Origin of the sequence: Paenarthrobacter sp. NPDC089714 (genome assembly GCF_044748905.1) — a bacterium.
In the GTDB taxonomy this organism is placed as follows: domain Bacteria; phylum Actinomycetota; class Actinomycetes; order Actinomycetales; family Micrococcaceae; genus Arthrobacter.
Genome location: NZ_JBIVGX010000013.1, coordinates 1 through 57,671 on the forward strand (window position 1 = coordinate 1; position 57,671 = coordinate 57,671).

Below are 57,671 nucleotides of genomic sequence, written 5' to 3' on the forward strand. Positions count from 1 at the left end.
CGATCGCAGGAGCGACCCTTGAGGCCGGAGCGGCGGCCACGGTAACCTGCGCGGCCGCGTGGCACAACAGCCGTTGACAACAATAGGAGCATCAATGTCCACACTTTCCGCCCCGGACTGGCCTGTACAGCCGTCAGACTGGCCCGGATTTCGCAGGTTTCCGCGGGATCCCAGCAATGACAAGGCCAGGAATCGCGTTCGAGTCCCACCTCGGGCACGGCATCACCCCTCGTCAGAGAGGTCTTTGCTTTCCGGCCCCTCGTTCAGGTTTCAACCCGAGCGAAGTGGCTGGGCTCGTGGCGGCACTGAAAGAGGCTGGCCGGAAAATCAGCCTCGCTATGGGCTCGGGACTGCACCGGTGAGCGGCCAGTAAGCGTACGGCCCCAATATTGCCTCGATGGATAAACGTGGGTGCTTTCCATTTTGTTGGCTTCGGAAATCCTCGGGTCGACGGCCTGGAAGAGTTTCCTGACCGCTGAGACCAAGTCGGCTTGCGGATAGTCCGCTCAGTTATCCGCGCTCCGCGCCTGCTCCAGATCGGCTGCGTTCGCCAGCACTTCACTTAGGCTCATGCGCTGCTCGCCGGTGAGTTCGGCGGTTGCGACCTCCTCAAGCAGTGCGCCGGCCTGTGGGCTGTCGCCGAGCCGCAGTGCGAGCTCGGCGCGGTAGACCAGCGCCTCGACCAAGTCGGTGACCGGGGCCGTCGCGCGGTGCCTGGTCAGCGTGCTGTCCAGGATTCGGGCGGCCTGCCGCGTGTCACCCTTGGAGTCGCCCAGTACGACCGCATTCTGCGTGGCCTTCGCAAGTTGGCTGGACGGTTCGTTGACGCTGTCGTCAGCGGCTTCAGTGTTGTGGAAGAACCGGATCCAGTTGCCGCCGGGGTCGACGACCGAGAAGCCGGAGGCGTTGCCGGTGTTCTTCCGCTTGCGTGGCCTGGTCATCCGCGGGATGCCGGAGACCAGCACCTTGCCGTGCGTACGGCGCATGCTGGCGGCGAAGGCCTCGTAGAGCGCCATGGTGTCCTCGACCAGGACTACGCATGATCCGTACGACGTCTCCGGGTCGAAGCCGTCCAGTCCGAAGAACTGCAGCTGGAGGTCTTCGCGCCGGAGACCGACGCAAGGGTAGGGCTTGGTCTGCCAGTAAGTGCGTTCGAACCCGAGCATCTGGTAGAAGTCAGCGATCTCATCGATGGATCGGCAGGGCAGAAGGGGGACCGCGATCTCGCCTGACATGGCCTCATCCTCACACGTAGGGCAGTGCGTAGGGCTGACGCGACCGTGACCCGGTACACCGAGGCGGGCACTCCCTAAGTCTAATAGAGTGCCCGCATTGAACGGAGTTATGTGGGGTTACGCGTGCTCGGCCGGACTGCCTTCTCGGTGAAATAGGTCACTTCACCGCTAGGGTCCTCCACGCCGATGATGAATTTACCTGCAGGAGTTGCCCGGACGTCCACAACCGTTCCGCGTCCACGGGTAGCAGTGGTGACTTCGGCTCCGGGTGTGAAGATACTTTCGGTCATGTTCCCTATTGTGCAGCAGAGCCAGGCGGAAAGCCTTCCCACTGCGTCGTCTGGACGCGGGCGTCAGTGCCCGTGTGCGAGCCTGTTGATGATGGTGCCCACGACGCCGGGTTCCTGGTTGGATTTCTCCCCGCGCTTCCAGTAGCCGTCGACGTCGGACGAGTGCTTGCCCAGCCCTGCGGCCTTGATCCATTTCCGGAGAGGTTTCAGGGAGCCTGCTTCGCCTGCGGCCCAAACGTAACTGTGACCATCTTGGGGGATCTCAATCGTTTCGGCGGCTTCTGCGAGCAGCCTCGTGGTGCCGGGCTCGGCTCCGTTGCGGTGCAGCCACCGGATTTCCATGCCGGGCGGGGCCACCAGCGGGAGTTCGTCATCGGCTGAGCCCACCTCGATCACCGCGTACCCAATGATCGCTGAAGGGAGCTCTTCCAAGCGGCGTGCTATCGCAGGAAGTGCTGTCTCGTCTCCAAAGTAGGCTTGCCACCGGAAATCGTCCGGGATGACGACTCCTCGGGGCGGACCCGCGACCCAGATGGGTGCGCCCAACGGCGTTGTGCGCGCCCAGTCGGAGGCCGTTCCATGGTCATGGACAACGAAGTCCAGGTCGAATTCGCCGGCAGCGGCATCGTATCTGCGAACGGTGTAATCGCGGGTGACGGGCATCGGCCTGGGCCAATGAAGGTGGTCATCGTCCTGCTTGGGAACGCGAAGTTCGCCAGTGTCCGGATCGGGGAAGATGAGCTTGACGTGCTCATCGGCAATGTGGCTTTCGAAGCGGTCCATGTTCTGGCCGCCCAGCGTCAGCCGGATCATGCGCGGTGTCAACTGCACGCGACGCAGCACCAGCACTTCGCGGATCCTGATGGGGAAGCCCCGCAAATAGGCCTGAGGGAGTCCGCCGACCGGGGCTCCTGCATTGGTGGGTGCGGTGTTCTTGTGTTGCATGTGGGTCGCTGGTTTCCTTCGTGCGTCCAGAGGGGCCGTCAAGACGGGGGACCATCCTGCAAAGCCAGCGGCCGTCCCGAGCGAATCCATGCTCGCCGTACCACCTCAATTAGTGTTTCCAGTTAGCTTAGCCTAAGCTAACTTCGCTTCCGGGTTGAAGGGTTGGTTGTCGCATGGCATGGGATACGGAACGAACAAAGAGACAATTGCTCCACGCGGCCATGGGTGAATTCTGCGCCCGGGGCCTTGCTGGGGCGAGGGTGGATCGGATTGCCGCAGAGGCGGGGGTCAACAAAGAGCGGATCTACCAGTACTTCGGCAGCAAGAACGCCCTTTTTGACGCTGTCATCGTGGCAGCTTTGAGTACCGTCATGGACGAGGTCCCCATCCAGGGCCGCGGTCCCGAAGCCATGGCTGACTACGCCGGCCGATTGTTTGATCACCATCAGAACGACGCGACCGTTCCCAGGCTGTTGTTCTGGGAGGGGCTCGAGCGGGGACACGATGTTGTGGGCCTCCCTGCACGCCTGGCCAACTGCGCCGCGAAGGTCGACAGCACACTCACCGCACTTCCTGGCATTTCGCGAGAAGCCGCCGGCGATCTGCTGATCACTATCGTGACCCTCTGTGATGCCGCGCCGGTCCTTCCGGCCCTTGATGGACTGATGGCCGGCGTCGTCCCCGGTCGTGCAGGGCAGCGCCGGGCCGCAGTTGTGCGCACCGTGCTGCTCACCGCCGAAGCCTTGTCGTCTGAGCAAAGCCAACGGCGACCAGCCCTTGCAGAGTGATGAAAGTCACCTGTTTCCGAGCGGCATCACGTGCGCAGCGGAAGCCCGCCGCGACTGCTCCGGGATAAATACGTCACGAAACTGTTCTCTTTTTATTTCTTAGGTAAGCCTATGCTAAGTTCCTTCGAGGTTGGACTGATTCCTCCCCGGTATGTCCGGGTGCGCAGGTTGCGTTCCAGCTCTCCATTCGCATCTTCCAAGAGAGAACACCATGAAATTCCGCAACAGACTCATCCCGGCAGCCGCTGCTTTGGCGGCTGCTGCAATCGCCCTCACGGGGTGCTCGGGCGCATCCACCGCTGCCCAGGAGCCGAAGTCCTCGGAGAGCGCGGCAGCCAGCTCCTGGCCCCGGACGGTCAAACACGAGAACGGTGAAACGGTCATCTCCGCCAAGCCGGAGAACATCGTCTCGACCTCCATTACCGCTACCGGCTCATTGCTCGCGATCAACGCACCGGTGAAGAAGACCGCGGCAACGAACCCGGGCGACATCACCGACAGCAAGGGATTCTTCTCCCAGTGGGCTTCGGTCGCTGATGAGCGAGGCGTCGGTGTGCTGTACCCGAACCTTGAACTGGATCTCGAAGCTGTCATTGCAGCGGACCCGGACCTGATCGTCGTCTCCACCAGTGGCGCCGACAGCGCGGCCGACCACTACAAGGAACTGAGTGACATCGCTCCGACCATCGTGGTGAACTACGCGGACAAGACGTGGCAGGACCTGGCGACCGAACTCGGCGAAGCCACCGGCCACGAAGACGATGCAAAGAAGGCCATTTCTGAATTCGATGGCACCGTGAAGGAAGCGGCCGGGAAGATCAAGCATCCGGCCGGAACCTCCACCATCATGAACTTCAACGGCGCAGGAAATGACAGTGCCGTAGGCAAGCTCAGCGGCACCCACGCCAAGCTTCTGACGGCGCTGGGCTTCAACGTAGCTGAAGCCCCTGCGGGCTTGGATTCGAGCAAAACCCCGCGCTCGGACTTCGCGTTCGTGTCCCTGGAAAACCTTCCAAAGGCGGCAGCTGCGGACAACCTGTTCGTCCTCAGCGGTGAAGAAGCGGATGTCAAGGCCATTCTTGACGAGCCGGTACTGGCCAACCTGCCAGCCGTGAAGGCCAAGTCGGTCCACACGCTGGGTAAGACGTCGTTCCGGCTGGATTACTACAGCGGCAAGCAGTTGGTTGAGCTTCTCACCAAGACATTCAGCTAACCACAGCCGATGAGCCTGCTTTCCCGTGCCCAGCCCGGTGCGGGCACGAAGCCCGATACTCCGTTGCGCCGCCGTGCGCAGCGGAGTACCGGCGTGCTGACCGGGTTGGTTGTAGTTGCCGCGTTGTGCGTCGTCAGCTTGGCGGTGGGTTCCCGCCCGGTGCCCGTGGACACGACTCTTGACGCCCTGCTGAACTTCAACCCGGGCAATGACCTGCATCTGTTGGTAATCCAACTGCGTCTGCCGCGGACGATCCTTGCGGTCCTGGTTGGCGCTGCTTTGGGCCTCTCCGGTGCTCTGATGCAGGCGTTGACCCGCAACCCGTTGGCCGAGCCGGGCATCCTGGGCATCAACTCCGGTGCCGCGGCAGCGGTTGCCGTGGGGATTGCCAGCTTCGGCGTAAGCGCGGTGGCCGGATATGTCTGGTTTGGTTTCCTCGGAGCGGGGATCGCCAGCGTGATCGTCTACGTGCTGGGCAGCGCTCATGACGCCGGGACGAACCCGGTCCGTCTGGTCCTGGCCGGTGCCGGGCTTTCGGTAGTGCTGGGAGCCCTGACGTCGATCGTACTGATCAACAGCGATCCCGATACATACGATGACTTCCGCCAGTGGGCGACGGGTTCGCTGCAGGGCCGCGGTTTCGATGTTCTGCCCGTAGTTGCCCTCGTGTGCCTGGTGGGCTTCGTCCTGGCGTTCAGCATGTCCCGGTCCTTGGATTCCCTCGCCCTGGGCGGGGACCTGAGCCGGGCGTTGGGAATAGCGCCCCGACGAACCATGATCATCTCCGCTCTCGCCGTACTGCTGCTCTCTGGCGCTGCCACGGCAGCCGCGGGCCCCATCGCTTTCGTTGGCCTGGCCGCCCCGCACATGGCCCGCCTGTTGGTCGGGCCCGGCCACCAATGGCTGTTGCCCTATTCGATGGTGACCTCGGCCATCGTGTTGCTTGCCGCCGATATTTTGGGCCGGCTGGTACTCTTCCCAGGCGAAATCGGCGCTGGAATCATGACCGCCCTCATCGGCGGGCCCGTCTTCCTCGCCCTTGTTCGCCGCAGAAAGATGGCACGACTATGAACCCAGTCCAAAACACCAGCAACCCGTTGCCGGCGCAGGCCTCACGATCCCGGGTTCCGGTCGGTCGTCTGACAACGGTGGGGAGCTACTCGTTCCTGTGGCATCCGCGGACTGTCGTCGTGGTCATTGCCCTTGTACTTCTTGTTCTTCTCCTCGGCATCGTTTCCATGGGCACCGGGACCATCCGGCTCTCCTTTGGCGACGTCGTGGGTACCTTGCTGGGGCAGAACCAGAACGCCGGCATCACCAAGGTCGTGACCGGAATCCGGCTTCCGCGGCTGGTGACAGCCGTGTTCGTGGGAGCCTCCCTGGGCATGGCTGGTGCCGTGTTCCAATCGATTTCACGCAACGCCCTGGGATCACCGGACATCATCGGATTCACCACCGGCTCCGCTACCGGGGCTGTCCTGCAGATCATTGTGTTCAACGCCGGCGCTGCGGCCACCGCTGCCGCCGCCGTAGTCGGTGGACTGCTCACGGCCGGGATCGTCTACCTTCTCTCCATTAAGGGCGGCGTGACCGGTGGGTACCGGCTGGTCCTGATCGGAATCGGCGTCGGCTCGATTCTCGGCGCCCTCAACACCCTCCTGCTGGCCAAGGGCTCCCTGGAGCTCGCCCAATCCGCCTACCTGTGGCTCAACGGTTCCTTGAACGCCCGTACTTGGGAACAAGCGGCACCGGTGGCTGTCGGGTTCCTGGTGCTGTTGCCACTCATTGGCTGGTACGGCCGGAACCTGAACCTGATGGAACTCGGCGACGACTCCGCCCGCCAGCTTGGCGTCAGTGTGGAACGGACCCGGCTGGTCATGATGGGTGCCGCCGTCGCACTGACAGCATTGGCGACGGCGGCAGCCGGGCCGATTGCCTTCATCGCCTTGGCGGCGCCGCAGCTGGTGTTGCGGCTCACTCGCGGAACAAGGGTCCCGTTGCTGTCCAGCGCCGTGATGGGAGCCGCGCTGCTGGTGGGCTCGGACCTGCTGTCCCTCTACCTGCCCGTGAAGGCTGCCATCCCCATCGGGCTCATGACCGGGCTCGTGGGTGGGGTATACCTGCTCTGGCTTTTGACCCGCTCCCGCCAGCTCTGATTCCTGGAAAGACGAACATGACCATCGCACCACCTGCCACACCGGCAACGCTCTCCGCCGCCGGGCTGACCTTGGGCTATGACGGCCGGATCATTTCCGAAAACCTGGATGTGAGCATCCCGCCGCTTTCGTTCACCGCCATCATCGGCCCCAACGCTTGCGGCAAGTCCACCTTGTTGCGTGCCCTGTCGCGGCTGCTGACGCCAACCTCGGGGCGTGTGATGCTGGACGGAAAGCAGATTCAAAAGTATTCCACGCGCGAGGTGGCCAGGCAGCTTGGGCTGTTGCCGCAGACGTCGACGGCACCGGACGGCATCACCGTCATGGACTTGGTGGCCCGTGGACGTTTCCCGCATCAAAGCATGTTGAAGCAGTGGTCACCTGAGGACGAGGCCGCCGTGACCAAGGCCATGGACGCCACGGACATCACGCATTTGGCTGACCGGCACATCAACGAATTATCCGGCGGGCAACGGCAGCGGGTATGGCTGGCACTGGTCCTGGCCCAGGAGAGCCCCATCATGTTGCTGGACGAACCAACCACCTACCTGGACATCAGCCATCAGTTGGAGATCCTCAATTTGTGCCGGGAGCTGCACCGCAGCGGACGGTACACCCTGGTGGCCGTCCTGCACGATTTGAATCTGGCATTCCGCTACGCTGACCACTTGATCGCCATGAAGGACGGCGTGAAAGTGGCAGAGGGAAGCCCCTCGGACATTGTGACTGCGGATCTGGTCCGGGAAGTGTTCGGCCTGGAGTCGTTGGTGATACCTGACCCAGTGACGGGCAAACCTATGGTCGTTCCCTTGGAGGAAGGCTGAGGTCCACCGCCACGTGGCGTAGGTCGATGCATGAGGCGCCGGGAATACAGAGCGCGGCAGCGTATCCCCGTCCAAGCTCCAGCCGGACAATGCTTGAGGGCATGACAGGACCCGGGCTTTCGAAACAGATGGTGCGCGGATCCACTGAAAGGCCGGTGCCGGTTGCTTTGACCAATGCTTCCTTCCGGACCCAGTACCCGGCGCGGGTCCCCGGCCACCGTTCCCGGGGCAGGGCATGCAGGGCAGCTCGCTCCGCATCGCTAAGAGCCACCGCATCGAAATCGGGAAATGCGGTGGCTCCTTCGTGTTCAACGTCCACGCCAACGTCAATCCCCTCGGTCACGGCGACCATGACCACATCACCTGCATGGGAGATGTTGGCGCGCAGCCGCGACGGGGCGCCGCCAACGTGCAGCACGGGTTTGGCGGCCCTGGACGATGCCACCAACTCCACCCCTGCGGGGTCGATGCCGAACTGTCCCTTGAGTACTGCCTTGAGGATCAACCTCGCACTTGCGGACCGGACGCGGTCCTCATGGCGCCGTTTCGTTGCCACTTGTCCGCGTTCAGCGGTGCTGAGGTACGCGGATTCCGCTGCGTCCTCGAGCGGGGCCGCCCAGCTGATCCAGGCCTGGGCCGCCGTCCCCGACGTCACGCTCTGACCGGCTCCGGCCGGGGCGTACCGGTCGGAACGCTGGCTGTGTTCAGCAGGTCGATCGTGGAATCCACGAGTCCGCCGCGCCAGCACAACCAGTCGTGGCCGCCGTCGAACACTTCGAAGCTCGACTCGACCCCAGCGGCGATGAGGCGCTCATGGACGGTGCGGCTGTGCAGGACCATGTCACCTTCGTGCAGACCAGCCTGAAGCCGGACGACGGGCGGATGCTCAAACGTTGTGCGGGCGATCCGTTCGGCGATGTCACCGCCGGGGCTGCCTGGGACCGGGGACGTGTAGGGAACGGGCCACCAGAAAGACCCGGACTGGCTGGCCACCAGACCGAACCGTTCCGGGTGTTCCAGTGCGGCAAACATGGCGGCCAGTCCGCCGAAGCTTTGCCCGGCCACGACGGTCCGGCGCGGATCCTTCGTGAAGGCCGCGACGGTTTCTACGAGGGGGAGCAGTTCGGTCAGGATGGCGTCCCAGAACGTGCTGTTGCAGGGAAGTTCTTCGGAGCGGACAGCAGCTTTGAGCACATCGATGGCCACTATGACCGCTGCCGGCATTTCGCCCTCTGCAACAGCCGCGTCAAACACGCGCGCGGCCGGCATTTGGTGGACCCAGTGCTGGCCATCGAGCAGGATCACCAAGGGACGATCCGCCTTGTCAGTGTCGGCGTCGTGGGGGGTTTCGTGGACCCAGACGGTTCGTGTTCTGCCCAGCAGGCCGCTGTCCCATGACAGTTCATGGGTGGTGCCTGCGGTGACGGACGTCGGGGCAGGATCATCCCACCAACGCTGCAGGGGCGCCCCGGGCATCGCCAAGCCCGATTTCAGGCCTGCCCGTACGGGGTTGAAGGGGTCGTGCCGGGCGTGTTGGAGCAGTGCGATCCAACGTGCCCGGCGACTCGTGTCCAGCAACCCGGCCTCCGGCGGATCCACTTCCCGGACGAGGTCAGCCGTGGCAGGTATGTAGGAGTAACTTCCCCGCCACTCCCCGGAGACCTCGACAGCCCAGAACCAGATGCCGGTTCCTGGAAGCCTTTCCATGACCGGAAGCACCGCAGCGTGATGATTGGTAACGGAGTTGACGTCCATGTAAACCCGTTCAATGCCTCCCTCGGCGTCGGAGCCGGTCTCCCTCCACAGGAAGGTCACACGGCAGCGTCCCCCGGGGATCTCTTCGACGGTCGGGGTGCCGGTACGGCCCACGCGTGCCCAGAAGGCCTCCTCGGACCCGTCGTCGGCCAAGGCAGCCAAGAGTTGCGGCCGAACGTTTTCAAGCATGACTGCTTCTCCTTAGGTTCCGGGCGTGTGCGCGGGCTGGGCGGTGGTGGCCGCTGCAGCGGCCGATCCTTCATTCTCATCGGGTTCGATGGCGGGGCCAGTATTCACTAGCGCCCGGAACCCCAGCAAGCCGCCGAGTCCGGCAACAACTGCGGACGTGCCGAACACCGTCAGCGCAAGTGATGCCGGTACCAGCTTGCCCAGGCCGCCGAGGGCCAGGGCACCGCCGGAGTCAGCACCAACTTCCTGCGCCATCCACAAGGCGTTGACCCGGCCCAGCAACCGGTCGGGCGTGTTTTGTTGCACCAGGGCGTACTGCAGGATGCTGCTCAACGAGCTGAACGCGCCGAACAGGGCCATCGCGGCCAGCGCCGGGACCAGGTCACGGCAGAGACCCAGCGCAGCCAACGCAGCGAAAGACGCCGTGGCAAGCAGGATCATTGCCCTCCCCGGGCGCTGGAGGTGTCCTACCCAGCCGCTCAAGAGTGTCGCAGCCACGGCGCCGAGGGGTACCGCCGAGTACAGCAGGCCGGTTCCTTCGGGCCCGACGTTGAAAGTGGACACGGCCAGGGCCGGGATCAGGACGCGGACGCCTGAGGCGGCTGTTTCCAGGGTGCCAAGGAGCACCACGGATCGGACGATCGTGTTGCGGTAGACGAATGCTGCGCCCTCCAGGGCGCTCCTGAGCGGGTGCTGTGGTTCTCCGGTACGGTCAGGCAGCATGGGCGGCAATCCAAAGAGCAGGACCACTGTCACCAGGGTGGTTGCTGCTGCGCTGGCGTAGTTCCACCCGACGCCTCCGGCGGCGATGACCACACCGCCGATTGCCGGTGAGATCATGGTCCCGAGCCGCACGGAGAGCATGTTCAAGGCGCCGGCGGCCGGGAGTTTGTCGCGGGGGATCAGGGAGGGCGTGGCGGCCATCAAAGCCGTGACGGAGAATCCGCCGAAGAAGCCGTCAATCGCTCCCACGACGTAGACAGCCGTCAGGGACGATTCTGGCAGCCAGGCGTTCAGGGCCAAGGCGGCGAAACCAAGGCCCCCCAGAATGCGCGAGCCAATAATGATCTTCCGCCGGTCGAACCTGTCCGCGGCCTCGCCGCCAAACAACAGTCCCAGGAAGGCACAGATTCCCTCGATGCTGGCAGCCAAGCCCACATGCAGCGTGGAGTCGGTCAGGTCGAAGACCTGCACGGGGATGGCGACGGCCAGCATGCCCAACCCAAAAATGGAGATGGTCCGGGCGATGAAGATGCGGCGGAACGCGGGACTGACCCGTAAGGGGCTGGTATCCAGGACGAAGCGCGCCCTCACCTTTGCCGGTTCAGTCATCGTCGTCCGCTGCGTGATGGTCCAAGCCTTCAACGCCGTTCTTCCAGTAACCGTCAATGTCGGTGTGCCCCTTGGGCACGCCGAGGACATCGCGGACGTGGCGGCGGATGGTCTTCATGGCCGTTGCCTCGCCCGCTGCCCACACGAACAGGTCATCGCCCGCGGGGCGCCAGGACAGGACGGCGTCTTCGAGGGCCGTGACGCCAAGGACGCTGCGGTGCAGGTAACGGACTACGGCTCCGGGGTGGTGTGGCAGGTCGATTTCACCCGCTGCCGAGTCCACGCTGATGAACACGTCGCAGCTCAGGTCTGCCGGAAGTTCCTCCAGCCAGCGGGCGAGGGCGGGCAACCCTGTTTCATCCGCTGCCAGAAGGTAGTGGCCGAAGCCGGTCGGGTACAGGTGGGACCCTCGCGGCCCCAGGACACCCAGTTGCTGACCGGGTGAGGCCGCGATGGCCCACCTCCCGGCCACCCCATGGTCGTGGAGCACGAAATCAATGGAGACTTCCAGGGTGTCCGGATCGAACGCCCTGACTGTGTAGTCCCTGAACAACGGCCTGGGCCGCCCTTCGGGCATGATGAGCCGGTCGGGCCCAGCTTCGGGCAGGTGCAGTTCGCCGGTGGCAAGCTCCGGAAAGACCAGCTTGACGTGGTCCGAAACGGCCATGGGACGGAACGGAAAGACGGCTTTGGTCATGTCGTCCCCGCCGAAGATGACACGCCTCATTACCGGGCTCAGGTCAATGACCTTCAGCACTGTAAGCAGGCGGGGAGTGACCTCGTGGATGTGCAGTTCGATGGCCCGGGAGGGCTCCGCGGTGGCCGCCGGGGTTCCGGTGGTTGTGGAGGTCTCTGTCATGGGGTGGTCTCCTGGGTTGATGTGGCGGTGTGGCGCTCGATTCGGCGGCTGGCAGCAAGGGCAGCTGACAGTGCCGGTGCAAGCGATGGAAGCATCTCCGGGGACACGATGTCCTCGTGGGAGCAATCGAGCCGGTGGATCCGCAGCCCGTCGACCCGCTGCCCCCACGCCTCTTCCGGGTCGAAGCCGTCCGGGAGGGTCCGCTCGGCCACGAACAGTTCCGCTGCTCCGTGGAACACGGGGCTGGTAGCGGTTTTCAGCAACCGGACCGCATCGGCGTAGTTGGCGACGATGTCGGTAAACATGGCCTCACGTTCGGCGTCGGGTTCCTGGTCGGGTACCGCCTCGAGGAACCCGGCCCGTTCGCGGTCGGCTTCTGCTTCCGCCTCGGCTGCCGTGTCGGCGTCCCAGTCCTGGCCTTCTGGTGGATAGGTATCCAGCAGTCCAAGGAACGCGATGATTTCTCCTTCGGCCTGCAACCGCGCCGCGAGGGCGTGGGCGATGGTTCCGCCGAGTGAGTATCCCAGCAGACGGTAGGGCCCGTGGGGTTGGGCGGCTCGAAGGTTCCGGTAGTGGCTGTCCACCACATCGGTGAGGCCCGTGGCGTGGGCGAGGGGACCGTCCGGTCGTGGTGACTGCAACCCAATAACTCCGTGGCCGTCGTCGAGGTGGCTCGCCAGTGCCTTGTACTGCCAGGCGAAACCCGAGGCCGGGTGGATGCAGACCAAGGGTTCTGCGTTTCCAGGCCGGATCTGCAGGAGCTGGTCGAAGGCTGCGTTGGTGTCGGTTCCCGTGCCCAGCTGGGCAGCCAGGGCTTCGACGCTGGAGCTGGCCATGATGCTGCCAACGTGGACACGACGGTCCAGTGTCCGCCCCAACTCTGCTGCCAGGCGCATCGCCAACAGTGAGTGCCCGCCGAGTGCGAAGAAGTCGTCCGTGGCTTGGACGCCGTCCACACCCAGCACGGAGCCGAAGGCCTCGGCAACCGTGGTTTCGAGTCCGGCGGCCGGCGCGCGGCCGGTGCCGGAGGCCATATCCGGAGCGGGCAGCGCCCGGCGGTCCAGCTTGCCGTTGGAACTCAGGGGCAGTTCCGGGAGCACCACCATGGCGGCGGGCACCATGTGGGTCGGAAGGGAGGACAAAGCCGCAGCGTTCACGGCCCGTAGCAGCTCCGTGTGGTCCGTCCCGGGATCGTCGGGGACCAGGTAGCCGACCAGGATGCGGTGGTCCGCTCCCGTCAGGCCGGTGCCCGCGGTGGAGCTTCTGGCGATGACGACGGCGGTGCGGACGCCGGGCAGGGCGGCGAGCACGGTTTCAATTTCGCCGGGTTCGATGCGTTGTCCCCGGATCTTGACCTGGTCATCGGTTCTGCCCAGGTATTCGATGGAGCCGTCAGGAAGCCGACGGACCATGTCACCGGTGCGGTACATCCGTTGACCTTCGGCAAACGGGTCAGCCACGTAGCGTTCTGCGGTGAGGGCAGGCCTGCCCAGGTAGGCCGTGGCCAGTTGCGCCCCGGCAAGGTACAGCTCGCCGGCCACTCCCAACGGGGCGGGCCGCAGCAGCGGATCCAGCACATGCAGCTGGGTGTTCCAAACCGGCGATCCGATCGGGACACTGCCGGTGAGGGCTCCCGGGACCGGACCGGCCCAGCGGTGCGCCGTGACGTCCACGGCCGCCTCCGTGGGGCCGTAGAGGTTATGCAGTTCCGCGCCGACCACATCGCTGAAGGATGCGGCGAGCTCTGCGGAGAGCGCTTCGCCGCTGCAGAAAACGTGCCGGAGGCTGGGCAGAGCCGAACCATGGCCAGTTTGTGCCTGCAGCGAGGGTTCCTGGAGGAATGCTGCAAGCATGGAGGGAACAAAGTGAATGATGCTCACTCCACCGTCGCGGATCAGCTGGCACAGCGCCGACGGATCCCTGTGGGCCTGGGGCGGTGCGATGAGCTGCCCAGCGCCGACCATGAATGGCCAGAAGAACTCCCACACTGACACATCGAAACTGGACGGGGTCTTTTGCATGACGACATCCGCTGCCGTCAGCGGATACTCGTGCTGCATCCACAACAGCCGGTTCACGATGGCCCCATGCGGGACCTGGACGCCCTTGGGCCGTCCCGTTGACCCCGAAGTGTAGATGACATAGGCAGGGTGGCCGGGGGTGAGTTCAGCTTCCACATCCTCCCGCCAGCCCAGACTCGAGCCGCTGGACACGGGGTCGTCCTCGACGTCGGCTTCGGTACGGTCCACCACCAGAGACGGCACGTTGGCCGTGATGAGGTCCCCGGCCAAGGCCGAGGTCAGCAGCAGCCGCGGTTTGGCATCGTCCACCATGAACTGCAACCGTTCTGCCGGGTAGCTGGTATCGAGCGGCAGGTACGCGGCCCCCGCTTCGATGACGGCCAGGATGGAGACAGTCAGGTTGGTTGAACGGGGGAGCGCGACGGCGACGATGTCGCCAGTGCGGACACCTGCCTGCCGCAGCCGCCTTGCCAGCCGGACGACGCGCAGTCGCACCTGGGCGTAACTGAGATCTCCTTCATCACTGGTGATGGCCAGATTTCCGGGAGCCATACTGCCCTGGTCCTGGAGCAAGGAACGCAGCGTCGCTGCAGGCACGACGTGACTGGTCGTGTTGGCGGCTTCGACCAGGTCCCGTTCAGCGGGCAGCAGGACCCCAAGACGGGACGGGGCTTCCTGGGCGTCAGAGACCACCGAGGCCAGCGCGGCACGGAACCGCTCCAGCAAGAGCCCTCCATCCGCCTGATCCAGCCGGTGTTCGAGCACCAGCCGGTAGCCTGCCGGTTCGGGCAGCACCAACAACGTCACCGGGTAATGGGTGTAACCGCGGTTGTTCAAGGTGGTCAGACGCAGGCCGGAGGCACCGGCGTCATACAGGGAGGACTCGGCCGGGTAGTTCTCCATGACGAAGAGGGTGTCAAAGAGGGTGCCGGCACCGGCGAGCTGTTGGACTTCGGCCAATCCGATGTGGGAGTGCTCGCGCAGCTCCGACTGTGCCTGCTGCACATCGGTGAGTTGCAGGGCCAGCGGCTTGGCACGATCCACGGTGATCCGCACCGGGAGTGTGTTGGTGAACAAGCCGATGATGTCCTGGTCGTGCTGGTTGTCCCGGCCGGAGACCGTGCTGCCGAAGATGACGTCATGTCGTCCGGTGAGCTGGGCAAGGGTCTCGGCATATGCCATCTGGAAAACGGTGTTCGGCGTGGCACCCACGCGCCGGGCCACGGCCGCGATCTGCTGGGCCAGGCATTCCTCCAGGACGGTGGAGATCTCGAACAGGGGAGACTCACCGGCGGAGGAGTTGCCTGACGGGAACGTGGGGGCGAGCATCGTCGGAGTGCACCCGGCCATGGCCCGCGCCCAGACGGCGCGATCCTCGTCGGAAGTTTCCATTCTTCGCACGGCGTCCCGGTAGGCGGAGAGAGCAGTCGGCCCGGGCAGGATCCGGTCTTCGTATGCGGTGAGCAGGTCACGGATGATCAGCGGGGTGGACCATCCGTCCACCACCAAGTGGTGGGCGGAGAGGTAGAGGCGTGCGGAGGTGCCGCTGACCCGCAGGAGGTGGGCGGCCAGCAGTGGTCCCCTTGCCACATCGAAGTGCCGGTTGGCTTCGGCTTGTTCAATGTCTTTGGCGGTTGTTTCCACTGTCTCCGAGCTGGTGCCGGCGCAGCTTGTTTCTTCCCAGATGAACTCCCGCCGATGCGCAGCGTGGGGGATGACCTGCACCGGTCGGGAACCGGTGCCGCTGTCGAAGCCGGCCCCGAGCTGGGGGTGCTTGTCCAGTAGAAGGCCAACAGCCTGCCGCATCCGGTCGCTGTCGAGGGGACCCTCAAAGTCAAGGACGGTGACGGAGCTGTAGCTCGCGGACTCACCGAGCTGGGCATGGAACAACAAGCCTTCGTGCAGCGGCCCCAGGGGCAGGGCTGCCTCCAACGGTCCATGGACTTGTTCCAGGCGGTGGACCTCCGCGAGGGTCAGTCCGGTGCCGGGGACATCGGCGGGAACGGAGGTCGCCAACGCTTGCACGGGTGCGGCCTTTGCCTGCCGCAGCAGTGCCATGGCGGCGCGTTCCATCGCTTCGGTCAGGGCTTCGACATCGTGGAGGCGAAGCAGCCGTTGCGCCCAGGTCCAGCTCAGTGCGAGCTGCTTTCCGTCCAGGAACATGTTCAGTTCCAGGGGGTGGGACAACGGTATGGCCGGGTCGATGTCCACGGCGAAGGAGTCCGCGAAGACGCCGGTTCCGCTGATGGGGGTGAAGTGCCCTTCATCGTTGGCGAAGCGGCCGAGGTAGTTGACCAGCAACGACGGCGGGCAGGCCCGGAAGAGCCGGTCGAGTTCCGGGCCGGTTTGTTCGTCCAGGTAGCGGAGGATGCCAAAGCCCAGGCCATGGTCGGGGACCTCCCGCACGGCTTGTTTGATGCTGCGGACAACATCGAACAGCCCGGTGCCCCCGGCGAGGGCGTCTGCGGCGTCGATGGCACCGAGGTCAAGTCGCAACGGGTATTCGGCGGTCAGCCAGCCGACGGTCCGTTCCAGGTCAAGGTCGAGCCCGTCGCTTTCGCGTCCGTGGGTTTCGCGGGCGATGCCCAGCGACTGTGTGCCGACCTGCTCGGCTGCGGCCAGCATGACCGTGGCCAGCAGCACCTCGTCAATGGTGGCCCGGTACGCGTCAGGGAGTTGCTCCAGCAGGGCGGTGGTTGTCGCCTGGCCAAGGAGCAGCCGGGCGGTCCCGGCCGTGCCGTGGGTGTCCAGGGCGGGGTCCAGTCCGGCGGCGATCCTGCCGGTCCCCGCAGCGAGCTGCCCTGTCCAGTACGCAAGTTCGTCGCGTCGGGCAGGGATTTGCGCGTGAAGACTCTGGGTCCACTGCCGCAGTGAGGTCTCCTCCGCGGGCAGCTCGGGTGCGTGCCAGGTGAGGACTGCATCGACAACCTGGCCGAGTTCGGGGAGCAGCGTGCGCCACGATACGCCGTCGACGATCAGATGGTGCAGTACCAGCACCAGGCGGCGGGACTGCCCGGCCACGGCGATGATCGCAGCGTAGACCATGCTGCCGCCGACGGGGTCGAGGTCTGCGGCACCTTCACGGAAAGCGAGGTCTGCGGCGTCGTTCAGTGCTGATTCTGTGGCACCTGCGGGCAGATTGATTTCCCGGACGTCCGGCACCGGGCTGTCAGCGGCGGAGGGGATGTGCAGCTCCTGGCCGTTCAGCCGTGCCCGCAAGGCAGGGTGGGCTGCGGCCAGCGCACCCAGGGACCGGGCCAGGTCCTGGCGGGACAACGCGGCCGGTACGGTGACGCAGACACCCTGGGCGTAGCGTGCGCCGGCCCCGGAGGCTGATTCAGCGAACCATTTCATGATGGGTAGAGGCGGGACGGGCCCTTCAGGACTGGGCGGCGCAATGACCTGTGAGGTAGCGAGGGAGGTAAGGGCCGTGGCCATCGCAGCTGGGGTGCGAAGCGCGAAAACGTCGCGGGGACGGAGTTGGTAGCCGCCCCGGCGGGCGGCGCCGCAGACGGCCATGGCGGAGATGCTGTCGCCGCCGAGGGAGAAGAAGTCGTCGTCGACACTGACCACCGGCATGCCCACGACGGTAGCGATGGCTGAGCACAGCAGTTCTTCCTCAGCGGTGGTTGGTGTCCTTCCCGGGGCACTGGCGACTGCCGCCGGAGCCGGGAGCGCGGCGCGGTCCAGCTTTCCGTTGACGGTCAGCGGCAGTTCATCCAGGTGGATTAAAATGGCCGGTACCAGATAGTCGGGCAGGGTTGCGGAGAGAATCTCCCGGACCCGGGCTGGCGGATCCTGATCCCTCCGCAGGGCTGTGCCGGCTCCGGTCACGAAGTAGCCGATCAGACGGTTGGTATGGCCCAATGGTTCGGCGATGACAGCAGCGGCCACTACCGATTCAACGCCGGTCATGGCGTCCTCGACCTCGCCCAGTTCCACGCGGAAGCCTCGGACCTTGACCTGGTCATCAACCCTGGAGAGGTAATCGATGGTGCCGTCCGGGCGCCACTGCACCAGGTCCCCGGTGCGGTACATCCGTTCGCCATCACGGTGGGGATCCGCCACGAACCGTGCCGCGGTGAGATCCGGCCGGCCCAAATACCCGCGGGCCAGGCCCGGACCCGAGATATACAGTTCGCCGGGCACACCTGCGGGCAGCGGCCGCAGGGCAGCATCGAGGACATAGACGCTGGTGTTGCCGATGGGCCTTCCGACCACGGGGACCTCAGCGTCCAGGACGTTGGCGCCGAGGGTGTCGACGCTGTATTCGGTGGGGCCGTAGAAGTTGTGGCTGTGCGTTCCCGGAGTCTCCCGAAGCGTCTTCCACAAGGCCGGCGATGCTGCCTCGCCACCTATGAGGAAGAGCGCGGGATGATGTTCGGCCGGGGCGAGGAGACCGCTTTCGAGGAGCTGGGCGCCGAAGGACGGGGTGACATCGAGGGCATCGATGCGTGCAGCCCGGACTGCCTCGACCACAGCCTGCGGATCGCGGCGGGTGTCGTCGTCAAAGACGTGCAGTTCGTGGCCCAGGTAAAGCCAGATCAGCTGCTCCCAAGATGAATCAAAGGAGAAGGATGCCGTGTGTGCTGCCCGGACCCGGCGGGGCGCCAGGGTTGCGATAGTGGAACCGAAAACATCGGCTGCATGGTTTTCGAGAAGGTTGCGCAGGCCCTCGTGCGTGCTCTGCACGCCCTTGGGCCGGCCCGTGGATCCCGAGGTGTAGATCACGTAGGCCAGATCCTTCGGGTGCAGCTGACGGGTCCGGTCTGCGTCGGAGACCGGATTTCCCGGCAGTCGGCTGGCGGCGGAGACGATGTCCGGGTCATCGAGGCCGAGCACGCGGACATCGTCGCCTGCGAAGGTGGTGTCCACCTTGCTGTTCGTGAGCAGGATGACTGGGGCGGCGTCCTCCACCATGTAGGCGAGCCGGTCCTGGGGGTAGTCGAGGTCCAGCGGCAGGTACGCAGCTCCGGAAGCTACGACGGCGGCGATCGAAACCACGGATTCGAGCGAGCGGGGGAGGGCGATCGCGACGACGGTATCCGGGCCAACGCCCTGGGAGATCAGGTACCGTGCCAACGAGTTCGCCCGTCCGGTGAGTTCGGCAAAGGTCAGTGACAAGTGTCCACAGACAACCGCCGTTTCGGTGGGTGTTTCGGCCGCCCTGGCGTCGAGGAGTTCCCCGACCGGCGCGGCGCTGTGGGGGACAGTTGTACCGGCACCCCAGGAGTGAAGGATGAGGTCCTGTTCGTCGGCTGTCGCTATCGGAAGGCCGTCGACGGCGCCGGCGCCAGGGTCGGTCGTGGACAGTATCCAGGCCTGGAGGCGCCTGGCATGGTCGGCCAGGTCTTCGTCGCTGTATCGGCCCGGATGGGCTTCGATTTCGATGACGGTCTCTTCGCCGTCCCGGAGCACAGAGAATTCCAGATCGTCCACGGGCCCGGCCGAGAGGTGGCGGGTTGTGACCGATGCCCCGGCCAAATCGGTGGTGTAGTCGAAGATCTTGATGTTGACTACGTGCCCATACAGTCCCGTTTCCGCGCCAACCAAGTTGGCGTCGCGCATGATCTGCTCGGCACCGTAGCGGTAATGACGCCGCGCCTGCGCGATGTTGCGGGCGGTCAGGCGCGCCACCTCACCCAGCCCGGCGTTCCGAGCCAGCGGTACGGTGACGGGAAGTACGGTGACCACCGGGCCGGACGTTCGCAAGGCGCTCTTGGTCCGGCCCATGAACGGGACACCGAGAACCACGTTGCGGGCGGAGCCCATCCTGCCGATGTAGCTGCCTACCGCAGCAGTCAATACATCGGCCCAGGTGACGTGGTGGGTGCGGGACAGCTCGGTCACCGCGGCCATTTGCGCTCCATCAAGGCGCAGTTCGTGCCGGCGCACCGGTGCCCAGGTGGCCGGCGCGGTTTCCAGCGCCCGCGCCGCTCCGGCGAGCGACACCGGCGTCGGCAGTTCGCTGCAGTAGTCCCGCCAGAAGGCCGCGTCCTGCTCTTCGTCGGCCGAACCACGGTAGACAGACTCCTGGTCGACTACCAGGGAGAACGCCGTGAAGGGTGAGGCCGGGATTTCCGTACCCGAGACCAGTGCCCGGTAGATGGCGCTGATGTGCGCGGTGATGGCGGTGAAACTGTAGCCATCGAGCAGGATGTGGTGGAAACGCTGGTACCAGAACCACCGGTTCTCACCCACACGGAACAGCGTCTGACGGTACAGGGCTGAACCGTCCGTCAGTGAGACCGGTGTTGCAAGGTCCTGGTGCATCCGGGTCCGGGCCTCATCGGCGCCATCCGCCCGGAAATCCACGACCTCAAGCGGCGCCGACGCCGCGGCTCCGGGGTGCTGGCCCGGGGTGCCGTCGTCGTCGAACGTGCTGTGGATCGTATCTGCGTCCGCGAGCCCGAGTGCTACTGCCTCCGTGAACAAGGTCTCGTCCAGTGACCCTTGGATGTCCAGATAACGGGCCACGTTGAAGATGGCCGTGCTCTCGCCCTCCAAGTGATGGGCGTACCAGATGCCCGGTTGGGCAGCGGCAAGGGGTAGCCGGCCTTGGAAGGTGGGGGTGGCGGGGTTGTCCTGCAGCTCAACCGTGTTGCTGAGGTCAGGGGTGATGGTCATCGGAGGTCCTGTTCGGGAAGGCGCAGTTCTGTGGTGCTCTGGGCGCGGAGTCGTGGAGGGCTAGCTGATGTGGGCGCGGAGGCTCAGCGGCCGGAGGTCGGTCCAGCTGCGTTCGATGTGCTCGACGCAGCCTTGCCGGGAATCGGGGCCGTGAACGGTTGTCCACCCCGCGGGTACCGCCGCGAAGCCAGGCCACAGGCTGTGTTGTTCTTCGCTGTTGGTCAGGACCAGGAACGTTCCGGTTTCCTCGTCGAAGGGGTTCTGGATTTCGCTCATGGTTATTTCACTGCTCCTGCAAGCTCAAATGTTCCTGCCGTCGCGCCGGCGGTGGCTGCGTCGAGTGTGAACGCCCAATGTTTGATGGTGGGTTCTTCGGCGAGCTGTTCGTAGGCCACCTGATATCCCGCGGTGCGCAGGAATTCCACGAGTTCCATCATGCGGATGGAGTCCACGCCGAGGTCGCCCAGGTTCTCCGCCGGGTCGATTTCTTCGGGGTCAAGGTAGGCCAGTTCGGCAACTTTGCCCCGCAGCATGGCCGTAATCGCGGACAGGCCTGCTGTGTTTACTGCGGCGCCGGCGGTTGGCGCGGTTGCCCCCCACGCTTGGTGCAGGTCGGCGGTGGTGGTGACCACACCGCAGCGGCCGGCCACCCATTCCAGCGCCTGCTGGTGGTGGGCTTGGGAGAAATCGGCCACGGCATCGGCCACGAAGAACGGTTGGACGTCCTGCATGAAAGCATCGGTGGCCGTGACCTGGCAGCCGATATGCGCGTAAACGCCGGTGATCGCCAGTTGGGTCCGGCCGGCTGCGGCCAACTGCTCAGCGAAGTCGCTTCGCTGGTAGGCGGAGTAGCGCCATTTGGTCAGGACCGTATCGCCTTCTTCGGGTGTCAGCGCATCGATGATCCGTGCCCCGTCTTCGTTGGTTCCGATGCCTTGCCCCCACAAATCGGTCAGCAGGGCGCGGTCCTGCGGGTCCTGGTGGGAGGGCTGCGCCGTATAGAACACTGGGATGCCCAGTTCCCGGGCCTGGTTCCGCAACGCCTGGATGTTGGCGGTGACGGCGTTGATGGGTTCAGTGCCAGCATCGAAGGGCCGCAGGAAGTGGCGTTGCATGTCGTGGATCAACAAGGCTGAGCGGTCCGGTTCGGCCGCCCAGGCAAGGGACGGCGCGGGCAGTTCGCCCGGGGTGGGCAACGGATAGCTGATGCTGGCGGGAAGTCGCTGGCTCATGGCAAATCTCCTGGGTATATGGGCTTTCGTAGGTGGTCAGTGCTGGGGTTGTGTTGGCTGGGGTTGGAACTGACCGGCTAAAGTACGGCGCAGTTGGGCCCGGCTGTTTTTACCAACCCCTGTGGTGGGAAACTCGGTGACGAACTCGACGCGGTCCGGGATCTTGTGCGCCGCCACGCCCCTGGTGCGGATGAACTGCAGGATCTCTTTGCGGGTGGGTGGTTGCCCTGCGGGCACAATGACCGCGCAGCTTCGCTCTCCCAGGTACTGGTCCGGGATCGCGACGACGGCGGCGTCATGGACCAAGGGGTGGGCGAGCAGATGGTCTTCGACTTCCTCGGCGGAGATTTTCTCGCCACCACGGTTGATCTGGTCCTTGGACCGGCCTTCGACGCTCAGGTAGCCGCCGGGCAACCGGCGCACGATGTCACCAGTCCGGTAAAAACCATCTGCGGTGAACGCCGTCGCGTTATGCCCTTCGGCCTTGTAGTACCCCCGGATGGTGTACGGCCCCCGGGTGAGCAGGTGCCCTGGTGTGCCGTCGGCGACCGGGTGATCTTCGTCGTCGACGATCATGACCTCATCGGCCTCACTCATGGGGCGGCCCTGGCTGGTGCAGACGAGGTCTTCCGGGTCCTCCTGCCGGGTGTAGCACACCAGCCCCTCGGCCATGCCAAAAACCTGCTGCAGGCTCGCCCCCAGGTCGGCCCTGATGCGGCGTGCGGATTCGGGCAGGAACTTGGCTCCTCCAACCTGGATGGTGCGGAGGCTGCGAAGATCAGCGGATGTGGTGGCTGCGGCCCGCATCCAGGCCAAGGCCAGGGGCGGGACCAACGGAACGATGGTGACGGCTTCGCGTTCTATGACAGGGAAGGCTGCATCAGGTGCTGGTGATGATCCCAGGACGACGCGGCCACCGGCGAGCAGCACACCCAGGAACCCGGGAGAACTCATAGGGAAGTTGTGTGCCGCGGGCAGGACCAGCAACATGACGGCGCTGGCATCCAGACCGCAGACTTTGACGCTCTGGCGCACCGAGTAGTGGTAGTCGTCGTGGGTCCGGGGGATCAGTTTCGGTGTGCCGGTGGTTCCGCCTGAGAGTTGCAGGAAGGCGACATCCCCGGTGTCGGTGGGGACACCTTCCGAACATTCTTTGCCAAGCCCCGCTTCAAGGACTTCGTCCAGGCCTGTCTGTCCTTCAAATGTTTCTCCGTCAATGATGACCGTCAGCCGGTTCCGGTTGAGCGCGGCTGCCTGGGTGGCAGCGACTTCGGCTGCCATGGGCCGGTAGTCGAAGCTGTCGTGCACGGATGGGCCGATGTAGGCCACGGGGTCCGCTTGCGCGGCGATGGCCACGAGTTCGCTGTGCCGGTGTGCCGGGAGCAGGTACACCGGGATGGCGCCGACGCGCATCAGGGCCAGTGCCGTGACCAGGAAGGACGTGCGGTTGGGCAGCTGCAGCAGGACACGGTCCCGAGGGCGTATTCCCAAGGAGATAAATCCACCAGCCATTTGCGCGACCTTTTGTTCGAAGGCAGCGTAGGTGAGGCGTCCGGCGTCGTCGACGACGGCGATAGCGTCCGGGGTGCGTTCTGCGTGGGTCGCTGCGACCCGGTCGAGGCGTTCGCCGGTCCAGTAGCCTGCCGCGCGGTAGCGGGCAGCAGTTTCCGCGGGCCAGGAGATGGTCCCTTCGAGCGTCATTCGGTGAACCCCATTCCGCGCAGGATGGTGCGGAACTTCGCTTCGGTTTCGGCGAATTCGAGTTCAGGGTCGCTGCCGGGGACGATACCCGCACCGGCGTGCACACGGAGTTCGTCATCGCCTATTTCGGCGCACCGGATGCTGACCACCCATTCGCCGTCTCCGGAGGCATCCACCCAGCCGGCCGCGCCGGCGTAGAATCCGCGGTCTACGTCCTCGAGCTCCTGGATCAGATCGCACGCTGTGGTGGTGGGCCACCCGCAGACAGCGGGAGTCGGGTGCAGGGCGAAGGCCAAGTCCAGGGCGCTGGTGTCGGTATCGCGCAAGTGTCCTTGGATCTTCGTGGACAAATGCAGCATGGATCCTGTCCTGATCAGTTCAGGGACGGGTGGAACATCGAGGTCCTTGCAGTATCCGCTCATGACCTCGGCGACCATGTCCACCACGATGGCGTGTTCGCGGAGGTCCTTGGCCGAGCGGATCAGCTGTTCGGCGTTTTCACGGTCGATTCCTGCGTCACCTGTCAGTGGCACCGAACCGGCGAGGGGATTGCTCAAGGCGAGGGTCCCTGAACGGCGGATCAACAACTCAGGGCTGGCGCCCACAAGGGTGCGTCCGCCGGGAAGGGGGGCCGCGAACGTATAGGCGGTCGGATTCTGGCGGAGCAGTCGCACGAGCAGACCGGCGACGTCCACCGGTTGGGTGAGGGCTGCCTTCTGGGAGCGGGCCAACACCACTTTCCGGAGGCCTTCGGGAGTGAACCGCCGCAGGGCCTCTGCGACGGCTTCCTTGTAGTGCGTTGCAGGTGTCTCTCGTTCCAGAATTGCCGCTGCAGGCACAGGCGCTGCCGGTGAAGCGGTCCGGCCCGTGAGCTGTGGTCCCCGGAGCGTCGACTCCATCAGTAGGAACTCCCCGGGATGACCGGGGGTGAAGGGCAGTACGCCACCGAGCAGGGCGGTCCCTCCTTCAAGGACCTTGTGCAGCGTTGCAGCGTCTTGGAGACCGCCCTGGAAGCGTTGGGTGCCCCTGCCGAGGATGGTGCCTGAACGGCCGGTGATCAGAAAATCACCCGATCGGTATTCTTCCAGCGGGTCACGAACCCAACTGGATGTCTCGGGAATTTCGGGGGCAAGTTGAAGCGTCACGATAAACCTTTCGGTGGTGGGTGTAGCTCAGGCGCGAAGAGACGCGCCGCCGTCAACGTAAATGTCCTGCATGGTGATGTGGCCGGCGTCCTCGGAGAGCAGGAACGCCGCGGTGGCAGCGATGTCGTCCGGGGAAGCGATCTTTCCCAGGGGAATTCCCACCCGGAACTGGGCAAGGTCGCCCTGAAGTACCGATTCGAGCCCCCGCTCCGGGTCATCTCCCCAGAAAGCCCGCTGCATGCCGGTGTCGGTTGATCCCGGACACACGGTGTTGCAACGGATGCCGCGTGGCGCCAGCTCCAAGCCCAGGGAACGGGTCAACGCCGCGGCAGCGGCCTTGGACGCGGCATAGACCGGCATTGCGCTTCGTGGGACACCGGCCGCATTCGAACCGATGACCACAATCGCCCTGTTATCACTCTCGGTCTCCAGCATCTGCCTGGCAGCGGCAGTAACCACCAGGAACGTGCCGGTGGCGTTGACGGCGAGAACGCGGTTCCATTCATCAACACTTGTATCCAGTGCCGAGCCCACACTGTGGATTCCCGCCGCGTGGACCAGTTGGTTCAAGGCCGCGCCGGTATCGCGGATCGCGGCAAACAACGCCGCGACCTGACCGGCGTCGGAGACATCAGTGGGAACGGCCAGGACCTTAACGCCCGTCAACGCCTCGGTGGTGTCTTTCAGAGCTGCTTCGTCGCTGTCTGTCAGCACCAGAACATCCCGGGACGTGCTCCTGCTGGCAAGGCGATGGGCCACGGCCCTGCCAATGCCACCGCCGGCGCCCGTAACGAGCACCGCCCGTGATACGTTCCGCATCAAAATTCCTTCCATGAGTTAGCTAAGGCTTACCTAAGTTATTTACAACATGAAAGTGTTACCTAATTCGGCATACCTAGGTATGGCCCAGCTGGGAGGTCGGCGCCACGCACCCTGGTGGCGCATCCTTGACTGAGTCAGGGAGTGCGTTTTCTGCGGAGTGGCAAGGGTGAAACGCTTTCTGACGCATGCTCCGCCCGTGCCCCGGCGAGGCGGGGAAACCGCGGCTGTGATTTGCGGCACTAACAGAATGTGACGCCTGAAGAAGCCGATATGACAGACAGTTGACAGGTTGTGCGTAAGACTGTCGTTCCATAACTTGCGAACATCACACTGAAAAGGACGCCACCTTGGGGACTGCGTACAACCATCCGTCCGACCTGCGGGACATCGCCAGATACACCGCGCAGATGAGGGACTGCTCGATGCAGCGCGCCTTGCTCGCAGAGAAGCGCCGGCTTGCGATGGTCCAACACTTCGATGACGGGGTAACCATCGCTGCGATGGCCAGGGCGATGGGAATCACGGAAGCGGCGGTAGCCAAGGTCATCAAGAACGGTCCAACCGGAGTCGTCCGGGCACGGCAGAGCGCCGTTCAGGGCATCTGAAGGGTCAGCTGACAGATGCCGCGGCCCCCGCGAGGGCACACCAAGGTACCGCTGGATGCCAGAAGGATGATCTTGTGGCAGTTCGTCGTGGCCCGGCTCCCGGACAGCCGGCTCGCTCACGATCTCCGTACCCGTCCACTGACGGCACAACAGAAAAGTGGACGTGCCCTTTCCGGGAACTGCAGATGATCCGGCGGACGATCTACTTTGCTGGCTGGCTGTGCGCGACGCGGTTTCTGCCGAGTGCCTTGGCCTGATACATGGCTCGATCCGCGGCCTCGATGAGGTCCGCCAACTGGGACGTTCCTACGTGGTACTGGGCGATCCCGTAACTGACGGTCGGCATCAGGACGCCGTCCGGTGCGGGGACGGATGCCAGATGTTTGCTGATCTCGCGCGCGATCGCTTCGGCACGTTCCGGACCAGCGCCGGGAAGCAGGAGGACAAATTCTTCCCCGCCGTAGCGCGCCACCAGGTCGGTCGGGCGAACTGAAGCGGTGCAGGCATCGGCGAAGGACCGCAGGGCACTGTCGCCGGCGGCATGGCCATGGGTGTCATTGATGGCTTTGAAATGGTCCAAATCCGCCAGGATGAGTGCCCCCGTGTTGGGAGTGACGGTTCGGTCCGCCAGATGCTCCGCCGCGAGGTCCATGAAGGCCTTGCGGTTGAGCAGGTTCGTCAGGTCGTCCCGGGAAGCCACCACGCGCAGGGCACGGGTTTGCTGCTCGCTGCTCAGCGCGGACATGCTGAAGGACACCACAACCAGCAGGACCATGGTCACCATGGTGGTCACGGCTGATCCGAAAACCGTGACGAAGACCAGGCCCGTCTGGCCAACCGCAAGGAACGCGATCCAGCGCAGGCAGTAGAAAACGGCCAGCACTCCGGAAGCCACCGCCATGGGTATCCGGACCCGGGAATACCCTGGTTCAAGACGCCAGAGTTCGTACGATGACAGCCCTAGGCCAAGGCTCATGGACGCCAGGAACACCGGCCCACCGGACCACGCGTTGATCGCCGGGTTATCCAGCAGTGAACTGACCAGAGTCAGGACGGGCAGCGCCGCCGCAGCCCACGCGGAAAGCGTCAACGACCGCAGCGACCTGGCACCTGCCCAGACAGCCACTGCTCCATAGGCCAGCAGCGTGTTGCCCAAGGGATTGGCCCACACCTGGTGTGCGCTGCCATCCAAGAGGAAGCACCCCGCGCCGGTAAGGAAGGACAGCAGCGCAACGCACCACCAGCCGCTGTAAGCGGAGCGGGTGGGTCGGTAGGCGGAAAAGTAGAACAATGCCGCCAGGACCAGCGTGAGAAGGCCGAACGCGATCCGGAGGGTTGTCGTATCCAGGATCATCGCTTGAGTTGTTCCTTCCGGCCGGTGGGATCAGCCTCAGTATCGCACCGCGTCCCTCCAAAAACGGTCGTCGGCAAGGGCAGACTGATTCCGGGCGCGTCTGGCGGTGACCGGTCTACTGCCCTTCAAGCCTTTTCTCGAGGCGCTTCCGTGCGCTGGCCAGCGACAGCTTGGTGAGTCGGGTTGCTGCCTTCGCGTCACGGGACCGGGCAGCTTCGAGAAGGTCGGGTTGCGGGGTCCACAGACTTTGGTCGTTGTGGTCGATTGCTTCGGTTGCACCGATGACTTTGTAGGGGCGGCATTGCAGCCAAAGGTTCTCAATGACGTCCATCAAGACGGGGTTGCCCCCGGCCTTATACAGCGTCCTCAAAAGGTCTTCGTCATCATCCAAGGCATCCCAGACCCGTCGTTCGGCCACGGCCTTTTTCATGCGGGTGCAGGCGGCCGCCATGCGTTCGACGTCGGCATCGGTGACGTTGGCGGCTCCCCGACGGGCGGCTTCCGTTTCCAGCGTTGCGCGGACTTCGTAGATGTGGATGAGTTCCCCAACGGTGAATTCCTTGACCACGGCTCCGCGGTGGGCGGCCACGCGGGTCGCGAGCCCGCTCTCTTCAAGTCGACGGATGGCTTCCCGGACCGGCATGACGCTGGTGCCGACCATGTCGGCGACGTCGCGCACGCGGAGGGGAGACCCGCCGGCCAGTTCGCCGGTGAGGATGGCTGATCGCAAGGCTTCGTAGACCTGGTCCGCTACGAGCGTCGGAGTAACCGAAAGCACGGCAGCGTTGATCCGGGTTACGCCAGGGGCAGAGGGCGCAGCCTCGCCCGATTTCTTGTCAGCCATACTGCTGATCCTATGGCTGCCTGACGCCAGCGGCGACTCCACACGCGGGTCTGGCGAGTTTTGAAATCTGAGATTCAGGCTTTTCTGATGTGTGATCGCTTGAAGATGTACTCCCCTTGTGCTGGCACACCGTCGCGGACGCGGACCAGGGCGTCCGGCTGGACATGCGACGGCGGGACTCACCAAAGGACCAAATGGTGAGTCCCGCCGTCGTACTTCTAGCGGATCATCCCGGCACTGCGGCGAGGCTCAGTTCCGAGGCGGCCGCACAAGTCAAGCTTGTAAAGCGTTCCCGGCTGGGTCCGTCATCCGCGCGCTCCTGCGGCACCATGGTGGTGACCACACCGGCCAAGACCCCCGCGTCGTTGAAGACGGGAGCGCTGACTCCCCAAACACCGGGAGCCAACGCTCCGGAGCTCGTCGCGTACCCATGTTTCCTGATGCTGGCGAGGTCGGCCTCGAGGGCCTCGTGCTCGTCCCGGCTCAGGAAGCGCCCGGCAAGGGCCTCGGCGGCCTCATCTTCAGGCAGGAAAGCAAGAATGGTTCGTGCGCTCGCACCGTTCAACAGTGGCCTGGAACGTCCCGCGGCGTAGCTGCAGCTGAGTATGTGTTCGCTTTCCACCGACTCCACACACAGGGCTTCGTCACCGCTTTGGACCAGAAAGGCGGCCAGCTCGCCAGTGTCCCTTGAGAGTTGCTCCAGCCTGTTGCGGATGGTGCCTTGTGCCAGTGACTCCTGGCGGTAGTTGTCCGCCAGCCGGACAACTTCAGGCCCGGCTGAGTAGCGGCCGACGGCCATGGTCTCCACGACGAAACCCGCCTGAAGAAGGGTTTGCAGATGCCTGTAGACGGTGGATGTCGGTATCCGGAGGAGGCTGCCAATTTGCGCGCCACTCAGGCTGCGGTGCCGGGCGAAGAGCAGCAGTATGGACATGGCAGTGCCGCGTTCGTCGCGTTTCCTGGACTGCGCGGACTCACCGGGTGCCATTGGCTTATAGTTGAGGATTCGCTTCTTCATGGGAGTACTTCCGTAACGGTATGGAAGGCCAAAGAGAGGGCAACAGCCGCCGCCCGGAAGTACCGGGCGACGGCTGCGGTTACCGTGCGGGTCGTTGCGAGGGAGTCCGACGGCGGTTGGTTGGCTGGGTGGGCAGGTGCGCACCCAGCCGGCCGGTGGGTCCTGCTTACTGGGCCATGTACGGCTGGCGCCACTCGGAGGACGGGGAGAAGTTCTCGTGGATGAAGCGTCCGCTGAGCCAACGCTGCAGTGCCAGGCGGGATCCCGTCTTGTCGTTGGTGCCCGATGCACGGCCGCCACCGAACGAGACCTGGCCCATGAGGGCGCCTGTGGGCTTGTCGTTGATGTACGTCATGCCCGACGAGTTGCGGAGCCTGTCCAGGGCGTGCGAGACGGCGCGGCGGTCGTTGGCGAAGATGGACTGGGTGAGGGCGTAGTTGCTGGTCTGGTCCACCAGGTCAAGCACGGACTCCCATTCGCTGTCCTCGTAGACGTAGACAGTGAGGATCGGGCCGAAGAACTCCTCGCTCATGGTGAAGGCGTGGGGGTCGGTGGTCTCGAAGATGGTGGGTTCAACGAACCAGCCTTCTTCGCCGTGAACGTTGCCGCCGGCCAGCAGCGTGTGGCTCGGGAGGGCCTTCGCTTTGTCGATGGCCTCTCCGAGCTTTCGGAAGGAGACTTCATCGATGACGGCGCCGGTGAAGGTCTCGTGCTCGGCGGGGTCGCCAAGGCGCAGGGATTTGGTGGTTTCAACCAGTTCGTCCTTGATCTGTGCCCAGATGCTGTTCGGGATGTAGGCCCGCGAGGATGCGGAGCACTTCTGTCCGGAGTATTCGAAGGAGCTGCGGATCAGGGCTGCCCGGAGGGCGCCGGGGTCGGCTGAGGGGTGGGCAACTACTGCGTTCTTGCCGCCGGTCTCGCCTACGAGGCGGGGGAACGAGCGGTACTTTTCGATGTTGTCGCCGGCCTTCTTCCAAAGGCTGCGGAATACATCGGTTGACCCGGTGAAGTTCAGGCCGGCGAAGTCGGGGTGGGCCATGGCGTAGTCGGAGATAAGCCGTCCGGAGCCGTGGACCAGGTTGATGACACCAGGGGGAAGGCCGGCTTCTTCGAACATGCGCATCAGGACATCGTTGCTCAGTGCCGACTTCTCGGACGGCTTCCACACCACGGTGTTGCCCATGAGGGCAGGGGTGGTGGGCAGGTTGCTGCCGATCGCGGTGAAGTTGAACGGGGTAATGGCGAGGACGAAGCCTTCAAGACCCCGCTGGTCGAGCGTGTTGCCTTCACCCTGCAGCGATGCCGGCTGATCGGCGAAGATCTGCTGGGCGAGGTGGGCGTTGTAGCGGAAGAAGTCGGCCACTTCGCTCGCGGCGTCGATTTCAGCCTGGTGGAAGGTCTTGGACTGGCCGAGAATGGTGGTCGCTACCAGTTCATCCCGGTACTTTCCCGCGGCAAGCTCGCCGGCGCGGAGGAAGATGGCTGCGCGCTCCCACCACGGAGTGCGGGACCAGCCCTGCTGGGCTGCAAGGGCGGAATCGATGGCTGCCTGGATGACGGTTTCATCGGCGGTGGGGATGCGGCCCAGTACCTGTGAGTGGCGGTGGGGTGCGGTGATGTCGCGAAGTTCGCCGGTCATGGACCGTTCGCCGTTGATCACGTGGGGGATATCGCGGACGTTGGAGGTTACGTCCGCAATGACCTTTTTGACCGAGGCGGCTTCCGGTGATCCCGGACGGAATTCACGGGAGGGTTCGTTGTAGGGCGTGGGAACCTTGAAGTTGCCAGAAACGGCGATGGATTGAGATGACATTTTCTGGGTGTCTCCTTTTGAGTGTTTCCCGGACCGTGCAGTCGCGGGTTGGTTAGTGGGTTTCCAGCCGCAGCTCCAGCCTGCGCAGGGCGCTGGCGAGGGAGTCTGCGGTGATGGTGGTTGCTGCGGCGGTGTCTCCGTCGAGCAACGCCTGGACCAGCGCCGGTTGCGGTGTCCAGAGGGTGTTGTCGTTTTTAGCTACGGCCTCGGTTGCGCCAATCACCTTGTAGGGCCGGCACTGAAGCCACAATTGTTCGATCGTGCTGACCAGGACAGGATTTCCAGAGGCCTGGTAGAGGGTCCTGAGGACTTCTTCATCGAAATCCAGTGCATCCACGATGCGCCCTTCGGCAACCGCCTGCAGCATGTGACTGCAGGCCACTTCCATGGCCCGCACATCCCGCTCGGTGACATTGGGCGCACCCTGCGTAGCCGCTTGGACCTCAAGGATGGTGCGGACATCGTAGATGTGGATCAGTTCCGTGGCTGTAAAGGTCTTGACGACGGCTCCTTTGTGAGGGGTGCGCGTTGCAAGGCCCGCTTCTTCGAGGCGGCGGATCGCTTCGCGGACTGGCATGACGCTGGTGCCGACCATGCCCGCCAGGTCACGAACCCTCAGGGGAGACCCCGCTTCGAGCGAGCCGGTCAGGATGGCGTTTTCCAGAACCTCGTAAACCTGGTCCGCCACCAGGGTGGGGGTGACGGGACTGGTTGTTTGGACGCTCATGGTAACTCCTCTGACTGCCGCATCAAGATCGATGGTGATATTTGATCACATACCAGCTTACGCGAAAATGCTGTTTACCCTCCGATGAGGGAGCGGAGGAACAGGAGCAGGTTCGCGGGCTTCTCGGCCATGCGACGCATGAGGTAGGGGTACCATTGCGTGCCGTAGGGGAGGTAGACCCGGACCCTGTACCCCTCGCGGACCAGTTCGTCCTGGAGCTTGCGGCGAACGCCGTACAGCATCTGGAATTCGAAGTCCTGCTTTCCCAGGCCGAGTTCGGCCGCCCGTTCCTTAATGACGTCGATGCATTTGTCGTCGTGGGTTCCGAACGCCGGGTCCGGCAGGTGTTCCAGCGCCCACCGCGCCAGGTACTTGTACTGCTCGGTGACTTCTTCCGCGTTGTTCAGTGCTGCGGCCGACGTTTCATCGAAAGCACCCTTGACCAGTCGGATCCGTGGCTTGATGTCCGTGAAGGACAGCAGGTCTTCGGGAGTCTGTCGCATATTTGCCTGGATCGCTACCCGGGTGGTGGGGTGGTCCGGGAGGATGCTTTTGAAGATCGCGAGGGTGTCGCGGCCCACCGAACTGTGCTCCATGTCGACTTCGACCGTTGCTTCGTTGGTGGCTGCTGCATTCAGAAGTGCCTTCAGGTTATTGGCACACTCCTGGGGGTCGATCATGATCCCCAGTTGGGACAGTTTGACCGAGACGGTGGATCCAGGGGCCTGGTTCCGGATGTTCTCGATGGCGCCCTGGTATTCCTTGGTGGCCTGCTTGGACTGTTCCAGGTCATGGACCGATTCGCCCAAGAGGTCGAGGCTGACGTCAATGCCAGCCTTGTTGAGCGCCTTGGTGGCAGTCCAGGCCTCCTCAACGCCGCGTCCTGCGACGTAGCGGTCAACAATGGGGCGGGTGAAGCGGTTGCGCGTGGCAATGGCTTCGAGTTTCTTGTTTTCTGCGACCTGCAGAAGAAGTTTGTTCGGCATGAATCACTTCCTGGTTCGCCGCGGAGCCGCGGATGGGGACCGACCGTTCCTGGTTGCGGCGGCGTGTATTCGTTTCTACTGGCCCAACCTCTTTCGAGTGTTGTGCAAACCACATTAGCTTGTGATCACAAATCACACAAGAGTCTGATTTTCGAATGTCCGCTCCAGCAGCCACTGGCTTGAGGCTCGGATGGATTCATGCCGTGCTTTCTTTCGTCACATGCCTCGAGGGACAGGCTGCCTTTGACTGCTTCACTGCAGCGGGCCGCAGGCGGACTAATTCACACCCGCGGCATGGCGCAGGCGAACGCTGATGGCCCGGTCATGCTGTCCGCTGATTCCCTTTGTCGCGCTCCGAACCGTGACGATCGCCAGAAGGCAATTGCGCGCAAAGAGTTCCTCGGCGCCAGTATCCAGAATCAGCGTCGCCAGGGGATCGAGTCTGCGCCGGCTGCTCAGTGAGGCGGTGCCATCCAGTACTGTGACGGCTACGACTCCTGATCGGGGGTCGAGCAGGACCGGGCCGTCAAGTCTCTTGGTGGAGACGGAGCCCATGGCAGCGTTGCGATTCGTCATGAGGTTCAAACCCAGTTGGGGGCTTTGGTCCGCCATGCGGAGGTGGACGTCGGCTTCTCCTGGGAATTCTGCGGTCTTTCCAAGACCAAGTCGGTGCGCCTGTCCGTTGATGCTGAGCTCGACGTTTCCTGTGCTGGCAAGCGTAAAGATCCGGTCAATCCCAGGCAGGCAGGAAAAGGCTGAGTCCTCGTTGAGGTCGGCCAGGCTCAGGCGCCACATGAACCCATCGCCCAGTGCCGGGTTGCGTCTACTTCCGATTTGGCGCGTGTATCCGGCCCCGTTGATCCACGGAATGCGCGGGACGTTGTCGGGGCGGACGATCCGGGCTTTCGAAGACGAGCTTTGAGTCATGCGTTCCCTCATTTCCGACCCGATGATTGGGCCTTGGTCAAACCCAATTCAATGAAGCATTGACTGAGATGTGATCACAGATTACATTCTGAGTATGACACCAGCCACATGGTCTCAGACCGCGGACGGCCAGATGGCGCACCGCGGCAAGACAGGTGCTGACCCGGCGGCCTCAGGTCGACGGCTACCTGACATTGACGTCCCCGACGGGCACATGTGGCACAAACCCTGAAAGGACCCATCCTTGAACACCACTATTCCAAGCGAGGAACTCGCTGCCCTTTGCGAGCGGGCACTCCTGGCTCAGGGCGCAGGGGACCGGGCGGCCCGCGTCCTGGCCCGAGCCACGGTCGAGGCTGAACAAGTAGGCAACCGGGCGGTCGGTGTGGGTCACCTTTTCGACTACATCGACGGATATGGAACCGGTCGGATCGCTGCAACAGACGAGCCCGACATCCGACGGCTGGCCTCAGCCGTCATCGATGCGGATGCCCGCGGCGGACTGGCGCAGGTCGCCTTCGAGGAAGCGGTGCCGGCGTTTGACGTCGCCGCCCGGGAAGCGGGCCTCGCGGCAATGTGGATTCGCGGGTCCTACACCTGTGGTGAACTGGGCTACTACGCAAGGCACCTGGCGCAGCGGGGCTTCATCGCCGTTGCCACCGCCAACAGCCCTTCACTCATGTCGCTCGGCGGAGCCCCTAAGCCCATCCTGGGCACGAACCCCTTGGCCTACGGAATTCCGCGCGCCGGGAAGTTGCCTATAGTCATCGACCAGGCCTCATCGTCCACTGCCTTTGTCAATATTCGACGTGCCGCCGAGGCAGGCGACCCCATTCCTACGGGCTGGGCGCTGGACTCCCAGGGGCAACCCACGACCGTCGCCGATGAAGCCCTGCGCGGAACCCTCCTTCCCTTTGGCGGACATCGCGGCGGCAACATCGCCCTGCTGGTTGAGGTACTGGCCACGCTCTCCGGAGCCAAGTTCTCCATGGACGCCGCCCCCTTCGACCACGGCGATACATCCCCTGGTATTGGTGTCTTCCTGCTGGCCATCGACCCGGCGAGCTTCGTGGGATCGGTGGAGCGGCTCAACAAGCAACTGGAGCACCTGCAGAACGAGCACCAGGTCCGGCTTCCGGCTCTTGAAAACACGGAGCTTCCCGAGCAGGTCGGCATCGACCCTGCACTCCTCGACAGGCTCCGCAAAGCTGCCGAGCCGGCGGCCGAACAAGCGTCGTAGCCCGGTTCCACTGCCGGCTAACCTCCCCACACACCCCAACGAACAAGGCGAAACTGACATGTCTTTCAAACGAATGATCCACGCCGTGGAGACCCACTCCGGCGAACCCATGCGCGTAATCACCGGCGGCGTGCCGCACATTCCCGGCAACACGGTGTACGAGCAAATGAAGTGGCTCGAAGCGAACGATGACCAGATCCGTAAACTCATGCTCAGGGAGCCGCGCGGATACCCGCCGCTGTGCTGCAACCTCGTCGTGCCTCCCAAGCACCCTGATGCGGTGGCAGGTTTCATCATCATGGAGCAGGTTGAGTACCCGGTCATGAGCGGCGGCAACACCATTGCCGTCGCGACCGTCCTTCTGGAAACCGGCATGATTCCCATGGAGGAGCCCGTCACGAAATTCAATTTGGAGGCGCCTGCCGGCCTCATCGCCATCGAAGCCGAGTGCAGCAATGGCAAGGTCAAGCAGGTGAAGTTCAAGAACGTGCCCGCTTATGCGGTGTACCTCGACGCCGTCATTGACGTCCCCGAGCTGGGGAAGGTAACCGTTGACGTGGCATGGGGAGGCATGTTCTATGTCATCGCCGACGTCCGCCAGTTCGAGGGCCTGGACCTGGTCCCGGAACGCGGACGGGACATTACCCGTATCTCTTCCCTGATCCTCCGGGCGGCGCAGGACCAGCTGCCCGTGGCCCACCCGGACTATCCGGGCATCGGCATCACCATCTCGCAGCTGTCAGGTCTCACGGACAATCCCAATGCGGACCGTAAGAACGCCGTGACGGTTGCCAGCGGACCCGTCGAGTTCGACAATCCGGCAACCTGGACCGGTGGAGTGGATCGTTGCCCGTGTGGTACCGGAACGTGCGCAAAGATGGCCGCGCTCCACGCAAAGGGCGAGCTGGCATTGAACGAGCCATTCCGCCACGAGGGAATCCTGGGCAACGTGTACACGGGGGAGTTGGTTGAAGAAGTCACCATCAACGACCGTCAGGGCGTAGTACCCACCATCAGTGGGCAGGCGTGGATTACGGGTTTCAGCACCTGGGTTCTGGACCACGATGATCCCTTCCCCTATGGGTTCACTGTTGGGGATATCTGGGCACCCCAGGAGCAGGAGGAAAACACCAGTATGCGGCCGAGTGACGCAAAGGGTATTGCTGAGCTTCACGCGGCCAAGGCGGCCGCTCTGTCCTAGGGCCCATAACGGTGGTCCTGCGCTGAACTGTTGTCCTGCGCAACGGGGGAACATAACTGAACAAGTCGAGTCGACCCGAGGAGAAAGTTCTCCTCGGGTCCACTCGCTTTTTGGCGGAATGGTGACCTCGAATTTACCTGAGTGTTACACCCAACCATTGACGCGATATGTGATCACAGATTACATTAGTGTGTGATGATAGCCACACGCCCAGGCGCAGCCGGGCGGCTCCCACTGTGGCCGGGGCGCGGCAGCCCCTTACTGAGCACAATCCCTCAACGACGAAGGAGAAACAATGTCTTCCACTCTCAGCGCTAGGAGCGATGTGTGTCTGTAATCAACAAAACGGTCCTGCCTGACAGTCCGTCGACGGCCGCCTATAAGAAGCGTTTCCTCACCCGGCTCACGGCAGTCCTCGTGGGAGGCATGTTCCTCGATGGATACATCCTGGGAATCATCGGAACGGTGATCGGTTCCATTACCACTGAGCTGCACTTCACGCCTCTGTGGGAAGGCCTGATCGTCGCCTCCTCCCTCGTGGGGATTCTGGTGGGCTCGCCCATCGGCGGCTGGCTCGGGGACAAATTCGGCCGCAAGCCGTTGTTCATGATCGACATGGGCATCTTTGTGGTCGGCTCAGCGCTTCAATTCGTTGTCCACGAACCCTGGCAGTTGTTCCTGGTCCGGCTCTTGATGGGCGTTGCCGTGGGCGTTGAGTACTCTGTGGGCTGGCCCCTCATGTCCGAATTTGCCCCTGCACGGCTCCGTGGCCGGCTCATGGGACTGACGCTGGTGGCGTTCTATGTCGGCTTTATGGTCGCGTTCATTGTGGGGTACGCACTGACCACCACCACCTCCGTCGACTGGCGCATCATCCTCGGATCAAGCACGATCCCCGCGGTGATCCTCCTCCTTGCCCGGATTGGCCTCCCGGAATCTCCCCGATGGCTATGGAACAAAGGCCGAAGGGATGAGGCCCGTGCCGTTGCGCAGAAGTACATGGAGACAGGCGGCGGCGCAGACGACTTCGAACACGAGCAGGCGCGCCCTCAAGGCAGCTTCAAGATGCTCTTCTCCCGCCGCTATTGGCGTGCCACGCTGTTCTGCTCGATGTTCTGGCTATGCGCCGTCACGCCCTACTTCGCCATTGCCACCTTCGCTGAAGGCGTCCTGAAGGGTTACGGGCTGAGCCAGGGGCTGGCCGGAGGAGTCGGTCTGTCGGCGGTCGCTACGGCAGGGGTGATCCTGACGGTCATCCTGATCGACCGTGCCGGACGCCGGTTCCTCACGGTCCCGCCACAGTGGCTTTGCTTCGCGCTGCTCTTGGTCATTGGACTGTGGGCAGGTGCGCCGGCATGGGTGGTCCTGGTGTGCTTCCTGCTCTTTTCGTTCTTCAACGCCGGTTACAACACACTAACGGGCATCTACCCCGGTGAAGTCTTTCCGACGGAGATCCGTGGGATCGGCACCGGCTTTGCAACCGCGGTCAGCCGCATCGGTGCGGGAGCCGGCACCTTCCTGCTCCCGTGGTCTGTGGCGAACTACGGTCCTCAGGTCACCATGCTGGTGGCCGCGGGACTCACACTGCTCGGCGCCATCCTCTCGCAGTGGCTGGCACCTGAAACCAAGGGCAAGAACCTGAGCGAAACCGCGGCTGGCTTCTCCCACTAACGAGGCCCACAAGACCGAAGAAACGAACAGGGCGGCTGGATCCAAGAGGATTCAGCCGCCCTGTTCGTTTCCCTAGACCTGGCCTGTTGTGGCTTCCGGCAGTATCCGCAAGACGCGGTACCCGTGGTGTTTGTCGTAGCCGTGGATTTCTTTGGTGTCCAGGGCTGCCATGAAGTCGAGCACGTTGGTGTCGAGGAGCTGGCCCGGGACCAGGACGGGGAAACCCGGTGGGTAAGGAGTCACGAAAGCGGCGGAAATGACTTCCTCGCCCGCCGCCAGCCGCTTGCGGACCCCCGAATCGGTGAGGTACTCGCACGAGTCGGGCTTGTAGGTTTCAAAGTACGCCGTGCGGATGCAACCATCCGGCAGCGCTTTATCGGTGCGGAATCTGGAGGCGAAGCTGCTGAAGTCCGGCAGCGGCGGGGCACCTTTGGTAAGCCTGGTGACCATGCGGCTGTGGGCGGCACGGGACCTCGGGCTTCGCGAGGCAGCCTCTGATTCGAATGACTCGGCCAGTTTGACCAGGACTTCTATCAGGTACGCCACCGAGCTGCGGGACGTGCCGATGTTGGTCATGAACAACACACTGTTGCGTGAGGTCTTATTGACTTGGATGCCATGGCCGTCCATGAGGTACTCATGCCTGAAGGTGTCTCCATCGACCCCTGTGGCGCCGATATACATGGTGAGCCGGCTCGGGTCCACCACGAACTCATCGTCCTTCCAGGCCTGGGCCATCCTGGCGAGGCCGTCCACCAGGGGCATGGGCGATGTGCTGGTGCGGAACTCCTCGGGAATGAGATCCAACGTGCTGAGGATGCGGAAGTACTTTCTGAGCAGCGGGTGCTGTTCGATCGCGGTCGCCACGCTGGCAGCGAGGTCGGCCTGCTTCTGTACCAGTTCGCAACCTTCAAGTTCTGCCTGCCGGCGCCCGATATCCAGGGAGGCCAGGATCTGGTAGTTGGGTGAGGTGGACGTGTGGGTCATGTAGGCCTCCCGGAAGGCCTCCTCCGTCAGGTGCGCGAAGTCCTGGTCATGGACATGGATCATCGATCCCTGGCGCAGGGACGTGAGGGTTTTGTGCGTCGACTGGGTTGCGTAGACCCGGATCCGGGCTCTGTCCGGGTCCGGGACAAGGCGGGTGTTCAACCAGAGATCGTCGTTGTGGGGTTCCCCGGTCACGGGATCGAACAACTCGGCGGCCTGGGCGGCATACTTTTCGCGGGCCGCCGGAGCCTGGAAGCGTTGCTCGAGGGCTTGGCTGGCCGCCATGGCCGTGCGGCGGCGGTAGATGGGATGGAACCCGGCGAACGCGAACCAGGCTTCGTCCCAGAGGAAGACGAGGTCTGGTTTGATGGCCAGGCACTCCTCCATGACGCGCTCTACGTCATACACGATCCCATCGAAGGTGCAGTTGGTGAGGGCGACCATTTTCACTTCGTCCAGCCGGCCCGAGGCTCGGTAGTCCAGAAGCATCTTCTTGATGGAGGACGTGGGGACGCCCCCATACAGCGAGAACTCATCCATCGGGTATGCCTCAAGGTAGGCAACCTTGGCACCGGCCAGGACCATGGCGTAGTGGTGGGATTTGTGGCAATTCCGGTCAACGAGGACCACGTCACCCGGGGCCAGGATGGCTTGATGGACAATCTTGTTCGCCGTCGAAGTGCCGTTCGTGACGAAGAACGTTTGCCGGGCGCCAAAAGCGCGGGCGGCCAGGCGTTGCGCGTCCCTGATGGATCCGTGAGGGTCCAGCAACGAATCAAGGCCACCAGAGGTGGCCGATGTTTCGGCGAGCAGGAGGTTCAAGCCGTAGAACTCTTCCATGTCCTTGATCCATTTGGAGTTGGAGACTGAACCGCCCCTGGAGACGGGCAGTGCATGGAACACTCCACCGGGTCGGCGGCTGTGGTTCTGGATGGCTGTGAAGAAGGGGGTTTCGTAGCGTTCGCCCACTCCTTTAAGGATGGAGAGGTGGAGTTCGAGGCTGTCTGCGCGCAGGAAGATCCTGCTGAAACGGCTGGTGAGGGAACCACCGAGTTTTTCGATGGAAACCCCGGCCACCAGGTAAAGGTCCAGGCTAGGCCGGAGTTCTGCAGCCTTCTCGGCCAAGGCCAGGATCCTCTGGATGGGGCGGGCCGGGTCCAGATCGTTTGGACCGTTGGCAGCCACGAAGTCCTTGATGTCCTGCTCCAGCGGCCTTCGGGAACGTGTCTTGAAGCCAGGCCGGATAATGCACGCTTGGATGTCAGTGTTCAGCAGCAAAGCTGCAACGGCATCTTCGTAGCTTGGAACAATGTTGATCTCGTAGACAAACGGGTCCTGGGGCCGGCGTTGCGCGAGCATCTGGTGAACGAACCCGGCGCCGTCCTCGGGCGTGCAGTCATCCACGAGCAGCACTTCGAAACGGGGACGCCCGTCAGATACATCCTCACGGGCTGACGGGGATACGCGGGAGGACTCCGCACGTGCCTGCCGCCGTCGCCGGCCCTTGAGTCTCTCGATCGCTTCGCCCAAGGCGACGGGGTCGCCGTCGTTGATCAACAACCGCAGTTCCTCAATGGCGGCCAGCCCCGGCGTTGCCCAGTGGCCTTCCACCAGTTCCAACCTGTCCAGCACCTGAAGGATGTCCTCGCTGAGCCGGCGCCTCGTTTCGGCAGAATGCCCACCTCCCATCTTCTCCGCCGTGTAGGTCAGGTATTCCCAGAGATCCTCCCGGATCCGCCACACATTGTGTGTAGCGGTCTCACTGGTGCCATCAACGGTGTACAGGTCTGGTGCGACCGGATTCACGTGTTTCCTTCTCTCGAATGGAGCCTTGTCCTCTTTGACAAAGCAGTGTCCGGGCGGGGCCCGGAAAATCTTGGGTTCCTCTGGGGCCAGAGGAAAACACCCGCGCCGATTGGGTCGGCGCGGGTGCTGGTATTCAGTTAGTCAAGGAGGCTGGCGAGTGCGTCTGCCAGCGCCTGGGCTCCAATTTCGGCGTCTTCGTCCACCACGTGTTCTTCGGGGGAGTGGGAGATGCCGCTGGGGTTCCGGACGAACACCATGGCCGTTTGGACGTAGGGGGAGAGGACGCCTGCGTCGTGTCCGGCCCCCGTGTCCAGGATGGGCGCTTCCGGGAGGGCCAATTGGAGTTGCTTCTGCAGCCCGGGGTCGAAGTGGACGGTGGGGGATAGGGATTCTTCGCTGAGCGTGACAGTACAGCCTTCTTCGGCGGCAATCAGTTGTGCCTGGGCGTGGATGGCTTCAACCACTGCTGCGGTGATGGCGTCGTCGGGGTGGCGGACGTCGAGCCAGAAGTCCACGCGGGACGCGATCACGTTGGTGCCACCGGGGACGGGTTGAAGCCGGCCGACGGTCGCCCGGGCCTGTGGCTGCTTGCGAGCGGTATCGCGGATTGCGACAACGGTGCGGGAGGCGGCGACCATGGGGTCGTGCCGGTCGGCCATGAGGGTGGTGCCGGCGTGGTTGCCTTGGCCATTGATGCTCAGTTTCCAGCGGCCGTGGCCCAGGATGGATGAAGCGATCGCGATGGGCTGGTTGAGATCGATCAGTCCACGGCCTTGTTCGACGTGCAGCTCCACGAACGCGCCGATGTTGCCCAGCAGTTCCTCGTCGCGGCCCACATAACGCGGGTCCAGGCCGTTGGCCTTGGCGATATCGGCGAAGGTGTTGCCGTCGGGGTCGCGGAGGTTCCGCGCTTTGTCCGGGTCGATCGCACCGGTCATGAGCCGGGAGCCGAGGCACGCGACGCCGAAGCGGGAGCCTTCTTCTTCGGGGAAGACCACGACGGCGAGTGGCCGGGTTGGGTTGGTGCCGCGGGCTTTGAGGATGTCCACGGCGACCAGTGCGGAGGCGACGCCGAGGGGCCCGTCGAAGGGTCCGCCGCCGGGGACGGAGTCGAGGTGACTGCCGGTCACGAGGGCGTTGGCCCGGTCCTTCCCGGGGGTGTCCCACCAGGCCCAGATGGCGCCGTTGCGGTCGGTTTCGACGGCCAGGCCTCTCTGGGTGGCCTGGTCGATGAACCAGCTTCGCAAATCGAGTTCTGCGGTGGAGTAGACGGGGCGGGTGTAGCCGCCCCGGATCGGGTCGGTGCCCAGGTGGGCAATGTCGGACATGAGTCCGGTGACCGTTGCCGCCGTCGTGCCTGTCCGGTGAGTGGGGCTTGTATGGTTGGTGAGGCTGCCGGTGGGGTTGGTCATGCGTGTGCTCCTGCTGCTGTGGCCTGGACGGCGAGGCTGAACTGTTCGGGGACGGTGCCGGTGCCCGTGGCGAGGTCCGCGCCCAGTTGGCCGATCAGGGGTGCGAATTTGGCGCCGTGGCCCGAGCAGGGGGAGAGAATGGTGACGCCCTCGGCGCGGTCGATGATGAAGTCCTCGGTGGGGGTGTTGGTGAACAGGCAGGTGGTCTCGGCGTACGGTTCCGGGACGACGCCGGGCAGGTACTTTTCGACGTAGTCGATGACCCGGCTGCGGTTCTCGGCGCTGATCTGTCCGTCCTGGTCCGCGGCCGAGGGCAGGATCTTGCCGCCGTTGTATTCGGCGACTTTCTGGCCGTGGAAGCCGGCGTCGCGGCCGCCGGGAAGGCCGTAGGCCTGCCAGCCTTCGCGTTTGTGGATGAAGGTGGGCCAGGTAGCCGGGTCGGTCCCGTCGATGTAGGGGAAGTGGTAGGCCTGTTCCTGGCGGACCTCGAACGTAGGCATGGTCGCGAGGAACCCTGCGGGCAGGGAGAGGGACCCGAGGAGTTGGGGGAGCCAGCCGCCGGCGGCGACGATCACGTTCGCTGCCTTGACGCTGCGGGCGTCCTCGGAAGTCAGGGTGTAGTCGCCGGCGGTTCCGGTGATGGAGGCGAGGGCCCAGTTGGTGTGCAGGGCAGCGCCGTGGGCCACTGCCTGGTCCACCATGGCGGTGACGGACTCGTGGGCGTCGATCACACCGGCGCCGGGGTGCCAGAGGACGTCGGTGTCGAAGGCGATCTGCCCCCATCGGTCCTGGGCTTGCTTCGCGGTCAGGAGCTCGTGCTCGATGCCGCGTGCTTCAAGGACAGTCGCGAGGCGTTCCGGTTGGCGGATGGACCCGTAGTCCACGGCGCCGTGTGGGGTGATGAGCTGTTTGCCGGAGAGGCGGGCCAGTTCGTCCCAGCCCGTCTTGGCTTCCTGCACCAGGCCCGTGTAGAAAGCGTCCGGGTAGGCGTAGCGGAAAATCCGGGCAGAGCCGTGGGAGCTACCGGCGTCATTGGCCGGGGTGGACCGTTCGAGCAGGGCGACATCGTGGCCGCGGGAGGCAAGTTGCCAGGCCGTCGCCGCGCCGGAAAGGCCGGCTCCGACAACGACGTATTCGAACGATTCCATGGGGTTGCTCCTTCGGGTTTGCGTGGTGCGGTTTCTCGCTTCATCCAGTTACTCACCACCGGCGTCCTTGCGTCCAATATCTTTTTAGTTGCCATTGTTGCTGCAAGTCGAAAGAATCGACGTCATGGAACTTCGACAGCTTCGGTACTTCCTGGTCGTCGCCGATGAATTGCACTTCGGCCGCGCCGCCGAGCGCCTGCACATCACCCAACCGCCACTCACCGTAGCCATCAAACGGCTTGAACACGATCTTGGCGTCCAACTGTTCGACAGGACCACCCGCCGCGTCACCCTCACCACTGCAGGGGAGGCCTTCAGGGACAAAACGGCTTCTGCCCTCGCCGAGCTCGACGAAGCTGCCGGGGACGTTGCGGACGTAGCTGCCGGCAGAAGCGGAAAGTTGCGGTTGGGATTCGTCAGCTCGGCCAGTTACACCACCGTCCCGGAAGCCATCCGGGCGTTCCGGGCGTTCCGCCCGCGCGTCGAGCTTGTGTTGGCACCCTTGACCAGCGGCGAACAGGTCGAACAGTTACTCGACGGCGAGCTGGATCTCGGATTACTTCGGGATCCTGGACAGATCCCTGGGCTCACGCTCGAGTTGCTCAGTACCGAGGACCTGGTGGTCGTGCTCCCGGAAACCCACCCCTTGACCGCTTGCCCCGAAATTGCGGCGGAGCAACTCGAGGGGGAGCCGATGGTCCTGTTTCCCTATCGGCTGATGCCCGGTTTCGTCTCGCGGGTGCTCCGTCTCATCGAACACCTGCCCACACCGCCACTGGTCGCACAACAAGCCATCCACCAGGAAACAGTCCTCGGCCTCGTAGCCGCAGGGCTGGGAATCTCTGTCCTTCCCCAATCCATCCAGCGGTTCCACATGCCCGGGATCACCACACGCCCGATCGCCGGTCAGCCCCAAACCGAGCTCTACGTCGCGCGCGGCCCGCGGAGTTCACCCTCCGCTGAAGACTTCATCGCCTGCCTTCGGGACGGCCTCCCCGGGGCATAGGTCCTTGCATGGAGCGGGCGGGAAAAATTGATTCCGTAAAGTGTCGCTTGTGATCACATATCTCACATATACTGTGATTCAACCGACATGCGCTGATTTGCCATCCCGCGTTCGGCTACCAAATCTTGGAACCGCCTCGCTCCCGTCAGGGAGCCTGACGTGGCGGGACCCAACCAGTGACTCTTTCACTTGAGACGTGGACGTCTCTTATCGCAAGGGAGATACCGTGGCGAACGCCCGAATTGACACAGATACCCGGATCCTCATCATCGGGGCTGGTGTTGTTGGTGCCGCATTGGCCGATGACCTGACCCGTCAAGGGATGAAGGCGGTCACCGTCGTCGATCAGGGTCCGTTGTACCGGACAGGTGGATCGTCTTCGCACGCCCCAGGCTTCGCATTCCAAACCACCGGCTCGGCGGTCATGACCGAACTCGCGCGCAGGACGTTGGACAAGCTGGACGGCGCCACCCTGGATGGCCAGTGGATCCTCAAGCGTGTCGGTGGACTCGAACTCGCTTGCGACGAAGAGCGCATGCAGTACTTGCACCGTCGTCACAACCTGGCCGAATCCTGGAAGGTGCCAGCCAGCATCGTTTCTCCCGAAGAGTGCGCGGAATTGTTCCCTGCTTTGGATACGTCAAGTGTCCTCGGCGGCCTGCACACGCCGACCGATGGCGTGGTCAAGGCTGTCCGCGCCGTGGAATGGCAAGCACGCCGCGCCATTGAAAACGGTGCGCGATTCTTTGGCCACACCCAGGTCACAGGTTTCAGGATCGACGACGGCCGGGTCTCGGGTGTCAATGTCCGTACGACACCCGAGGTGCCCGGCAACCCCTGCAAGGGCGAACGGCTTCCCGAAGGCACGACGCATCTGGACGCCGACGTCGTCGTCGTGTGCGCCGGGTTGTGGGGGCCAGGTTTGGGCAAACTGCTCGGCCTGGAACTGCCGATGGTACCCATGGAGCACTGCTCTTCGTCCACCAGCGTCCTGCCCACCCTTGCCGGCATGAGCGATGAGCAGGAACTTGATCTCCCCATGATCCGGCACCAGGGCACGGGGTCGTACTTCCGGCAGTACGGAGAACGTTTGTTGTGGGGTAGCTACGAGCACCGCGTCATACCTGTTGAACAGGAAGACATTGCTGGTCCGGAAGAATTTTCCCGGACCCGCGTTGAGCCGGCAATCCACCCCTTGACGTGGGAAGACCTCAAGGGCGGCTGGGCTGAACTCCAACGGCTCTTCCCGGAGGCCGCGAACTGTGAGCCGGTTGACGGCTACAACGGCATCTTTTCCTTCACTCCTGACGGCAACCCGCTGTTGGGAGAGGTCCCGGGCGTGCGCGGGCTCTGGCTCGGTGAATCCGTGTGGCTGACACAGTCCGCTGGGGTTGCCGGCGTACTCGCCGACTGGATCGTCACAGGAGACCCCGGGATCGACACGACGACTCTCGACTTCCGCCGCTTCGACCAAACGCACCTCACACGTTCAGCCAGCATCGCCCGAGCCAGCGAAAACTATGACGAGGTCTACGACGTAGCCCACCCGCGCTGGCAGACCAAACAGTTGCGAAAGTTCGCAACGACTCCCTTCTACCTGCGGCAGGAGGCGCTTGGAGCCAAGTTCGGCAGTACCCCCGGCGGCTGGGAACGCCCCCTGTGGTACGAGAGCACGAACCCCGCCGGTTCGCTGGTGGACAGGGATTCCTGGTCTTCGTACGGATGGTCGCCCCGGATCTCCGTCGAAGCGCGCAACGCACGAACCGGTGTGGGCCTCGGTGACGCCGGTACAGTGTCCGCTTTCGAAGTTCGGGGTCCTGGTGCGAGGCGGCATCTGGAGGAACTCTTGTCCGGGGAGCCGTCCCTGGACGTCAACACCTCCACTACAGCCTTCATCATCAACTCCAACGGCGGCATCGTGGCGGACCTGACGATTATCCGTACTTCCAGCGAGTGCTATGTGGTCATCGGCAGCGTTCCCGAAGACATCTGGCACCTCCAGCACGAAACGGCCTTCCTGCAGGAGACCAGCATCCTGGACGTCTCTTCCGGAACCACCGCCTTGGTACTCGTGGGTCCCGACGCCGCATCAGTTCTCGAAGCAGTGACCCGAGGGGCACTGCCCGCAAATGCGTCATCGGAAGCGCCCGTCCTGGACGTGGGCGGTATTCCGGTCCGGGCTGTAGCCGAAACAACCACCGGGCTAGGCGGTTGGACACTGTATACAGCCACGGAACACGGCCTGTTCCTGTGGGATCTGCTACTGGAAGCCGGAGCAGACTGGCGGATCTCGGCCATGGGGACCGATGCCCTTGCGGCGCTGCGGATCGCGAACGGGACACCAGCCTTCGGCATCGAATACGGGCCCCAGGATAACCTTCATGAAACCGGTCTTGCGCGCCCGTCCAAGCGTGGAGCGCTCCGCCAGGGCCACCGCGTGCTTGTACGGTTGGCACTGGAAGACAAGCGCCACGCGGCCATCCCGGGGGCACCAGTCACGGACGGCCAGGCTGTGGTTGGATACGTCACCAGCGTCGCGGAAGACCCGGAAACGCTTCACTATCTGGCTTTCGCCTGGGTGGATGCGCACGCAGCGGAAACTGGCACGAACCTCGCAGTCTCCCACCTCAGCGAACGCTACCCAGCCGTCGTCGATCGATCTGCACTTCCCGAACGTGATGACCGCACAGAACATGTCGAGGTCTCTCCAGTTGCAGGTGCCCATACCGCAGGTTCAGTGGAACTAGCCAGCGCTCTGTGACCATCCAGCATTGACACAAGCCTGACCGCTTGCCGCTATACCGATTTCGAGTCGGATAGCGGCAGGCGGTCAGGCGTTTAAATCGCAGCATGGGCCGCGCACTGTGACTAACCACCGTGAAAGGATCGCATAACTTTGAGCGCCTCTGGATACTTGGCAGCTTCCATTCCACAAAGAACGGCAATGGCGGGTTCCCTTGTCGCGCTTCCCGTCCTGGCCATCGAACAGGCGGGCAATGTTGCGATGGGCGGTGTTCTTGTTGCTGCCTTCCTGGGACCCAGCGTCATTGCCGCTCCAGTGGCAGGGGCCGCTTTGGACATGGCACGCCGGCCAGCCGTCCCCGTCGCAGCCTCGGGGCTGCTGACTGCCACAGCGTTCGCTGTGGCAGCCATGTTCAGTCGTGAGCTGCCTTTGATGGTAGTCGTAGGCATGGCCATCGCTGGGGCGGTTTCGCCCTTCTATATGGGAGGGATGTCCAGCTTTGCCTGGGATGTCATTCCCGATAAGCGACGTGCCTTCGCCTATGACGCGCTTTCGTATAACGTCGCTGCAGTGGCTGGCCCAGCGCTGGTTGCCCTCCTCGCGGCGTTCCTCAGTGCACAGACGGCTCTCTTCACATTGGCTGCGATTGCTTTGGCCGGGACCATGTGCGTGGGCGTGCTCAAAGCGCGCCGCGGCAATCGTACGGCAACTCCGGCGATGGCGGTCATTAAGGCAGGGCTACAACGGACCTTCGCCCACCGCCCCTTGGCGGTGGTCACCCTTTCCTCGACGCTGACCCAGGTGGGGCAGGGAGGGTTGGCCATAGCCCTTGTTGCGCTGTCTGTTGACCGCAGCGGATCTCCGCAGGAGGGTGCTGGCCTCGTCACTGCCTTCACGCTTGGGAGCCTGGCAGGCGCGCTTGTGGAAACCATTCGGCCAAGCCGCGCGAAGCCGCACCGCACCATGGCCGCCGGCTTTGTCGCAACAGGGGTTTTCACGATACTGGCGGCCTTGGACATGGGCCAGGTCTGGGCAGTCGTCACCATCGCTCTTTCCGGAGTCTTCACGGCCTCAACAACAACAGCCATGCTTTTGTTGCGTGACCGGCACAGCGGACATGGCCTCAAGTCCCAAGTATTCTCGGTCAGCGCAGGCCTTCGTACCAGCGCGTCAGCGGGAGGCGCGATCCTTACCACCTCGGTCGGTGGATGGGGAAGCGCACTTTCGCTCGCATCACTCGGAATGATCTGGATTATCTCGGCGACTGTCCTCATCGCCTACCCCGCGTCAAAGGCTCCCTAGTAGAGAAGACGTGACCGCCGCATACTGAAGCCGCTCGGCGACGACCTTCGATGCCTGCAGACAACCGACCGCACGCGACCGGAGCCGGAATGCCCGGGAATTCCCCGTTGGCAGCTGGCCTTAAGTGGCGCCGAAAGCCACCTGGAACGGGAAAATCCAACGGACGCGAGAAAGGGCACTGGATGGAATCCAGTGCCCTTTCTCGCGTTGAGACTTTACGCGTCAGAGTTCGTTGGGAGCTCCGGGCTGTCCAACGGCGGGGTCCAGTCCGTACTTTTCGAGGATCTTTTTGATGGTGCCGTTTTCGCGTAGCTTGGTGATGTCCTCATCCAGTGCCTTGCCGAGTTCCTGGTTGTCCAGGCTCGAAGGCAGCATGACCTGGCCAACCGCAGCAAACTCGGGAACCTTGGGATTCGGGGTCACGTCCACCACAGTCGCTCCATCGATGGGGGCGTCCTTGAAGCGGCCCTTGGCGGAGGCCGCAGAAGCCACGATGCCGTCGATGCGGCCTGCCTTCAGATCGCCATAGATGGATTCGTCATCCTGGTAAACCTTGAACTTGTCGCCGAGCCACTGCTGCAGGCTGTTGTTGTAGAGGTTGCCGGCCACCGAGCCGATGATCTTTCCTTCCAGCTTGTCGCTGGTCAGACCGGTCTTGGAAATGATCGCTTGCGGGTCATTCCAGAGCGGGGTGCTCAAGTAGACGATCTTCTTGCGTTCCTTGGTGCGCAGCCAGCTACCGGATCCGATGTCCACGCGCTTGGACTGCACGGAGGGGATCACGGCTCCCGCGCCGCCCGAGGTGCTGACGGTGACCTTCAGGCATTCGAGCTTGGCGATCTCGCCAATGAGGTCACCCTCGAGACCGGTGACGGTGTCGCCCTCAACCTTCGTCGCGGGGTAGTAGTCGTAACTGGCAACGGTCAGTTCACCCTGCGTAACGGTCTTCAGGTCCTTGTGGGCCGGGGTGCAGTCGCCTGAGCCGGCGGAGGCGTCGCCGCTGCCTCCGCAGGCTGCGAGGGAGATGGCGACCAGGCCGGCGGCGGTGCCGGCCGAAAGTACGCGCACGAGGGAACGGGTTGTTCGCGACATGGTGACTCTTTCTTCTATCTCTTTGATGGGGTTGAACCCCGATTGATGGGAACGGAGGTGGTGGTTTTGGTGCGGTTTGGTTCTCGGTCTGTGGGAACCGATCCCTTGGAAGCGACCTTTACGGAGCAGGCCTGGTGTGTGTTGGTGGTGTTAGTTGCGTTGGAGGTGGCGGCCGAGGCGGTTTTCGAGGAGTTTGACGGCGCCGAGGAAGACGAGGGTCAGGGATCCGTAGATGATGGCGGTGAGGGTGTAGACGGAGAGGTATTCGAAGGTGATGGAGCCGATTTCGAAGGCTTTGGACATGAGTTCGGGGACGGCGATGACGAAGGCGAGGGCGGAGCCCTGGAAGACGAGGACGGCGAGGCCGGCCAGGGGTGGGGTGGAGATGCGGAGGGCTTGGGGGAGGATGATGAGCCGGAATCCGGTCCAGCCCCGCAGGCCGGTGGTGAGGGCTGCTTCTTTTTGGCCCAGGGGTACGGAGGCGATGCCTGCGCGGAAGTATTCGGAGGCGTAGGCGCCGGTGTTCCAGGTCAGGGCGATGATGGCGGTGGTCAGGGAGGTGAGGGTGATTCCGGCGTCGGGGAGGCTGAAGTAGAGCAGGTAGAGCAGGACCAGGGCGGGCAGGCCGCGGCCGACTTCGACGAAGAGGAAGCTGATCCATTGCAGGGGTTTGAGTTTGGCTTCGGCCATGACGGCGAGCAGGAGTCCGAAGGGGAAGCCGAAGAGCAGGGACAGGCCGGTGAGTTGGAGGCTGACTCCGAGTCCTGGGGTGAGGTTGGGTATCCAGGAGAGCCATTGGGTGATCAGGTCCATCACGCTACTCCGATCTTTCTGCGCAGTTTCAGGTCAACGCGGCGGGCGATGAGCGCGACGGCGAGGCTGATGATGATGTACAGGGCGCCGGCGACGACGAAGGAGAGCAGTCCTTCGTGGGTTTGCTTGGCTGATTGTTGGGCGTAATAGGTGATCTCGCGGACGCCGATGGTGGAGGCCAGGGCGGAGTCTTTGAGCAGGCCGATGCCGTAGGTCGCGATCGCGGGCAGGGCGACGCGGAACGCTTGGGGGGTGATGACGTGCGCGACGGTGGTGACGCTGCTCATGCCCAGGGCGTGGGCGGCTTCGCGCTGGCCGTCCGGGATGGACAGGAGCCCGGAGCGGTAGATTTCGGCCATGAACGCTGAGGCGATGATGGAGAACCCGATGATCGCGGCTTGGATGGTGGATAACCGGAGGGCGTATTGGGGGAGGCCGAAGTAGATCAGGAACAGCCATGTGATCGGGGGGATGACCCGGACGATGTTGATGTACAGGGATGCAATGGTGCGGATGATCCCGATGGGGGAGCGGGCCGCGCCGACCAGGACGAGGCCGATGAGTCCGCCGAAGAGGAGGGAAACGCCGGTGACGTAGAGGGTTTGGCCGACGCCTTGGGCGATGGAGGCCAGGAGTTGGGTGATCATGGTTACCGGTCCAGGACGGCTTTGAGGAATTGTCGGGTGCGTTCGTTCTGCGGGGCGGACATGACTTGTTCGCTGGGCCCGATTTCGAGGACCCCGCCGTTGCCCATGACCATGATCCGGTCCGAGACGTCGCGGGCGAAGTGCATTTCGTGGGTGACCACCAGCATGGTCATGCCTTCATCAGCCAGATCCCGCATGACGGCGAGGACTTCGAGGCCGATTTCGGGGTCAAGGGCCGAGGTCGGCTCGTCGAAGAGCATGACTTTTGGGGACAGGGCCAGGGCGCGGGCGATCGCGATGCGCTGCTGCTGCCCGCCCGAGAGCCGGGCCGGGTACGCGGAGGCCTTGTCCGGCAAACCCACACGCTTGAGGAGTTTGTTCGCGACTTCTTCGGCCTGGTCCTTGGAGGAACCCAACACCTTCCGTTGCGGGAGGGTGATGTTTTCCATCACGGTCAGGTGCGGGAAGAGGTTGAAGCTTTGGAACACCATGCCCGTGACCCGGCGCAAGTGATCCAGGCTGGCCTTGTCAGGCAGCCTCGCCCCGCCAGCGACCACCTTCGCGCCGCCGATCGCGATGGTGCCCTCGGACGGGGTCTCAAGGTAGTTCAAGCACCGCAGGAACGTGGACTTACCCGCACCGGAAGGCCCGATGATCGAAACCACCTCACCCTCGGCCATGGACAGGTCCACGTCCTTCAGCACCTGGATGACCCCGTACTTCTTACCCAGCCCGGCCACCTCGACCTCGCCAGTGAGAGCCGTAGGGGGAGCTTTCGTGCCAAAACTTAAGCCCATTTTTGGTTCCTTCAAATAGGCGGGACAGTTAGTCCCTGACGACGTTCGATTGAGAGTGTGGGCTCCGTCGGAGCTCCGAGAGATTGAAGAAGTGCAGCTGACTTGTAGCCCGCCCCACGTTCCTTGTGCTGTACGTCACTCTACTGAGAAGGGAGTGTGTTGTCTAGATATGTGATCACACATCACCAAAGAAATTTTCTGACGAAGAGGCTGGAGGCCTGTTGGGCGGCCAGTGCAGTCTGGACGGAGGCTACTCGAGGTGGCCGGTTCGACGCCGCCAGCCAACCTTTTCCGGGCAAGGCGCGGCAGGACACCTGCAAGCCGTGGAGGCGCACGACGCGGATCAAATTTGCCACGCGGCGGCTAAAGATCTTCAACTGGCTCGGGCGCGGATTCGTCATGCAATGCGGCAGGTGGCCAACCGCCTTGTCAGGACCGGCTTCTAGGATAACTATTGCTTGGCCTTGGAATGCAAGCGTGCCCCATGGGACGACAACGAGTTGGTTAGAACAAGCAGATCGGCAGTGCAAGAGGATTTCAAGGTGGGCTGCCACGCCACGGTCCATGATTGATTGTGGCTTACCCACGCGGTGAAGCACCCGGCCGCCCGCGCACCGGATAGGTCTGCCTCCACATGATCGCCGACCCTGCAGGGAGTCTCCTAACCCGGCCGGCCAGCGATTCGACCAGCCAGCAATGGGGTAGCAAGGACAGGAAAAGAGGAGGGCGGCACGGAAGTGTCGCCCTCTCCTCAGATTGTGCGGGACTGTCGGCGAAACCGGATCGGTGAGGCCACAGACTTGATCATTTGTCGCGTCCAAAGCGGATCGCGCCGTGTCGTGAACTAGAACACGATTCTTCCGTAGTAATCAGCACTGGTGCCACACAAGTTCCATGGGACAACCGGAAGTTGGTGCGCCTGGGCCGCCACAGTCGTCGTGGTGTCCCTTAGGCAACACCAAGACGCGAACATTTGAGTGCGGGAGGCTGGAGTATGAGAGTGGATCGACGGGCGTTGATCAGGGGTGGCGGACTTGCCTTGGCTGCCGGTGTGGTCGCGGCACAACCTGCTGCGGCAGCTACGGCCGTGACGAAGAGTGCCAAACGCACGTATTACGCATCGGACTTCGGCATTTTGCCCAAGGCCTACATGCCGACACACCAAGTAGGGGACAGGAAGTACAGCCGGGGTAAGCTCGGTGAGCCCAATGTGCAGGCGGTTGGTAGTGCTCCAGGCACGGCGGCCATAGATCAATCGGATGAGATCAACGCATTTCTGTCCCAAATTTCAAGTCTCGGTGGGGGCATTGCCATTTTTGAAGGTGATGCGAGCCAGCTCACTGGCTATGGCGTGAAAAAGCCGATTGTCATGCTCCCCGATGTAGCCATTTGGGGACTTGGTTGGAATAAGACAACCTTCTTTCTTCTGGACGGCGCCAATTGTTCGGTCTTTGTCAACAGTCCCGGGCAGTCAAGCAACTACCAGGCTCTCCGCGACCTAAGGATCAACGGAAACCGTTGGGGTCAGGACTTTGGCGTCCTGGATTACGCGACGCCGGGTGCCGCCATTGGTGATCTCACCAAGCACCCCGCAGATGCCAACAACTGGCAATTCAACTCCCACGGCATCCTCATGGTGCCTGACTACAAGAATCCGCTGGCCACCGCCGGTGGCGATACGTACGCCCACTTTGAAAATATCTATGTAGTCAACCCGTACGGCAGTGCAGCGATGACCAGCAAGATCGGCGGTGAGATCCGGTTTCGCAATATTGTGTCGCAGGGGGCAGGAGGAAACGGATTCCAGGCCGGTTTCGACACCTTTCTTAGTGATGTCACAGTAGCTGTCTCCGAGCATCATGGTTTCCTCCAGGCGAATGGCTCCACGCGGTTCAGCAACACCAAGGCGTTTTGGTGTGGTCAGGTGTTCGAGCGTTGGCAAGTTGGAGGTGGTTCGATAAACACCCGTCGGGCCTCGGCCGGGTACAAGATTGTGGGTGGCACCTGCGAGTTTGCGTCTTCGGAGGCGCAAAACTGCGGGGGAGAGGGATTCCTGTTCGTGGATGCAGAGAGCGTCAATGGACAAATCTCGGCTTTTGCCAATAACATGCTGGCCGACAGCGACACGAGGTCCAATCCGGCAAAACTTCCCGGAATTCCGTACGACTACGTCAACGATGCTGTCTGGACCAACAAAGCGTCCAAGCCAGCTCCTACGCCCGAGAATTATCCTGGCGTCCGTCTGAACGGTAAGAGCAGGTACAACAATCTGGTGATCACTTCGCGTACTGCCGGCTTGCAGGGAAGCGGTCCGCTGGGCCAGCAGGCGTATGCCCTGGGACTTGACGCAGCCAATGGCACGGTGAAGAACAATATCTCTGTCACACATTCGGATGGATATGACGGCAAGAGAATCAAAGGAATCCTCACATCCGTATTAAACGGTGATATAGGGGAAACCATCCAGGCCCGCGATGTTCATTCAGCGATTGTCAACAACTGGATTGTTGCCGACGGAAAAGCAATGAGCGACGCCGTTCGCCAAGCCCCGGACGACCTATTTACCATCGATGTACCGGGAACCTACATCGCCATGGGCTCAGGCGACATGCAAGGGACGGTTGCCAACACCAAATATAGGAACCATCCGTTCGCTGGTGGGATGGTCAGGATTATTTGCAGTGAATTCAACGGGCATCTTGCCATGGAAGCCATCAGGCTTGATGAGGCCGTGGCACCGTTCACCAGCATCAAGTTCGTTACGGACGCGAATTGGCAGGCGTGGACGAAGCGCAGCCGTGCGTGATTTTGGCTGAGCACTTAACTGCGGGGTGCAGGGCTATGCGCCTCAAAGGAGACGCATAGCCCTGTCTATGGACCGGCACCCTACTGCTGTGCGTCAGTGCCCGTTGCCCCCGGAGTGATTGCTATCTCGAACAGTGCTTGGCGTAGTTCGCGGTAGCGTTCGGCACCCAGTGCCTGTGCCCAGCGTTCTTCGGTGGCGGCGATGATGTGCAGTGAGACGTCAACGGCGGCATGGCCCTGCTGGGTCAGGGTCACTATTTTCGCGCGCTTGTCCGCCGGATCACCGGCGAAGCTGACGTAGCCCTCGCGTTCCAAGTAGTTCATGAATTGGCCAATTCCAGCCTTGGTGATGGTGGCGCGCTCGGCCAACTCGGTGAGGCGGATTCCTTCACCCGGGATCAACGACATCACCCGGTAGTGGGAGGGCCGCAGCCCGGGGATGGACCGGGCCTGGATCGCTGATCTCAAGTTCCCAAAGGCGCCACCCAGAAGCGCCGCAATGTGCGGCAAGGAATCCGCGGGGGCTGAACCATTGACGTCGGTCATAAACCAACTTTACCATCTAGTTAGTAAAGCTGGTTTACTGTTGCTGGTCGGCTCGACCACAGCCACTAGTCGGAGGGACGAACCCATGAAGGCCGCCGTACTCAACAACATGGACGCACTCGGCCCCGCAGCCCTCGACCCAGGTGCGCTGGCGGGCATCGCAGCCGCCGCCTTGGATGCGCCGTCGGTGGAATTGCTGTCGGCCAGCGCTTCGGAGATCACTTTCCCGATGTTCAACATGACCACCGGGGGCCTTTGGCGGGTTGATGGAACTGCCCGGATCGGATCCGCTGAAGACTCCGCCCCTTTCAGCGTGGTGGTGAAGCTTGTTCAATCCCCGCTGCTGTGGGGCGGCATCGAGCAGGTCCCACCGCAGATGCGCCGCGACATGGTGCGCCACTACCCATGGCGCACCGAGGCAGAGGTGTACGCCTCGGATCTGGCCGACGCCATGCCTGCAGGCGGCCGGCTCCCCAAGGTCTACAGCATCCAGGACACGGACGAACAGCGGACCGCGATGTGGATGGAGGACGTCACCGAAAGCCCGGGCGCGGTATGGGACGACGACAGATTCCGTGACGCGGCCACCCTGCTCGGCAGGCTCGCCGGAAGCACAGCAGTCAAGGACCGTGGCCCGGCCCTTCGCGTGGAAAAGGACGCGGACAGGATGCGCTTTTTCCTCAAAGGAGTCGGCGCGATGCTCCTCATACCCGGTATTCAAGGAGATGACCTTTGGAGGATCCCCGCCGTGGCCGAAGCCGCGGATCCGCACTTGATTGCCGGGCTTCGCTCGCTCACCCTCCGGGCGGCCGGGCTCATGGAGGAGATGATTGCGCTTCCGGCGCTGCCCGCACACGGAGACGCCAGCCCACAAAACCTCCTGATCGAGAGGACAGACGGCGCGTCCACAGAGTTCGCGGTCATCGACTGGGGCCTGTACGGAGGAGCCTGTGCCGGATTTGACCTTGGCCAGTTGCTGGCCGGTCTGGTCAACCAAGGCACCATGAGCGGGGAAGAGCTCTATCGACTGGAACCCTTGTGCCTTAAGGCCTACTGCGAGGGCCTGGCCGACGCCGGCGTCGAGACCCCCGAAGCCGAAGTGCGTCGAGGCCACGCGGCATCCATGGCCCTCTTCACAGGACTCACGGCAGTAGCTACCCAGCGCCTGGCCGAACCCGACTCCGACGAACTCCGCACCCTGGTCGCCGGACGCGTGCACATGGCCCGCTTCGTACTCGACCTGCTGGCGTCCACGGACTGAACCGGCAGAGGCCCTTCAGGGAAGTTGTTCCGATGTTAACGAGGACGACGGCGGGAGTTGCCCTCCCGCCGTCGTCCGCGTTATCGCTTCCCGCCTCGCATAAGCCCGGCGGCAATCAGCCTTCGAGCCTTGAATGCTCGCCCAGGCGGTGCCATGAACGGTTGTGGTAGACCAGGGCGTCGCCGGGTTCGCCCGCTTGGACGTCACGCAGCACGCGGGACTCCAGGGCGTGAACGGCCAGGATGGTGGAGGTCCCCACCTCCATGCGATCGATGACGGCGCAGCGCACCCAGGCGCGGACATCGTCATACACCGCTTCGCCGGTCGGAAGGGCCGACCAGCGGTGAGTCTGGTCAAAGCGATCGGCGCCGGGAGTGGCCCCAAACTTGGCCAGGTCGACGTCGTGCGCATCCAGCAGGTGCACGACGACGGTTTCGGCGCGCGAAAGCACCTTGGACGACGAGGACAGTGCCGAGACCGAGAAAATCAGCAACGGAGGTTCCGCACTCACTGACACCACCGACGATACCGTCAGCGCCACCGGCCCTTCGCCCGCATCCGCCGTGACGACGGCGACACCTCCCGGGTGGCCCCTGAACAGTGCCTTGAATTCGTCGGCCGAGAGGGAGGACGGGAAGCTTTGCTTCGGATCCGCAAGCCACGTGTCTGTGGGGTAGGCGTGAAACATCGTTACGACACCGTGGGGGCGGAACGGGCGAGTTCCTCGCGAATGATGTTAGTCCCGGCACTGAGAGCACTCAGCTTGGCCAGCGCGACGTCCCGGGGGAACGGTGCCATGCCGCAGTTGGAGCTGGGGATGAGCTTGTCCGCATCCACGAACTGCAGTGCCTTGCGGAGGGTGTCGGCCACCTCCTCCGGGGTCTCGACGGTCTCGCTTGCGACGTCGATTGCCCCGAGCATGACTTTCTTGCCCCGGAGGAGCTCGATGAGGTCCATGGGCACATGGGAGTTCTGGGATTCCAGCGAGATGATGTCGATGCTGGAACTCTGCAGCAACGGGAACGTTTCCTCGTACTGCCGCCACTGTGAGCCGAGCGTCGCCTTCCAGTCATTGTTCGCCTTGATCCCGTAGCCGTAACAGATATGTACAGCGGTCTCAGCGCGCAGTCCTTCTGCGGCTCTCTCAAGCGCAGCCACACCCCAGTCCTTGACCTCATCGAGGAAGACATTGAACGCGGGCTCGTCGAACTGGATGATGTCCACGCCGGCGGCCTCGAGTTCTTTAGCCTCCTGGTTCAGGATCGCGGCGAACTCCCAGGCCAGCTTCTCGCGGCTCTTGTAGTGGTCATCGAAGAGCGTGTCCACCATCGTCATTGGACCGGGAAGGGTCCATTTGATCGGCCGGTCGGTGGCTGCGCGGAGGAACTTTGCGTCTTCCACGAATACCGGGCGTTCGCGGCGCACCGGCCCGACGACGGTCGGCACGCTGGCGTCGTAGCGGTCGCGGATGCGCACGGTCTTGCGCTGTTCAAAGTCGACCCCGCTGAGATGCTCGATGAAGGTCGTCACGAAGTGCTGGCGGGTTTGCTCGCCGTCGCTGACAATGTTGATTCCGCGGCGGCTCTGCTCGTGGAGCGCGATGCGCAGCGCATCCTGCTTGCCCTCGAGCAGGGCATCTCCCTCCAGCTTCCACGGGGACCAAAGAGTCTCCGGCTGTGCGAGCCACGATGGTTTCGGCAGGCTTCCGACAACGGTGGTAGGCAAAAGTGTGTTCATGATTGACGATTCTCCGTGAGTCAGTTGACGAGAGCGGGGTAGTTGGCGG

45 protein-coding genes (1 of these 45 running past the window's edge) are annotated in these 57,671 nt (G+C 63.5%); 14 read left to right on the forward strand and 31 right to left on the reverse strand.

Annotation, left to right across the window (positions count from 1 at the left end; genetic code table 11):
• Positions 1-506: 506 nt before the first annotated feature.
• From ACIPY3_RS18535 to ACIPY3_RS18545, 3 genes are all read right to left on the reverse strand, one after another.
• On the reverse strand, positions 507-1,235 hold the full coding sequence (locus ACIPY3_RS18535; RefSeq protein ID WP_400336503.1) for a hypothetical protein: 729 nt from the start codon (positions 1,233-1,235) through the stop codon (positions 507-509).
• Between the two features lie 107 nt (positions 1,236-1,342).
• Positions 1,343-1,525 carry a hypothetical protein gene (locus ACIPY3_RS18540; protein WP_400336504.1) on the reverse strand — a complete coding sequence of 61 codons (183 nt, stop codon included), beginning with the start codon at positions 1,523-1,525 and terminating at the stop codon, positions 1,343-1,345.
• A gap of 63 nt (positions 1,526-1,588) precedes the next feature.
• Positions 1,589-2,470 carry a siderophore-interacting protein gene (locus tag ACIPY3_RS18545; RefSeq protein ID WP_400336505.1) on the reverse strand — a complete coding sequence of 294 codons (882 nt, stop codon included), beginning with the start codon at positions 2,468-2,470 and terminating at the stop codon, positions 1,589-1,591.
• A 173-nt stretch (positions 2,471-2,643) separates the two neighbouring features.
• On the opposite strand from ACIPY3_RS18545, the gene ACIPY3_RS18550 reads away from it, so the two are divergent.
• The 5 genes from ACIPY3_RS18550 to ACIPY3_RS18570 all read left to right on the forward strand — a co-directional run bounded on the left by ACIPY3_RS18550 (position 2,644) and on the right by ACIPY3_RS18570 (position 7,451).
• On the forward strand, positions 2,644-3,258 hold the full coding sequence (locus ACIPY3_RS18550) for a TetR/AcrR family transcriptional regulator (RefSeq protein WP_400336506.1): 615 nt from the start codon (positions 2,644-2,646) through the stop codon (positions 3,256-3,258).
• Positions 3,259-3,469: 211 nt separating this feature from the next.
• The gene (gene fepB, locus ACIPY3_RS18555) at positions 3,470-4,471 is read left to right on the forward strand and encodes a Fe2+-enterobactin ABC transporter substrate-binding protein (protein ID WP_400336507.1); all 1,002 of its coding nucleotides are present in this window, start codon (positions 3,470-3,472) and stop codon (positions 4,469-4,471) included.
• A 9-nt stretch (positions 4,472-4,480) separates the two neighbouring features.
• On the forward strand, positions 4,481-5,542 hold the full coding sequence (locus tag ACIPY3_RS18560; RefSeq protein WP_400336508.1) for a FecCD family ABC transporter permease: 1,062 nt from the start codon (positions 4,481-4,483) through the stop codon (positions 5,540-5,542).
• Positions 5,539-6,627, forward strand: coding sequence for a FecCD family ABC transporter permease (locus ACIPY3_RS18565; protein WP_400336509.1), 1,089 nt, complete (start codon positions 5,539-5,541; stop codon positions 6,625-6,627). The genes ACIPY3_RS18560 and ACIPY3_RS18565 overlap by 4 nt, the downstream gene beginning before the upstream one ends.
• A 17-nt stretch (positions 6,628-6,644) precedes the next feature.
• Positions 6,645-7,451, forward strand: coding sequence for an ABC transporter ATP-binding protein (locus ACIPY3_RS18570; protein ID WP_400336510.1), 807 nt, complete (start codon positions 6,645-6,647; stop codon positions 7,449-7,451).
• Here ACIPY3_RS18570 and ACIPY3_RS18575 read toward each other — a convergent pair.
• Genes ACIPY3_RS18575 through ACIPY3_RS18620 form a run of 10 tightly spaced genes read right to left on the reverse strand, consistent with a single transcriptional unit; the run spans position 7,423 to position 25,131 of the window.
• Positions 7,423-8,106 (reverse strand): 4'-phosphopantetheinyl transferase family protein, encoded by a 684-nt coding sequence (locus ACIPY3_RS18575; protein ID WP_400336511.1) that lies wholly within the window; start codon positions 8,104-8,106, stop codon positions 7,423-7,425. The two genes, ACIPY3_RS18570 and ACIPY3_RS18575, sit on opposite strands and share 29 nt — an antisense overlap.
• On the reverse strand, positions 8,103-9,395 hold the full coding sequence (gene fes, locus ACIPY3_RS18580) for an enterochelin esterase (RefSeq protein ID WP_400336512.1): 1,293 nt from the start codon (positions 9,393-9,395) through the stop codon (positions 8,103-8,105). Before fes ends, ACIPY3_RS18575 begins: the two co-directional genes overlap by 4 nt.
• 12 nt (positions 9,396-9,407) lie before the next feature.
• On the reverse strand, positions 9,408-10,727 hold the full coding sequence (gene entS / locus ACIPY3_RS18585) for an enterobactin transporter EntS (RefSeq protein WP_400336513.1): 1,320 nt from the start codon (positions 10,725-10,727) through the stop codon (positions 9,408-9,410).
• Positions 10,720-11,586, reverse strand: a complete 867-nt coding sequence (locus ACIPY3_RS18590; protein ID WP_400336514.1) for a siderophore-interacting protein — start codon at positions 11,584-11,586, stop codon at positions 10,720-10,722. Before ACIPY3_RS18590 ends, entS begins: the two co-directional genes overlap by 8 nt.
• Positions 11,583-20,234 (reverse strand): amino acid adenylation domain-containing protein, encoded by an 8,652-nt coding sequence (locus ACIPY3_RS18595; protein WP_400336515.1) that lies wholly within the window; start codon positions 20,232-20,234, stop codon positions 11,583-11,585. The genes ACIPY3_RS18590 and ACIPY3_RS18595 overlap by 4 nt, the downstream gene beginning before the upstream one ends.
• 60 nt (positions 20,235-20,294) lie before the next feature.
• On the reverse strand, positions 20,295-20,510 hold the full coding sequence (locus ACIPY3_RS18600) for an MbtH family protein (protein WP_400336516.1): 216 nt from the start codon (positions 20,508-20,510) through the stop codon (positions 20,295-20,297).
• Between the two features lie 2 nt (positions 20,511-20,512).
• Complete coding sequence (locus ACIPY3_RS18605) at positions 20,513-21,466, reverse strand: isochorismatase family protein (protein WP_400336517.1); 954 nt, start codon at positions 21,464-21,466, stop codon at positions 20,513-20,515.
• 36 nt (positions 21,467-21,502) lie between these two features.
• Complete coding sequence (locus ACIPY3_RS18610; protein WP_400336518.1) at positions 21,503-23,167, reverse strand: (2,3-dihydroxybenzoyl)adenylate synthase; 1,665 nt, start codon at positions 23,165-23,167, stop codon at positions 21,503-21,505.
• Positions 23,164-24,312, reverse strand: coding sequence for an isochorismate synthase MenF (locus ACIPY3_RS18615; RefSeq protein ID WP_400336519.1), 1,149 nt, complete (start codon positions 24,310-24,312; stop codon positions 23,164-23,166). The genes ACIPY3_RS18610 and ACIPY3_RS18615 overlap by 4 nt, the downstream gene beginning before the upstream one ends.
• 27 nt (positions 24,313-24,339) lie before the next feature.
• Positions 24,340-25,131 (reverse strand): SDR family oxidoreductase, encoded by a 792-nt coding sequence (locus ACIPY3_RS18620; protein ID WP_400336520.1) that lies wholly within the window; start codon positions 25,129-25,131, stop codon positions 24,340-24,342.
• A 350-nt stretch (positions 25,132-25,481) separates the two neighbouring features.
• Between ACIPY3_RS18620 and ACIPY3_RS18625 the strand changes: the two genes are divergently transcribed.
• Positions 25,482-25,739: a helix-turn-helix domain-containing protein gene (locus ACIPY3_RS18625; protein WP_400336521.1), complete on the forward strand. Its 258-nt coding sequence runs from the start codon at positions 25,482-25,484 to the stop codon at positions 25,737-25,739.
• A gap of 202 nt (positions 25,740-25,941) precedes the next feature.
• Here the strand turns inward: ACIPY3_RS18625 and ACIPY3_RS18630 are convergent, their stop codons facing one another.
• The 7 genes from ACIPY3_RS18630 to ACIPY3_RS18660 form a co-directional block, all read right to left on the reverse strand.
• Positions 25,942-27,093: a diguanylate cyclase gene (locus tag ACIPY3_RS18630; RefSeq protein ID WP_400336522.1), complete on the reverse strand. Its 1,152-nt coding sequence runs from the start codon at positions 27,091-27,093 to the stop codon at positions 25,942-25,944.
• Between the two features lie 115 nt (positions 27,094-27,208).
• Positions 27,209-27,937: a GntR family transcriptional regulator gene (locus ACIPY3_RS18635; RefSeq protein ID WP_400336523.1), complete on the reverse strand. Its 729-nt coding sequence runs from the start codon at positions 27,935-27,937 to the stop codon at positions 27,209-27,211.
• Positions 27,938-28,163: 226 nt separating this feature from the next.
• Positions 28,164-28,955, reverse strand: coding sequence for an IclR family transcriptional regulator (locus tag ACIPY3_RS18640; RefSeq protein WP_400336524.1), 792 nt, complete (start codon positions 28,953-28,955; stop codon positions 28,164-28,166).
• A gap of 166 nt (positions 28,956-29,121) precedes the next feature.
• Complete coding sequence (gene pruA / locus ACIPY3_RS18645) at positions 29,122-30,768, reverse strand: L-glutamate gamma-semialdehyde dehydrogenase (protein ID WP_400336525.1); 1,647 nt, start codon at positions 30,766-30,768, stop codon at positions 29,122-29,124.
• A 52-nt stretch (positions 30,769-30,820) separates the two neighbouring features.
• On the reverse strand, positions 30,821-31,495 hold the full coding sequence (locus tag ACIPY3_RS18650; protein WP_400336526.1) for a GntR family transcriptional regulator: 675 nt from the start codon (positions 31,493-31,495) through the stop codon (positions 30,821-30,823).
• Between the two features lie 74 nt (positions 31,496-31,569).
• Positions 31,570-32,481: a proline dehydrogenase family protein gene (locus ACIPY3_RS18655; protein ID WP_400336527.1), complete on the reverse strand. Its 912-nt coding sequence runs from the start codon at positions 32,479-32,481 to the stop codon at positions 31,570-31,572.
• A gap of 276 nt (positions 32,482-32,757) precedes the next feature.
• Positions 32,758-33,408, reverse strand: a complete 651-nt coding sequence (locus ACIPY3_RS18660) for a HutD family protein (RefSeq protein ID WP_400336528.1) — start codon at positions 33,406-33,408, stop codon at positions 32,758-32,760.
• Positions 33,409-33,652: 244 nt separating this feature from the next.
• Between ACIPY3_RS18660 and ACIPY3_RS18665 the strand changes: the two genes are divergently transcribed.
• The 3 genes from ACIPY3_RS18665 (at position 33,653) to ACIPY3_RS18675 (ending at position 37,520) form a co-directional block, all read left to right on the forward strand.
• Positions 33,653-34,648 (forward strand): Ldh family oxidoreductase, encoded by a 996-nt coding sequence (locus ACIPY3_RS18665; RefSeq protein ID WP_400336529.1) that lies wholly within the window; start codon positions 33,653-33,655, stop codon positions 34,646-34,648.
• 58 nt (positions 34,649-34,706) lie between these two features.
• Positions 34,707-35,849 (forward strand): proline racemase family protein, encoded by a 1,143-nt coding sequence (locus ACIPY3_RS18670; protein ID WP_400336530.1) that lies wholly within the window; start codon positions 34,707-34,709, stop codon positions 35,847-35,849.
• A gap of 327 nt (positions 35,850-36,176) precedes the next feature.
• The gene (locus tag ACIPY3_RS18675; protein ID WP_400336531.1) at positions 36,177-37,520 is read left to right on the forward strand and encodes an MFS transporter; all 1,344 of its coding nucleotides are present in this window, start codon (positions 36,177-36,179) and stop codon (positions 37,518-37,520) included.
• A gap of 72 nt (positions 37,521-37,592) precedes the next feature.
• Here ACIPY3_RS18675 and ACIPY3_RS18680 read toward each other — a convergent pair whose 3' ends face one another.
• The 3 genes from ACIPY3_RS18680 to ACIPY3_RS18690 form a co-directional block, all read right to left on the reverse strand.
• Positions 37,593-40,313, reverse strand: coding sequence for an aminotransferase class I/II-fold pyridoxal phosphate-dependent enzyme (locus ACIPY3_RS18680; RefSeq protein ID WP_400336532.1), 2,721 nt, complete (start codon positions 40,311-40,313; stop codon positions 37,593-37,595).
• A 137-nt stretch (positions 40,314-40,450) separates the two neighbouring features.
• Positions 40,451-41,725 (reverse strand): allantoate amidohydrolase, encoded by a 1,275-nt coding sequence (locus ACIPY3_RS18685; protein WP_400336533.1) that lies wholly within the window; start codon positions 41,723-41,725, stop codon positions 40,451-40,453.
• The gene (locus ACIPY3_RS18690) at positions 41,722-42,873 is read right to left on the reverse strand and encodes an FAD-dependent oxidoreductase (RefSeq protein ID WP_400336534.1); all 1,152 of its coding nucleotides are present in this window, start codon (positions 42,871-42,873) and stop codon (positions 41,722-41,724) included. The genes ACIPY3_RS18685 and ACIPY3_RS18690 overlap by 4 nt, the downstream gene beginning before the upstream one ends.
• A gap of 124 nt (positions 42,874-42,997) precedes the next feature.
• Between ACIPY3_RS18690 and ACIPY3_RS18695 the strand changes: the two genes are divergently transcribed.
• The 3 genes from ACIPY3_RS18695 to ACIPY3_RS18705 all read left to right on the forward strand — a co-directional run bounded on the left by ACIPY3_RS18695 (position 42,998) and on the right by ACIPY3_RS18705 (position 47,924).
• Positions 42,998-43,879, forward strand: a complete 882-nt coding sequence (locus ACIPY3_RS18695; RefSeq protein ID WP_400336535.1) for a LysR substrate-binding domain-containing protein — start codon at positions 42,998-43,000, stop codon at positions 43,877-43,879.
• Positions 43,880-44,105: 226 nt separating this feature from the next.
• Positions 44,106-46,640 carry an FAD-dependent oxidoreductase gene (locus ACIPY3_RS18700; RefSeq protein ID WP_400336536.1) on the forward strand — a complete coding sequence of 845 codons (2,535 nt, stop codon included), beginning with the start codon at positions 44,106-44,108 and terminating at the stop codon, positions 46,638-46,640.
• Between the two features lie 183 nt (positions 46,641-46,823).
• A complete protein-coding gene (locus ACIPY3_RS18705) occupies positions 46,824-47,924 on the forward strand; it encodes an MFS transporter (protein WP_400336537.1) in 1,101 nt (366 codons plus the stop codon).
• Between the two features lie 222 nt (positions 47,925-48,146).
• Here the strand turns inward: ACIPY3_RS18705 and ACIPY3_RS18710 are convergent, their stop codons facing one another.
• The 4 genes from ACIPY3_RS18710 to ACIPY3_RS18725 form a co-directional block, all read right to left on the reverse strand.
• A complete protein-coding gene (locus ACIPY3_RS18710) occupies positions 48,147-49,016 on the reverse strand; it encodes a substrate-binding periplasmic protein (RefSeq protein ID WP_400336538.1) in 870 nt (289 codons plus the stop codon).
• Positions 49,017-49,166: 150 nt separating this feature from the next.
• Positions 49,167-49,829: an amino acid ABC transporter permease gene (locus ACIPY3_RS18715; protein ID WP_400333490.1), complete on the reverse strand. Its 663-nt coding sequence runs from the start codon at positions 49,827-49,829 to the stop codon at positions 49,167-49,169.
• Entirely contained in the window at positions 49,829-50,476 is a 648-nt protein-coding gene (locus ACIPY3_RS18720; protein WP_400336539.1) for an amino acid ABC transporter permease, read from the reverse strand. The genes ACIPY3_RS18715 and ACIPY3_RS18720 overlap by 1 nt, the downstream gene beginning before the upstream one ends.
• 2 nt (positions 50,477-50,478) lie before the next feature.
• Positions 50,479-51,273: an amino acid ABC transporter ATP-binding protein gene (locus ACIPY3_RS18725; RefSeq protein WP_400336540.1), complete on the reverse strand. Its 795-nt coding sequence runs from the start codon at positions 51,271-51,273 to the stop codon at positions 50,479-50,481.
• Positions 51,274-52,267: 994 nt separating this feature from the next.
• Between ACIPY3_RS18725 and ACIPY3_RS18730 the strand changes: the two genes are divergently transcribed.
• Positions 52,268-54,079, forward strand: coding sequence for a hypothetical protein (locus ACIPY3_RS18730; RefSeq protein ID WP_400336541.1), 1,812 nt, complete (start codon positions 52,268-52,270; stop codon positions 54,077-54,079).
• Positions 54,080-54,159: 80 nt separating this feature from the next.
• Here ACIPY3_RS18730 and ACIPY3_RS18735 read toward each other — a convergent pair whose 3' ends face one another.
• Entirely contained in the window at positions 54,160-54,624 is a 465-nt protein-coding gene (locus tag ACIPY3_RS18735) for a MarR family winged helix-turn-helix transcriptional regulator (RefSeq protein WP_400336542.1), read from the reverse strand.
• Positions 54,625-54,709: 85 nt separating this feature from the next.
• Here ACIPY3_RS18735 and ACIPY3_RS18740 point away from each other — a divergent pair, with 85 nt between their 5' ends.
• Positions 54,710-55,885 carry a phosphotransferase gene (locus tag ACIPY3_RS18740; RefSeq protein WP_400336543.1) on the forward strand — a complete coding sequence of 392 codons (1,176 nt, stop codon included), beginning with the start codon at positions 54,710-54,712 and terminating at the stop codon, positions 55,883-55,885.
• 115 nt (positions 55,886-56,000) lie between these two features.
• Here the strand turns inward: ACIPY3_RS18740 and ACIPY3_RS18745 are convergent, their stop codons facing one another.
• The 3 genes in view from ACIPY3_RS18745 to ACIPY3_RS18755 are tightly spaced (at most 20 nt apart) and all read right to left on the reverse strand, a layout consistent with a single transcriptional unit that may run on beyond the window.
• Entirely contained in the window at positions 56,001-56,573 is a 573-nt protein-coding gene (locus tag ACIPY3_RS18745) for a flavin reductase family protein (RefSeq protein WP_400336544.1), read from the reverse strand.
• Between the two features lie 2 nt (positions 56,574-56,575).
• Positions 56,576-57,622 carry a methionine synthase gene (locus tag ACIPY3_RS18750; RefSeq protein WP_400336545.1) on the reverse strand — a complete coding sequence of 349 codons (1,047 nt, stop codon included), beginning with the start codon at positions 57,620-57,622 and terminating at the stop codon, positions 56,576-56,578.
• 20 nt (positions 57,623-57,642) lie between these two features.
• Positions 57,643-57,671, reverse strand: partial view of a DUF1852 domain-containing protein gene (locus tag ACIPY3_RS18755; RefSeq protein ID WP_400336546.1) — the final stretch only. 964 nt of this gene lie beyond the right edge of the window; the window shows 29 of its 993 coding nt (coding positions 965-993); its start codon lies beyond the right edge, outside the window; the stop codon is at positions 57,643-57,645.

What these genes read in the sequence shown, in the direction of transcription:
- ACIPY3_RS18535 (WP_400336503.1), bottom strand. Translation starts at nt 1,235, where the DNA reads ATGTCAGGCGAGATCGCGGTCCCCCTTCTGCCCTGCCGATCCATCGAT.
- ACIPY3_RS18540 (WP_400336504.1), bottom strand. Translation starts at nt 1,525, where the DNA reads ATGACCGAAAGTATCTTCACACCCGGAGCCGAAGTCACCACTGCTACC.
- ACIPY3_RS18545 (WP_400336505.1), bottom strand. Translation starts at nt 2,470, where the DNA reads ATGCAACACAAGAACACCGCACCCACCAATGCAGGAGCCCCGGTCGGC.
- ACIPY3_RS18550 (WP_400336506.1), top strand. Translation starts at nt 2,644, where the DNA reads ATGGCATGGGATACGGAACGAACAAAGAGACAATTGCTCCACGCGGCC.
- fepB (WP_400336507.1), top strand. Translation starts at nt 3,470, where the DNA reads ATGAAATTCCGCAACAGACTCATCCCGGCAGCCGCTGCTTTGGCGGCT.
- ACIPY3_RS18560 (WP_400336508.1), top strand. Translation starts at nt 4,481, where the DNA reads ATGAGCCTGCTTTCCCGTGCCCAGCCCGGTGCGGGCACGAAGCCCGAT.
- ACIPY3_RS18565 (WP_400336509.1), top strand. Translation starts at nt 5,539, where the DNA reads ATGAACCCAGTCCAAAACACCAGCAACCCGTTGCCGGCGCAGGCCTCA.
- ACIPY3_RS18570 (WP_400336510.1), top strand. Translation starts at nt 6,645, where the DNA reads ATGACCATCGCACCACCTGCCACACCGGCAACGCTCTCCGCCGCCGGG.
- fes (WP_400336512.1), bottom strand. Translation starts at nt 9,395, where the DNA reads ATGCTTGAAAACGTTCGGCCGCAACTCTTGGCTGCCTTGGCCGACGAC.
- entS (WP_400336513.1), bottom strand. Translation starts at nt 10,727, where the DNA reads ATGACTGAACCGGCAAAGGTGAGGGCGCGCTTCGTCCTGGATACCAGC.
- ACIPY3_RS18590 (WP_400336514.1), bottom strand. Translation starts at nt 11,586, where the DNA reads ATGACAGAGACCTCCACAACCACCGGAACCCCGGCGGCCACCGCGGAG.
- ACIPY3_RS18595 (WP_400336515.1), bottom strand. Translation starts at nt 20,234, where the DNA reads ATGACCATCACCCCTGACCTCAGCAACACGGTTGAGCTGCAGGACAAC.
- ACIPY3_RS18600 (WP_400336516.1), bottom strand. Translation starts at nt 20,510, where the DNA reads ATGAGCGAAATCCAGAACCCCTTCGACGAGGAAACCGGAACGTTCCTG.
- ACIPY3_RS18605 (WP_400336517.1), bottom strand. Translation starts at nt 21,466, where the DNA reads ATGAGCCAGCGACTTCCCGCCAGCATCAGCTATCCGTTGCCCACCCCG.
- ACIPY3_RS18610 (WP_400336518.1), bottom strand. Translation starts at nt 23,167, where the DNA reads ATGACGCTCGAAGGGACCATCTCCTGGCCCGCGGAAACTGCTGCCCGC.
- ACIPY3_RS18620 (WP_400336520.1), bottom strand. Translation starts at nt 25,131, where the DNA reads ATGCGGAACGTATCACGGGCGGTGCTCGTTACGGGCGCCGGCGGTGGC.
- ACIPY3_RS18630 (WP_400336522.1), bottom strand. Translation starts at nt 27,093, where the DNA reads ATGATCCTGGATACGACAACCCTCCGGATCGCGTTCGGCCTTCTCACG.
- ACIPY3_RS18635 (WP_400336523.1), bottom strand. Translation starts at nt 27,937, where the DNA reads ATGGCTGACAAGAAATCGGGCGAGGCTGCGCCCTCTGCCCCTGGCGTA.
- ACIPY3_RS18640 (WP_400336524.1), bottom strand. Translation starts at nt 28,955, where the DNA reads ATGAAGAAGCGAATCCTCAACTATAAGCCAATGGCACCCGGTGAGTCC.
- pruA (WP_400336525.1), bottom strand. Translation starts at nt 30,768, where the DNA reads ATGTCATCTCAATCCATCGCCGTTTCTGGCAACTTCAAGGTTCCCACG.
- ACIPY3_RS18650 (WP_400336526.1), bottom strand. Translation starts at nt 31,495, where the DNA reads ATGAGCGTCCAAACAACCAGTCCCGTCACCCCCACCCTGGTGGCGGAC.
- ACIPY3_RS18655 (WP_400336527.1), bottom strand. Translation starts at nt 32,481, where the DNA reads ATGCCGAACAAACTTCTTCTGCAGGTCGCAGAAAACAAGAAACTCGAA.
- ACIPY3_RS18660 (WP_400336528.1), bottom strand. Translation starts at nt 33,408, where the DNA reads ATGACTCAAAGCTCGTCTTCGAAAGCCCGGATCGTCCGCCCCGACAAC.
- ACIPY3_RS18670 (WP_400336530.1), top strand. Translation starts at nt 34,707, where the DNA reads ATGTCTTTCAAACGAATGATCCACGCCGTGGAGACCCACTCCGGCGAA.
- ACIPY3_RS18685 (WP_400336533.1), bottom strand. Translation starts at nt 41,725, where the DNA reads ATGACCAACCCCACCGGCAGCCTCACCAACCATACAAGCCCCACTCAC.
- ACIPY3_RS18690 (WP_400336534.1), bottom strand. Translation starts at nt 42,873, where the DNA reads ATGGAATCGTTCGAATACGTCGTTGTCGGAGCCGGCCTTTCCGGCGCG.
- ACIPY3_RS18695 (WP_400336535.1), top strand. Translation starts at nt 42,998, where the DNA reads ATGGAACTTCGACAGCTTCGGTACTTCCTGGTCGTCGCCGATGAATTG.
- ACIPY3_RS18705 (WP_400336537.1), top strand. Translation starts at nt 46,824, where the DNA reads ATGGCGGGTTCCCTTGTCGCGCTTCCCGTCCTGGCCATCGAACAGGCG.
- ACIPY3_RS18710 (WP_400336538.1), bottom strand. Translation starts at nt 49,016, where the DNA reads ATGTCGCGAACAACCCGTTCCCTCGTGCGCGTACTTTCGGCCGGCACC.
- ACIPY3_RS18715 (WP_400333490.1), bottom strand. Translation starts at nt 49,829, where the DNA reads ATGGACCTGATCACCCAATGGCTCTCCTGGATACCCAACCTCACCCCA.
- ACIPY3_RS18720 (WP_400336539.1), bottom strand. Translation starts at nt 50,476, where the DNA reads ATGATCACCCAACTCCTGGCCTCCATCGCCCAAGGCGTCGGCCAAACC.
- ACIPY3_RS18725 (WP_400336540.1), bottom strand. Translation starts at nt 51,273, where the DNA reads ATGGGCTTAAGTTTTGGCACGAAAGCTCCCCCTACGGCTCTCACTGGC.
- ACIPY3_RS18730 (WP_400336541.1), top strand. Translation starts at nt 52,268, where the DNA reads ATGAGAGTGGATCGACGGGCGTTGATCAGGGGTGGCGGACTTGCCTTG.
- ACIPY3_RS18735 (WP_400336542.1), bottom strand. Translation starts at nt 54,624, where the DNA reads ATGACCGACGTCAATGGTTCAGCCCCCGCGGATTCCTTGCCGCACATT.
- ACIPY3_RS18740 (WP_400336543.1), top strand. Translation starts at nt 54,710, where the DNA reads ATGAAGGCCGCCGTACTCAACAACATGGACGCACTCGGCCCCGCAGCC.
- ACIPY3_RS18745 (WP_400336544.1), bottom strand. Translation starts at nt 56,573, where the DNA reads ATGTTTCACGCCTACCCCACAGACACGTGGCTTGCGGATCCGAAGCAA.
- ACIPY3_RS18750 (WP_400336545.1), bottom strand. Translation starts at nt 57,622, where the DNA reads ATGAACACACTTTTGCCTACCACCGTTGTCGGAAGCCTGCCGAAACCA.